39 protein-coding genes, 2 tRNA genes and 1 pseudogene (1 of these 42 running past the window's edge) are annotated in these 57,671 nt (G+C 38.5%); 31 read left to right on the forward strand and 11 right to left on the reverse strand.

Translation table 11 applies throughout. The features are described 5' to 3' along the window. A protein-coding gene (locus CA265_04080) for a hypothetical protein (GenBank protein ID ARS38900.1) crosses the window boundary here: on the forward strand, window positions 1-2,036 show its 3' portion. Its footprint begins 400 nt before the window's first position; the window shows 2,036 of its 2,436 coding nt (coding positions 401-2,436); its start codon lies off the left edge, out of view; it ends in the stop codon at window positions 2,034-2,036. Window positions 2,037-2,173: 137 nt separating this feature from the next. On the opposite strand, the gene CA265_04085 is transcribed toward CA265_04080, so the two are convergent. Then, window positions 2,174-3,394: a phosphohydrolase gene (locus tag CA265_04085; protein ARS38901.1), complete on the reverse strand. Its 1,221-nt coding sequence runs from the start codon at window positions 3,392-3,394 to the stop codon at window positions 2,174-2,176. A gap of 215 nt (window positions 3,395-3,609) precedes the next feature. Here CA265_04085 and CA265_04090 point away from each other — a divergent pair, with 215 nt between their 5' ends. The 13 genes and pseudogenes from CA265_04090 to CA265_04150 all read left to right on the forward strand — a co-directional run bounded on the left by CA265_04090 (window position 3,610) and on the right by CA265_04150 (window position 21,090). Then, window positions 3,610-4,056 (forward strand): transcriptional regulator, encoded by a 447-nt coding sequence (locus tag CA265_04090; GenBank protein ARS38902.1) that lies wholly within the window; start codon window positions 3,610-3,612, stop codon window positions 4,054-4,056. Between the two features lie 675 nt (window positions 4,057-4,731). Further along, complete coding sequence (locus CA265_04095) at window positions 4,732-6,822, forward strand: nitrite reductase (protein ARS38903.1); 2,091 nt, start codon at window positions 4,732-4,734, stop codon at window positions 6,820-6,822. A 104-nt stretch (window positions 6,823-6,926) separates the two neighbouring features. Further along, the gene (locus CA265_04100) at window positions 6,927-7,697 is read left to right on the forward strand and encodes a uroporphyrinogen-III C-methyltransferase (protein ARS38904.1); all 771 of its coding nucleotides are present in this window, start codon (window positions 6,927-6,929) and stop codon (window positions 7,695-7,697) included. After that, window positions 7,681-9,192 (forward strand): siroheme synthase, encoded by a 1,512-nt coding sequence (locus tag CA265_04105; protein ARS38905.1) that lies wholly within the window; start codon window positions 7,681-7,683, stop codon window positions 9,190-9,192. Before CA265_04100 ends, CA265_04105 begins: the two co-directional genes overlap by 17 nt. A 2-nt stretch (window positions 9,193-9,194) precedes the next feature. Then, complete coding sequence (locus CA265_04110; GenBank protein ID ARS38906.1) at window positions 9,195-9,893, forward strand: phosphoadenosine phosphosulfate reductase; 699 nt, start codon at window positions 9,195-9,197, stop codon at window positions 9,891-9,893. Window positions 9,894-10,086: 193 nt separating this feature from the next. Next, window positions 10,087-10,992, forward strand: coding sequence for a sulfate adenylyltransferase small subunit (locus CA265_04115; protein ARS38907.1), 906 nt, complete (start codon window positions 10,087-10,089; stop codon window positions 10,990-10,992). 120 nt (window positions 10,993-11,112) lie between these two features. After that, window positions 11,113-12,363 (forward strand): sulfate adenylyltransferase, encoded by a 1,251-nt coding sequence (locus CA265_04120; GenBank protein ID ARS38908.1) that lies wholly within the window; start codon window positions 11,113-11,115, stop codon window positions 12,361-12,363. Between the two features lie 416 nt (window positions 12,364-12,779). Beyond that, a pseudogene (locus tag CA265_04125) lies at window positions 12,780-13,789 on the forward strand (multidrug transporter). A 76-nt stretch (window positions 13,790-13,865) separates the two neighbouring features. Next, window positions 13,866-14,336, forward strand: coding sequence for a hypothetical protein (locus CA265_04130; protein ID ARS38909.1), 471 nt, complete (start codon window positions 13,866-13,868; stop codon window positions 14,334-14,336). 678 nt (window positions 14,337-15,014) lie between these two features. Continuing rightward, window positions 15,015-15,809, forward strand: a complete 795-nt coding sequence (locus tag CA265_04135; protein ARS38910.1) for a uroporphyrinogen-III C-methyltransferase — start codon at window positions 15,015-15,017, stop codon at window positions 15,807-15,809. A 295-nt stretch (window positions 15,810-16,104) separates the two neighbouring features. Continuing rightward, window positions 16,105-17,517: a glycogen synthase gene (locus CA265_04140; protein ARS38911.1), complete on the forward strand. Its 1,413-nt coding sequence runs from the start codon at window positions 16,105-16,107 to the stop codon at window positions 17,515-17,517. Between the two features lie 9 nt (window positions 17,518-17,526). After that, window positions 17,527-18,795, forward strand: a complete 1,269-nt coding sequence (locus tag CA265_04145; GenBank protein ID ARS38912.1) for a glucose-1-phosphate adenylyltransferase — start codon at window positions 17,527-17,529, stop codon at window positions 18,793-18,795. 510 nt (window positions 18,796-19,305) lie between these two features. Continuing rightward, complete coding sequence (locus tag CA265_04150) at window positions 19,306-21,090, forward strand: glycosyl hydrolase (GenBank protein ID ARS38913.1); 1,785 nt, start codon at window positions 19,306-19,308, stop codon at window positions 21,088-21,090. Window positions 21,091-21,361: 271 nt separating this feature from the next. Here the strand turns inward: CA265_04150 and CA265_04155 are convergent, their stop codons facing one another. The 3 genes from CA265_04155 to CA265_04165 form a co-directional block, all read right to left on the reverse strand. Further along, window positions 21,362-23,551 (reverse strand): bifunctional alpha,alpha-trehalose-phosphate synthase (UDP-forming)/trehalose-phosphatase, encoded by a 2,190-nt coding sequence (locus tag CA265_04155; GenBank protein ID ARS38914.1) that lies wholly within the window; start codon window positions 23,549-23,551, stop codon window positions 21,362-21,364. 84 nt (window positions 23,552-23,635) lie between these two features. Continuing rightward, window positions 23,636-24,988, reverse strand: a complete 1,353-nt coding sequence (locus tag CA265_04160) for a response regulator receiver protein (protein ARS38915.1) — start codon at window positions 24,986-24,988, stop codon at window positions 23,636-23,638. Window positions 24,989-25,075: 87 nt separating this feature from the next. Continuing rightward, the gene (locus CA265_04165; protein ARS38916.1) at window positions 25,076-26,446 is read right to left on the reverse strand and encodes a sigma-54-dependent Fis family transcriptional regulator; all 1,371 of its coding nucleotides are present in this window, start codon (window positions 26,444-26,446) and stop codon (window positions 25,076-25,078) included. A 390-nt stretch (window positions 26,447-26,836) separates the two neighbouring features. Between CA265_04165 and CA265_04170 the strand changes: the two genes are divergently transcribed. The 7 genes from CA265_04170 (at window position 26,837) to CA265_04200 (ending at window position 39,684) form a co-directional block, all read left to right on the forward strand. Then, entirely contained in the window at window positions 26,837-28,081 is a 1,245-nt protein-coding gene (locus CA265_04170) for a transporter (protein ARS42881.1), read from the forward strand. A gap of 122 nt (window positions 28,082-28,203) precedes the next feature. After that, a complete protein-coding gene (locus tag CA265_04175) occupies window positions 28,204-28,902 on the forward strand; it encodes a phosphonate ABC transporter ATP-binding protein (protein ID ARS38917.1) in 699 nt (232 codons plus the stop codon). Window positions 28,903-29,119: 217 nt separating this feature from the next. Then, the gene (locus CA265_04180) at window positions 29,120-31,489 is read left to right on the forward strand and encodes a cell division protein FtsX (GenBank protein ID ARS38918.1); all 2,370 of its coding nucleotides are present in this window, start codon (window positions 29,120-29,122) and stop codon (window positions 31,487-31,489) included. 77 nt (window positions 31,490-31,566) lie between these two features. Then, window positions 31,567-33,942 (forward strand): hypothetical protein, encoded by a 2,376-nt coding sequence (locus CA265_04185; GenBank protein ARS38919.1) that lies wholly within the window; start codon window positions 31,567-31,569, stop codon window positions 33,940-33,942. A gap of 89 nt (window positions 33,943-34,031) precedes the next feature. Next, a complete protein-coding gene (locus CA265_04190) occupies window positions 34,032-36,431 on the forward strand; it encodes an ABC transporter permease (GenBank protein ID ARS38920.1) in 2,400 nt (799 codons plus the stop codon). Window positions 36,432-36,506: 75 nt separating this feature from the next. Next, on the forward strand, window positions 36,507-38,927 hold the full coding sequence (locus tag CA265_04195; protein ID ARS38921.1) for a hypothetical protein: 2,421 nt from the start codon (window positions 36,507-36,509) through the stop codon (window positions 38,925-38,927). 76 nt (window positions 38,928-39,003) lie between these two features. Beyond that, on the forward strand, window positions 39,004-39,684 hold the full coding sequence (locus tag CA265_04200; protein ID ARS38922.1) for a phosphonate ABC transporter ATP-binding protein: 681 nt from the start codon (window positions 39,004-39,006) through the stop codon (window positions 39,682-39,684). 55 nt (window positions 39,685-39,739) lie between these two features. Here the strand turns inward: CA265_04200 and CA265_04205 are convergent, their stop codons facing one another. From CA265_04205 to CA265_04230, 6 genes are all read right to left on the reverse strand, one after another. After that, window positions 39,740-42,169: an alpha-L-fucosidase gene (locus tag CA265_04205; protein ID ARS38923.1), complete on the reverse strand. Its 2,430-nt coding sequence runs from the start codon at window positions 42,167-42,169 to the stop codon at window positions 39,740-39,742. Window positions 42,170-42,198: 29 nt separating this feature from the next. Beyond that, window positions 42,199-42,648, reverse strand: a complete 450-nt coding sequence (locus tag CA265_04210) for a hypothetical protein (protein ARS38924.1) — start codon at window positions 42,646-42,648, stop codon at window positions 42,199-42,201. Between the two features lie 23 nt (window positions 42,649-42,671). Further along, window positions 42,672-44,012, reverse strand: coding sequence for a hypothetical protein (locus CA265_04215; GenBank protein ID ARS38925.1), 1,341 nt, complete (start codon window positions 44,010-44,012; stop codon window positions 42,672-42,674). Window positions 44,013-44,097: 85 nt separating this feature from the next. After that, window positions 44,098-45,750 carry a sodium:solute symporter gene (locus tag CA265_04220; protein ARS38926.1) on the reverse strand — a complete coding sequence of 551 codons (1,653 nt, stop codon included), beginning with the start codon at window positions 45,748-45,750 and terminating at the stop codon, window positions 44,098-44,100. A gap of 17 nt (window positions 45,751-45,767) precedes the next feature. After that, on the reverse strand, window positions 45,768-46,988 hold the full coding sequence (locus tag CA265_04225; protein ID ARS38927.1) for a mandelate racemase: 1,221 nt from the start codon (window positions 46,986-46,988) through the stop codon (window positions 45,768-45,770). 14 nt (window positions 46,989-47,002) lie between these two features. Next, on the reverse strand, window positions 47,003-47,767 hold the full coding sequence (locus tag CA265_04230; GenBank protein ID ARS38928.1) for a short-chain dehydrogenase: 765 nt from the start codon (window positions 47,765-47,767) through the stop codon (window positions 47,003-47,005). 216 nt (window positions 47,768-47,983) lie between these two features. Here CA265_04230 and CA265_04235 point away from each other — a divergent pair, with 216 nt between their 5' ends. From CA265_04235 to CA265_04280, 10 genes are all read left to right on the forward strand, one after another. Next, window positions 47,984-48,862 carry a hypothetical protein gene (locus CA265_04235; protein ID ARS38929.1) on the forward strand — a complete coding sequence of 293 codons (879 nt, stop codon included), beginning with the start codon at window positions 47,984-47,986 and terminating at the stop codon, window positions 48,860-48,862. Between the two features lie 86 nt (window positions 48,863-48,948). Then, window positions 48,949-49,746: a cobalamin-binding protein gene (locus CA265_04240; protein ID ARS38930.1), complete on the forward strand. Its 798-nt coding sequence runs from the start codon at window positions 48,949-48,951 to the stop codon at window positions 49,744-49,746. 119 nt (window positions 49,747-49,865) lie between these two features. Continuing rightward, on the forward strand, window positions 49,866-50,111 hold the full coding sequence (locus tag CA265_04245; protein ARS38931.1) for a hypothetical protein: 246 nt from the start codon (window positions 49,866-49,868) through the stop codon (window positions 50,109-50,111). A gap of 164 nt (window positions 50,112-50,275) precedes the next feature. After that, window positions 50,276-50,360: transfer RNA gene (locus CA265_04250), tRNA-Leu, on the forward strand. A 230-nt stretch (window positions 50,361-50,590) separates the two neighbouring features. Continuing rightward, window positions 50,591-50,675: transfer RNA gene (locus CA265_04255), tRNA-Leu, on the forward strand. A 165-nt stretch (window positions 50,676-50,840) separates the two neighbouring features. Then, entirely contained in the window at window positions 50,841-52,193 is a 1,353-nt protein-coding gene (locus tag CA265_04260; GenBank protein ID ARS38932.1) for a trigger factor, read from the forward strand. A 52-nt stretch (window positions 52,194-52,245) separates the two neighbouring features. Further along, window positions 52,246-52,602, forward strand: a complete 357-nt coding sequence (locus CA265_04265; protein ID ARS38933.1) for a hypothetical protein — start codon at window positions 52,246-52,248, stop codon at window positions 52,600-52,602. Window positions 52,603-52,759: 157 nt separating this feature from the next. Beyond that, window positions 52,760-53,467, forward strand: coding sequence for an ATP-dependent Clp protease proteolytic subunit (locus tag CA265_04270; GenBank protein ARS38934.1), 708 nt, complete (start codon window positions 52,760-52,762; stop codon window positions 53,465-53,467). Continuing rightward, a complete protein-coding gene (locus tag CA265_04275) occupies window positions 53,451-54,689 on the forward strand; it encodes an ATP-dependent protease ATP-binding subunit ClpX (protein ID ARS38935.1) in 1,239 nt (412 codons plus the stop codon). The genes CA265_04270 and CA265_04275 overlap by 17 nt, the downstream gene beginning before the upstream one ends. 95 nt (window positions 54,690-54,784) lie before the next feature. Beyond that, window positions 54,785-55,648, forward strand: coding sequence for an AMP nucleosidase (locus tag CA265_04280; GenBank protein ID ARS38936.1), 864 nt, complete (start codon window positions 54,785-54,787; stop codon window positions 55,646-55,648). Between the two features lie 889 nt (window positions 55,649-56,537). Here the strand turns inward: CA265_04280 and CA265_04285 are convergent. Then, window positions 56,538-57,398 (reverse strand): RNA polymerase subunit sigma, encoded by an 861-nt coding sequence (locus CA265_04285; protein ARS38937.1) that lies wholly within the window; start codon window positions 57,396-57,398, stop codon window positions 56,538-56,540. Window positions 57,399-57,671 lie beyond the last annotated feature (273 nt).

Raw genomic sequence — 57,671 nt, forward strand, 5'->3', positions numbered from 1 at the left:
CCAGAGCAGGGATTCCGCTTAAACAAACATTGGCGCAATTGATCCCGAGTTTGGATGCTGGTCCGGAGGGACGTACGAATTACGGCCAAAACCAACGCGGCAGAGATGCATTGGTGATGATTGACGGGGTATCGTTAAACAGTACACGTGGTGTAAGCCGTCAGTTCGAATCGATAGATCCTTTCAACATCGAAAGAATAGAGGTATTGTCTGGAGCAAGCGCCGTTTATGGCGGTGGTGCAACAGGCGGTATTATCAACATTATTACCAAAAAAGGGCAGGATAGTCAGCCAAGCTTCACTACACAGGTTGGTGTACGCAGCGGTTTGAAAGAAAAAAGTGACCACGATGTACGTGTAGCACAAGCGATTTCAGGCGGGAGCAAAGATTGGAACGGACGTATCGGTATGGCCTTCCAGAAAAATAACGCAGCCTATGGCGCAGATGGAAAACAGATTTTTACTGACATTACACAAACAGATTTACAGTATAACCAGTCCTTCGATTTTTTCGGAAGTACTGAATTTAAATTGACAGACTACCAAAAACTATCGGTGAATGCCCAATATTACAATTCGGGTTACCGTGGTGATAAAGACCTTTTCCTGGGTACAAATTATGGTGGATTATTATCAAATCCGGCACTTTTAGAAATGAGAAATGGTTATTCAGCAGATGTTGACCCAAAAACCAGCCGAGCGAATATCAATGCCAATTACCAGGCCAGCGACATTTTGGGTGGACAAACACTTTATGTACAGGCAGCGGCAAGAAATGAAAAATTCAGCTTTCACCCATTTCCGGGACAGGCAGCAATACCTGGTGTGCTTTACAGCGGATCATCTATCCAAAACACGAATTATAGTGCATTAAAACTCGTATTGAATAAAGATTGGAACCGACTAAACCTTACTTATGGAATTGATGCCGATAATGAGAATTTTAATGCCCAGCAAGCCCTGTTTGATAGAACAAAAGCTGCCACATCGGGCGGTTTAAACAATACTACAGTAGCGACCATTGCCCGTTATCCAAACTTTAGGGTGAATGGTTTATCTGGATTTTTACAAGCTCAGGTTAAAGTAGCCGATTTTTTAACTTTATCAGGAGGAGTGCGCCAGCAACGCATGTTTGTTAAAGTTGGCGATTTTGTGGGTACTGCTGCAGCGGTTCCTTTGGCTTATGGCGTGGGTAGAACGGCTACTGCTATTGCAGGTGGAGAAAACCATTATGATGTGAACTTATTAAATGGTGGTTTGGTATTTAAAATCAATGCCCCTCAACAGGCCTGGGTTAATTTTTCACAAGGTTTTAACCTGGCTGATCCGGCAAAATATTATGGACAGGGTGCTTATACTTTAGCTGGCACCAACTGGAATTTAGGTAACTCGATTAATGTTGCAAGTTCTCCTTTAACCGGTATCAAAACAGAACAGTACGAAGCAGGTTACCGTTATCGCACAGGCGTATTTAATGCACAGGTAGCTGGTTTTTATGCCTTATCAGATAAAAATGTGAAAACCAACAGCACATTCAACATTGAAGTTTTTGATGAAAATGTACGGAATATAGGTGTTGAAGGTTCATTATCGTTAAACCTGCAAAATGGTTTCGAGGCTGGAGTAAACGGTTTGTATATCAAAACCCAGAAACAAAATGCTGATGGTACCTGGTCTTTACAGGATGTAACGGTGGCCAGTCCGTCAAAAATTGCAGGTTACCTGGGTTATAACGGAAAAGTATTCGGTTTAAAAGCACAGGCTTTTCACTCGTTTGATTCGAAAGGTTATGCAACAATTGCAAATGTTGCCGTGCAAAATGAGTTAAAAGGCTTCACCACGGTTGATTTATTAGGTTCGGTAAAATTATTTACCGGAAGTTTATCATTTGGGGTACAAAACCTGTTGAACAAAAACTATCAGACCATCTGGAGTCAACGCTCACAGTTTTTATATCAATCCTTAGCGAAGAAAGAAACCTTTTATTATGCAGGCCGTGGCCGTACGTATAATTTGACGTATACGCTTAATTACTAGGTTAGATTTTTTCGGTCGTCATCTCGACTGTAGCGCAGCGGAATGGAGAGATCTACCTAGGCAGATTTCTCGGCTTCGTTGCACTTCGCTCGAAATGACGACCTTTTTGTTAGAAAGAATAGTTGGTAATAACTGTTTTACTTCCGCTTCAATTCAATTACCGTAATCTCCGGCCAGATACCAATTCGCCCTGAAAAGCCTAGAAAACCGAAGCCTCTGTTTACATTCAAGTACCTTCCGTTTTCGGTTTTAATGCCCGCCCAATGTTTGTAACGGTATTTTACAGGGCTCCATTTAATCCCAAAAGCTTCGATCCCAAACTGCATACCGTGTGTATGTCCGGCCAGCGACAGCTGAATTTTCGAAGGATAATTTTTTACCTGCGCATCCCAATGCGAAGGATCGTGTGATAAGAGAATCTTGAAATCGTTAACAGCGGTATTTTGCAGGGCTTTATTCAAATCGCCGCGCTCTCCAAAACCAATTCCCCAGTTTTCTATTCCGGCCAGTATAATTTTCTCGCCATTTTTATGCAGTTCCACATGTTCATCCAATAAAAGCTTAAAGCCAAGTTCTTTATGATAAGCTTTTAACTGATTTAGATTCTGTGTTTTATCCGCTTCTGTAGGCCACTTGATATAGTCACCATAATCGTGATTGCCCAAAACGGAAAATTGTCCGAAGGGTGCTTTGATTTGCGAAAAATGGCCAATGTAAGGCACAATTTCAGAAGAGGCATTATTGACCAAATCGCCGGTAAAAACAAACAGATCGCTCTTTTGGGCATTGATCATGTCGATACCTTTTTGTACCGCTTTAGGATTGGTAAAACTTCCCGCGTGTACATCCGATATTTGGGTTAGCGTGAAACCATCAAAACTGGCAGGCAGATCATCAAAGTATAAAGTATGTTTAATTACGCGGTAAGCATATTTTCCCTGGGTAATGCCATAAGCAAATAAGGCAATGGTTAAACAGAACATTACAAAGGCAAAATCAACCCAGTAATTGCTGCGGCCTAAAATATGGAAACCTTCTGGCTGAAAATTAGTTGAAAGCCCTAATAGCAAGCGGTAAACATCGCCCAGAAGCAGAAAAAAGGCAAATACAATTTCTGCGGCAAAAATGATCAGAAAGGCATGGCTGATGATCTGGAAGAACCTGTTCATGCCCTGAATCCGCATCTGCTGAATGGCGTAAAGTAAAGCGAAAGTTAGTCCAACAATAAAGACCCAGAAAATAGGACTAAGCCAGGTAGATTGATTGATGGTACCCAGGCCAGATAAAACATAGGCGTTAAGGGCAAAAAATATAATTGCAACGATTAGGAGCGGCAATAGATTGAGTTTTCTTTTCATTGTTAAAAATCTGTAATTCAGAATATAGGTAAAAGTAGAATTTAAACGCTGATAATAAGCTACTGTTACGGTTAGCGATTATTTTTACGCTGGTTTGATTAAAGCAATTATCGTTATTAAGCCTTATATTTATCAATATCATAGTTTGTTGAATTAAAATCAACTTCCTGTTGCATATTTTATAATTTACTTTCTTTTATTAGCTTTGTGCAAATATGCTGTCCAAAAAAACAAAGTATGCCATTAAAGCGCTTGTTGCGCTTGGTAAAAATTTAGATAAACCACCTATGCAAATTTCAAAAATTGCAGAGGAGGAGCATATCCCGAAAAAATTCTTAGAGCAAATCCTGCTCGATTTACGTAACGCTGGTTTTTTATACAGTAAAAAAGGCGCAGGCGGTGGTTATAGCTTAAACAAAAAGCCCGAAGAGATTTTATTGGTACACGTAATGCGTGTAACTGATGGTCCTATTGCCATGGTGCCTTGTGCAAGTTTAAATTTTTATCACAAATGTGATGAATGTGTTGACGAGAAAACCTGCGGAATCAGAAGTGCCTTTATTGATGTTAGAGATGCTACGCTTAAGGTTTTAACCGAAACGAGCATTGCAGATGTAATTGGCCGTGAGGATAACCTGAAAATCGGGGTTATTAATTTATAATATTTATTTTTCGCCATTAAATCCGTCACCCGGAATTCATTTCAGGGTCTAATACGATATGTCTTAAACCTCGCAGGTTTTAAAATATTAATCCCAAATTCATTTATTGAGTTTGGGATTTTTTTTTTTGGAAATGAAAGTTCAGTTTTTCATAGGGGTTTTCAGTCCCGCTTTCCGTTTGTAGTGCCGGCTTGAAGCCGGCAGCTACCACTGCAATCGGGTTTATTTAACAGCGGTAGTAGCAAGATCGGGAGTTAAGACCTCGAAGGTTTTTAAAACATGCGAGGTCTTAATCCGCGTTAGCGCCCTAATCAGTTGACAATTTTCGGTTTTCAGTTATCAATCTGGAATTAAGTTACAGGTTGACAGTTAGCTATTTATTAACCAGCCATTCAAAACAGATCCTGAAACAAGTTCAGGATGGCGTTTAGCGGAGGTCACCTGCCAGGTTTAACAGGTTTTCGTAAAATTTTTCATAATAAATTACGACTATTCCTATATACTTTATATATTTGGCGTATGAATTTCAATTTTATACCTAATCAATTAATCGCTATGCAAATAATGTGTTGTTGTAAAACGCAGTAATAGGAGCCTACAGATAATTTTAAGTATAAAATATGGAATGCTTCTCGGTAACAGGGAAGCATTTTTAGAATAAAGCTAACAACACATATGCAAAGTTTCAGAACAGAACTCGAAAATCCGATTGTCGAGCAGGACATTATCGATTTGGAGAATAAAATTAAAGCTTTTAGAGATGGAACCATCCACGACGAAAAGTTTAGAAGCCTCCGCTTAGCACGCGGTGTTTACGGTCAAAGACAGCCTGGAGTACAAATGGTGCGTATTAAACTGCCTTTTGGTAAGGTAACTTTTAAGCAGTTGTTACGTATTGCCGATATTGCTGATGAGTATGGAAGTGGAAATTTACACTTAACTACCCGTCAGGATATTCAGATTCACTATGTAAGTTTAGATCGCACACCAGAACTTTGGGCTAAATTAGAGCAGGATGATATTACGCTTCGCGAGGCTTGTGGAAATACGGTACGTAATGTAACCGCTTCTCCAAATGCTGGAATTGATGCAGAAGAACCTTTTGATGTTTCGCCATATGCGCAGGCCGTATTTGCTTACTTTTTGCGTAACCCAATCTGTCAGGAAATGGGTAGAAAGATTAAAATTTCATTCTCTTCGAGTGATAGAGATACCGCGTTTAGCTATATTCACGATTTAGGTTTTATTCCTAAAATTAACGAAAATGGCGAACGTGGATTTAAAGTTTTATTTGCAGGTGGTTTAGGTGCGCAGCCGTTTTTAGCCAATGCGGTACATGAGTTTTTACCTGAAGACCAGTTAATTCCATTTACTGAATCGGTTCTTCGTGTATTCGACCGTTATGGCGAACGCACCAACCGTAACAAAGCGCGTTTAAAATATTTAGTTCAAAAATTAGGTTTAGAAGAAGTTTTACGTTTGGTTGCTGAAGAGCGCATTGCCAACAAAGTAAAAACCTTTAAAATCGATATTAATACGGTACCTCAGCCACTCTTGCCTTTAGAACAGGAGTACCCTGCGGTAGAAATATTAAACGAAGCTCATTACAAACACTGGTTAGCGACCAATGTAATTGAGCAGAAACAAGCCGGATTTTATGGCGTTTATGTAAAAGTTCAGGTAGGCGATATTAAAACTGATAAGGCGCGTGCTTTTGTTGATGCCATCAGACTTTATGTGGCTGATGAAATCAGGATTACGCAAAACCAGGGCTTATTATTAAAGTTTGTACGTAAGGAAGCATTGCCTTCATTATATTCAGCTTTAAATAAAATTGGTTTTACTACAGCAGGCTTTGATAGTTTAGCTGATATTACCACTTGCCCTGGTACCGATACCTGTAATTTGGGTATTTCCAATTCAATGACCCTGGCTGAGGTTTTAGAAGAGGTGATTTATACGGATTTCCCTGAGTTTATTTACGAGAAAAACATCAAGATCAAAATCAGCGGATGTATGAACTCTTGCGGTCAGCATGGTTTAGCTGAAATTGGTTTCCACGGAAGTTCGGTAAAAGCTGAAGGAAAAGTTGTTCCGGCAGTTCAGGTGATGTTGGGTGGTGGTACAGTAGGTAATGGTGTGGGTAGAGTAGCAGAACGTGTAATTAAAGTGCCTTCAAAAAGAGCAACCAGTGTTTTACATTTCATTTTAAATGATTTTAAAGCCAATAACCTGGAAGAGGAGAACTTTCACCAATATTATGATAGAAAAGGTAAAGACCATTTTTATCAGTTGTTAAAGCCACTGGCCGATTTAACCAATCTTAAAACAGAAGAATTTGTAGATTGGGGACACGTAGAAGAGTTTGTAACTGCAATTGGTGTAGGCGAGTGTGCCGGTGTGGTAATTGACTTAGTCGCTACCTTATTGTTAGAGGCCGATGAAAAATTCGATTGGGCGAAACAAAACCTTGAGAAAGCTGCTTATGCCGATGCCATTTATCATACTTACAGCACTTTTGTGAGCGCTGCCAAATCGTTATTGTTAGATAAAGGTGTAAATAGCAGCACACAGGTTGGTGTGATTCGCGAATTTGATAACCATTATGTAGAAACCGGAGAATTTAATTTATCGACCAATTTCTCTGACCTGGTTTTACAGATTAACAAAAACGAACCAACAGCCGAGTTTGCTCAGAAATATTTTGAAGAAGCAAAACAATTTTTAAATCAGATTAAGGAGAAAAGGGCCGTATTAGCGAAATGAGATTTGATACAATAGATAGGAGATTGGAGAACTGCAGACGCTAAATGCCATGCGCCAAACAACTCTTCATCTAGTCATTCAAAATTCAACAATTAAAAAGAAACATGGTTAATCAAAATAAAGAATCAAAAATAACCCTTTTAGGCGCTGGTCCTGGAGATCCTGATTTATTGACACTAAAAGGCGTAAAAGCATTGCAAACTGCTGATGTGGTTTTGTATGATGCCTTAACCAACGAAGCTTTATTAGAGCATGCTCCGGCAGAAGCCATTAAAGTTTATGTAGGGAAACGTTCAGGTGAGCATTCTTATCCTCAGGATACCATCAATAAATTAATGATTGATTATGCCTTAAACTACGGTCACGTGGTGCGTTTAAAAGGTGGCGACCCATTTGTTTTTGGCAGAGGTTACGAAGAGTTAGATTATGCGGCATCGTATAGTATTCCGGTAAGTGTAATCCCGGGTATTTCGAGTTCTATCGGTGTACCAGGCTTGCAGCAGATTCCGGTTACACACCGTGGCATGAGCGAAAGTTTTTGGGTAATTACCGGAACAACCACTTCCGGAGAAGTTTCGGCTGATATTTACCAGGCCGCACATTCTAATGCCACTGTTGTGGTACTGATGGGACTTAAAAAGTTGCCAAAAATTGTAGAGATTTTTAAAGCCGCAGGCAAACATCATTTACCAACTGCAGTGGTTCAGAACGGATCGGCAGAAGATGAAAGATTAGTAGTTGGTGTGGTTGAAACTATAGAAGGCTTAGTGCAACAAGAAAATATTAAAGCACCCGCTTTATTAATTTTTGGAGAAGTTGTATCATTACATCCATCATTTAAGAAATTAATTAAACAATATGCAAGTATTGCCTAACCAACCTAATAATGCAGAATCTTTTTCGGAAGAAGAAAAAGGTAACCAGCTCTTTCCGGTTTTTGTAAAGCTGAACAAGCTGCGTACATTATTAATTGGTGCAGGAAATATTGGGCTGGAGAAGTTAACAGCGATTGTAAATAACAGTCAGCAGGCAACCATCACCATTGTTGCAGAATTAATATCGCCAGAAGTTTATGCCCTTATCGCCAATTATCCGCTGATAAAGGTGAAGCAAAAAAGTTTCGACGTAGATGATCTGAACGATATTGATATCGTTTTTGCGGCAACCAATAACAATATTTTAAATGAAGAGATCAGAAAGGTGACGCACGAGCGTGGCCTGTTGATCAATGTGGCAGATAAGCCAGAACTGTGCGATTTCTATTTGGGATCAATCGTTCAAAAAGGCGATTTAAAAATTGCCATTTCCACAAATGGAAAATCACCAACCATAGCCAAACGTTTAAAGCAGATTTTAAATGAAGGTTTGCCAGCTGAGCTTGATGAAACACTGCAGAATATGAGTGCTTTGCGTCAAACTTTAAATGGCGATTTTTCGGCAAAGGTTAAAAAACTCAATAAGGTTACCCAAAGTTTAATTAACCCTAAAAAAAGTTTTGCCGAACGGAACATTAAATGGTTAATCTGGGTGGCATCCGTTCTACTCATTGGTGCTATCGGCTTTTCTTTGTGGAATACGGAACCAGAATTTCAAGCATTTTTAATTAATATCGATCCATTATTCTATTGGTTTTTAGGTGCTGGATTTGTATTTGCCTTAATTGATGGCGCAATTGGAATGTCGTACGGTGTTACCACAGCATCTTTTTCGTTAGCGATGGGTTTACCACCGGCATCGGCAAGTATGGCCATTCACATTTCTGAAGTAATGAGTAATGGTATTGCAGGCTGGATGCACTACCGTATGGGTAACGTAAACTGGAAACTATTCAAAATTTTAATTATCCCTGCCATTATCGGGGCAGTTTTAGGGGCTTATATTCTGTCGTCATTAGAACATTACAGTGCTTACGTTAAACCGGTTGTTGCTGTTTATACCTTAGTTTTAGGGGCAATTATTTTAATGAAAGCCTTTAATATTAAAAGAAAAAAAGCACAGGATAAAATTAAGAAAATTGGCTTGTTAGGCTTTGTAGGCGGTTTTATCGATGCGGCCTTTGGTGGTGGCTGGGGTTCAATCGTATTGTCGAGTTTAATTGCAGGCGGCAGGCACCCATTATTTTCATTGGGTACGGTAAAAATAAGCCGCTTTTTTATTGCCACGCTGAGTTCGCTTACCTTTTTTACCATGTTAGGTGGCAAACACTGGGAAGCTGTTTTGGGCTTGATTATTGGTAGCGCAATTGCATCGCCAATCGCCGCAAAAGTATCGAACAAAATTTCGGCAAAAACGATTATGGTTGCTGTAGGGATTATTGTGATGATTGTAAGCTTGCGCAGTGTGATTATGTTTATTTTAAAATTAATTTAGTGATGGAGAACCTAGAGGAGATCAAAGCAGAACTGGCAGGTTTAAGTACAATTGATAAACTGAAATTTTTGGCAGCTAAATATGCCGACCGTATTATATTTTCGACCAGTTTTGGTTGGGAAGATCAGGCGATTACACATTTAATTTTTGCCAATAATATTCCGATTAAGGTTTTTACTTTAGAAACCGGACGTTTGTTCCCGGAAACGTATTACGTTTGGAACCGAACCTTAGAAATTTATAATAAACCCATTTATGCCTATTATCCGCAAAACGAGCTGTTGCAGGATATGGTAAATACAAAAGGCCCGAGTAGTTTTTACGAATCGGTAGAAAACAGAAAAGAATGCTGTTATATCCGTAAAATCGAACCTTTAAAAAGAGCATTAAAAGGTAATGAAATCTGGGTAACCGGAATCAGGGCCGATCAAAGTGCCAATCGTGAAGATATGCACGATTTAGAATGGGACGAAGGAAACCAACTGGTTAAATTTCATCCTATCTTCGATTGGACTTTAGATGATGTGAAAGCCTACATTAAAGAAAACAACATTGTTTACAATACCCTGCATGATAAAGGTTTCCCTAGTATCGGTTGTGCCCCATGTACCAGAGCAGTACAGCCAGGCGAAGATTTTAGGGCCGGAAGATGGTGGTGGGAAGACCAGAGTAAAAAAGAATGCGGTTTGCACGCTACTTAAGGTATAAGGCGGAGGGCTAAAAGGTGGAAGGTTTATACTCCTTACTCGACGAAACGTTGGAATATTTCAACGTTCAAACCTTTCAACTTTACAACAATTTTAACAACAACAACAACACAACAAATATAACAAGTTGAATAATGAAGCCATTTAGCATTTAATCATTCAACATTTAAACATTCCAACATTTGCAATGAGTACATATAATTTCGATTATTTAGATGAACTAGAGGCCGAAGCCATTCACATTTTACGTGAAGTAGCGGGTCAGTTTGAAAAGCCAGCCTTATTATTTTCGGGTGGAAAAGATTCAATTACTTTGGTTCGTTTGGCAGAAAAAGCTTTCCGTCCGGGGAAATTTCCTTTTCCTTTAGTCCATATTGATACAGGCCATAATTTTGAAGAAACCATTACTTACCGCGATCAGATGGTAGAGCGGATTGGTGAAAAATTAATCATCGGATCTGTGCAGGAATCAATAGATCAGGGTAAAGTGGTAGAGCAAACTGGTAAAAATGCCAGTAGAAATGCTTTGCAGACGGTAACCTTACTCGATACCATCGCGAAATACCAGTTCGATGCCTGCATCGGTGGTGCACGCAGAGATGAGGAAAAAGCAAGGGCAAAAGAACGTATTTTCTCTGTTCGTGATGAATTTGGCCAATGGGATCCAAAACGTCAGCGTCCTGAACTTTGGAACATTTACAACGGTAAAATCCACAAAGGAGAAAACATCCGAGTATTCCCGATCAGTAACTGGACAGAATTAGATGTTTGGAATTATATCCGCAGAGAGAAAATAGATTTGCCAAGTATTTATTTCTCACACGAACGCGATTGTATCACCAGAAACGGACAGTTGATGGCCGCTTCGCCATTTTTAAATATGGATGATGAAGATGTGGTAGAACGCAAACAGGTTCGTTTCCGTACCGTGGGCGATATGTCTTGTACCGCTGCAGTAGAATCGGATGCCACTTTGATTGATGATATTATTTCTGAAATCAGCGCTTCTAAAATTTCAGAGCGTGGTGCCCGTATGGATGATAAAGTTTCTGAAGCCGCAATGGAAGACAGAAAAAAAGGGGGATATTTTTAGTCCAGAGTCCTAAGTCAATAGTCTTTAGTCTGTGGCTCATCATTTAGGCCATCAACTAAAAAACTATTAACCATCAACCAAAACATTAAAATATTTCAACATTAAAACATTTCAACAATCGTGAACATATTAAAATTTTTCACAGCAGGCAGTGTAGATGATGGTAAAAGTACCTTAATCGGCCGTTTGTTATACGATACAGATTCTATTTTGGCCGATCAGTTAGAAGCTTTACAGAGCTCTAACCGCAAAAATGATGACGGCACAATAGATTTAGCCATTTTAACCGATGGTTTAAGGGCAGAGCGCGAGCAGGGCATTACCATTGATGTAGCCTATAAGTACTTTCAGACCGAAAAACGCAAATTTATTATTGCCGATACTCCTGGTCATATTCAATATACAAGAAACATGGTTACAGGCGCTTCTACAGCCAACCTCGCCATTATCTTAATCGATGCCCGTAACGGCGTGGTAGAACAAACCATCCGTCACTCCTATATTGTTTCCCTATTGGGTATTAAACATGTAGTGGTTTGTATCAACAAAATGGATATGGTTGATTATAGCGAGACCGTTTATAGCGCAATTATAGAAAAGTACAAGGTTTTGGCACAGCAGTTAAAGCTGGCTGATGTAACCTACATTCCGGTTAGTGCCTTAAAAGGCGATAACATCGTGCAAAATTCAGGTAATATGGATTGGTATGAAGGAGAGAGTTTGTTACACTTCTTAGAAAAAGTTGATACCGATAACTTAGATAAATCGCAATTGGCCCGTATGCCTGTACAGTGGGTGGTGCGTCCGCAAACTGAAGAATTACACGATTACCGCGGTTATGCAGGTAGGGTATTAAGCGGAACCTTTAACTTAAATGACAAGGTTACGGTATTGCCTAGTGGTGCGAGCTCTACAGTGGAGAAGATTGAATTTTTTGATCAAACCCCAGATGCCGCTCATGCTGGCCAATCGGTAATTATCCACCTAAAAGATGATGTAGACATTAGCCGTGGCGATACCATTGTAAATGCTTCGGCTTTACCACAGGAATCGAAGCTGATTGAAGCAGATCTTTGCTGGATGGATGGCCGTGCATTAGATACCTCTATCATGTACAATATTCAGCATAACAGTAAAATTACCCGCTGTAAAATCAGTGAAATTTTGCATAAGGTTGATATCAATACCCTTGAAAAACATGCTGCTGATGAATTTAAATTGAATGATATTGGTCGTGTGATTATTAAAACTGCTGATGCTTTGGCCTTCGATTTATATGATGATAACCGGGCAAATGGTTCAGCCATTTTGGTAGATACGCGTACGAACTTAACCGTTGGTGCTTTAATGTTCAGGGCAGCAGTAGAGTAGAAAAGTAGGGAATGTAAAATGGAAGATGTGGGATGGAAAATGATCAATAACCAATTTTCAATCCTCAATGGCTGTAGCTTTATCGCATATCGCTAAAATCTTGATATTTTTAATTCCTTAATGCTAGAAGAACGGATGATATAAGCGGTGAGATGGAAATGATGAATATTTTATTTCAACTCATTGATCCTAAATCCTATGTGTGATGGAAGATATAATCCAGTAGAACCACAACCAAATATAATAATGAAGACTTTAGGTTTTTAATCTAAAGGGAAAGCAATTTCAGCGGGGCACCATCAGGCAGCCCCGTTTTTCGTTTACACGCTTTTTAAATATTTTAAATTTAAGCCCTTTAATTTTTTTTATATCTTAGTTTAAATCCCTCAGATAATTTTCCGAATAAACCTAAAACTATGCACGCTGGAAAGAAATACACCTTTTTCGAATTTATTGTATGGACCCGACGAGATATTTATCGTTTAACCATTCTCGCCATTATTCCAACTGTTCTTTATCATTTCTGTAAGTTCACATTTCTTTCCATTTCCTGGGTCCCGGTGGCACTTTTAGGTACTGCTGTTTCCTTTATCATAAGTTTTAAAATAATGCCAGTTACGCACGTCTTTGGGAAGCCAGGCAGATTTATGGTGGAATTATCAATGCGAGTCGTGCTTTTGGGGTCATGGTACGCGATTACCTGGCCAATCAGGATAAAAAGGCAGACATTCAGGTTATTTTTTACCGCCATTTCGCCTGGTTAACCGCCCTTCGGTTTCAGTTAAGAGAGCCGAGGGCCTGGGAAAACTCGAACGATCCCCGTAATATAGAATATGCCAGACTATATCATGTTTCCGAAAAAACGGAGAAGTTAGAAGATATCTTATCGAAATATCTTTCAACAGATGAGTTGAAATACATTTTAACCAAGAAAAATAAATCTACTCAGTTAATGGCTTTACAATCTCGCCATATCAATAAATTGGCTGCTGCAGGGAACTTATCCGACTTGCAACTACAATCTTTGCAAAGTTCGGTTACCAGTTTTTACGATAACCAGGGCAAAGCCGAAAGAATTAAAAATTTCCCTTACCCACGCCACTTTTCATCAATAGCAACCATTATGTTAAACTTATTTGTGTTTTTAGTGCCATATGGCTTATTAAACGAGTTTAACAAACTGGGGAATGGTACTTTGATTGAGGGTTATTCTATTTGGTTAAATATTCCATTCGCCATTTTACTCACCTGGGTGTTTAACTCGCTGGATATTGTTGGCGAAAGTTCTACCAACCCTTTTGAAGGAAGTGCCAATGATGTGCCAATTAGCAATATCTCGCGGACAATAGAAATCGATATGAGGGATATGCTTGATGAAACAGATCTGCCGCCGGTACTAACACCCGAAAATAGTATTCTGATGTAAATTTGCATTATGGAAATGATGGGAAATAGTCATCGTATTTGTATATTGAAGTAGAAAACAATAAACGACAAATACCATGAAAAGAAATATCCTTTACCTTGCCCTGGCAGCAATCCCTTTTGCGTATGCCTGTACCCAAAATAATAAAACAGCCACTGGCGCTAAAACCAAAACCGATTCTTTGGTTACTGAGAACTGTTATGCTGCGGCCTTTGAAAAAGACAGTGCTGCCATGAATGTTAAAATATTGGCCTCTGGTAAAGTTACAGGCTCATTATTGATTAACTACGGAGAGAAACCCCATAACAATGGCACCATTGATGGAAAATTTAATGGCGATACTTTATTGGTCGATTACCGCTTTAAAACCGGTGAAGATACGGTAAGCGTTTATACCAATCCATTGGCATTTTTAAAGAAAGATGGAAAACTCATTATGGGCATAGGGCAAATTGAAACCACGCTCGGAAGGTCGTATTTTGTTAAAGATAAACCTATTAATTTCGAAGCCGGTAAATTTATTTTTCAAGGTGTAGATTGTAAGTAAATTTAATTCTGAGCTAAAATGAAAGCTAATGGTCTTAGCGTCTCGCTAAGACCATGTTCATTTTACTATGTTTGTTTTTGCCACGGAGGCACAGAAAACACGGAATCTCCAATCAGTTGGTCGTCCTGAGCGGAGCCGAAGGATCTTTGAAGTAGCTCTCATGTGTCAGCATAAAGATTATCCATGCTACTGGTCTTAGCGTCTCGCTAAGACCATGTTCATTTTACTATGTTTGTTTTTGCCACGGAGGCACAGAAAATACGGAATCTCCAATCAGTTGGTCGTCCTGAGCGGAGTCGAAGGATCTTTTGAAATAGATCTTCTGTGTCAGAATAAAGATTCTTCATCGCCGCTACTGGTCTTAGCGTCTCGCTAAGACCATGTCCGTTCGTTTTTATTGTGTTTGTTTTTGCCACGGAGGCACAGAAAACACGGAATCTCCAATTAGTTGGTCATCCTGAGCGAAGTCAAAGGATCTTTGAAGTAGATCTTATGTGTCAGAATAAGGATTCTTCATCGCGTTCAGAAATATAAGTTCCTCATTAACAGTTAAAATCATCAAAATCGACACCTGCTAAAAAATTAAATGAAAATATTTTAAAATAAATTACTACTATTCCCATAGACTTTATATATTTGTATAATTAACAAACGTATAACGAGCTTAAATTATCTGTTATGATTTTGAATAAAGTAGAAAAAGCGAACATTGAACCAAGAATTACTTTAATAGGTGCAGGTCCTGGCGATCCGGATTTATTTAGTTTAAAAGGTGTTAAAGCATTAAAAACAGCTGATGTTGTTTTGTATGATGCAAATGTGAACGAAGCTTTATTATGTCATGCACCAGATGGTATTCCAAAAGTTTACGTGGGTAAACGTTCAGATGATGAATCGTTTTCGCAGGATGCAGTTAACAAACTGATTGTTGATTATGCTTTAAACTACGGTCACGTGGTACGTTTAAAAAGCGGCGATCCGTTTTTCTTCGCCAAAGGATACGAAGAAATAGATGCTGCAGAATCGTACAGTATCCCTACTGAAATTATTCCGGGTATTTCGAGTGCAACGGGTGCGCCAAGTTTGCAAAAGATCCCAATGATTTATAAAGATTTGAGCGAAAGTTTTTGGGCAGTAACCGGAACAAACTCAAAAGGAGAAATTTCTGAAGATTTATATATCGCAGCAAAAACCAAAGCGACTATTGTGGTATTAAACGGAATTGAAAAAGTAAAAGAAATTGCAGCCATATTCCAGGCAGAAAATAAAAATCTTTTGCCAGTAGCAGTCATTCAAAATGGTTCTACCTCAGAAGAAAAAATTGCAGTTGGCATTGTTGATACCATTGCTGAGATTGTTGAAGATAAAAGAATAACCGCACCAGCTTTATTGGTTTTTGGAGATGTAGTTTCCTTACACCCGCAATTTCAGCCGATCCGCGATTTCTACGAAATTATCGCCGAAGAATATTAAGATATTTTTTAAACCAAAAATATATTTGTTTTGTTGTTAAAACCGCTTAAGGATTTAAGCGGTTTTTTTGCGTTTGGTAGAGTCGCTGTTGATGTCAAAAAATCCAGGTATAGATAACTCTTATTAACCGCATAATCTGTTCTACTTTAAGATGGATGGCCTTGCCGAAAGGGTTAAATGAGCCATATATAGGGTATTTAACAGTTTAAAACGATTAACTAAAAATTTAATTATCATTATTTGCAAAATTCAAAACAATTAGTAACTTACTTAGGTTATCTAGACCAAATATTTGATGGAAATTATACATATAAGTGCTGAGTGTTACCCTGCAGCAAAAGTTGGAGGTTTAGCCGATGTAGTAGGAGCCTTACCAAAGTACCAAAATAAATTAGGCCACATTGCCAAGGTGGTAATACCAGCTTACGATACAAAATTTATCCGTGAAAGTGAATTTGAAGTGACTTATGATGCCTGGGCAAATTACGGAAACAATCATTTTCAATACCGCATATTAAAAGAAAAAACCAATAAACTTGGTTTCGATTTATACATTGTTCATATCCAGGGTTTAACGGATCGCCCGGGCGTATATGGATATCACGATGATACAGAAAGATTTGTCGCTTTCCAGATTGCCACACTCGATTGGATTGTACAATGGGAACATCGTCCGGATGTCATTCATTGTCACGATCACCATACAGGTTTAATTCCTTTTATGGTTTCAAATTGCGTAAAATATAAGCCAATAAGTGGCATTCCGACAGTTTTAACCATTCACAATGCACAATATCAGGGTCAGTTTGGCTGGGATAAATTATACTATATACCAGCATTCGATTTATGGAAAGGTGGTTTACTGGGCTGGGAAGATGCCATTAACCCTTTAGCATCGGCCATTAAATGTGCCTGGAGGGTAACCACCGTATCGCCAAGTTACCTGGATGAGATGATGAACAATGCACGTGGATTGGAAAGTTTGTTAAGGCAGGAGCGATGGAAATCATTAGGAATATTAAATGGAATCGATAGCGAGGTTTGGAATCCGGAAACCGATCCGATGCTGAGTAAAGGTTATAATTTAAAAACAGTTGAAGCAGGCAAACTGGCAAACAAAACAGCACTCTGTGATGTTTTTCAATTGGATGCGTCTAAACCCCTGTTTACTTTTATCGGCAGGTTAGTTGATGAAAAAGGAGCCGATTTATTGCCCGATATTTTTTATACCGCTTTACAACAACATGGTGATAACATCAATGTTCTGGTGTTGGGATCAGGAGACAATTGGGTGGAAGGCCGGTTAAATCAATTGAAAGATATTTTTACAGGTAAATACAATGCTTATATTGGCTACAACGAACAGGTTTCGCACGAGATGTATGCTGGAGCAGATTTTCTGATTATGCCATCACGGGTTGAACCTTGTGGTTTAAATCAGCTTTATGCATTAAGGTATGGAACGGTTCCTATTGTGCGCCGTATTGGAGGATTGAAAGATACAGTCATTGATATAGGCGATAAGGGCTTTGGGATTTGCCACGATCAAACCAGTATTTGGGATGTTACCCACGCCATTAACCGTGCTGTTGAATTATATAATGATAAAAAAGCTTTTAAAGCAGTTAGAAAAACAATGATGAAAATAGACCATTCGTGGGATAAGGCAGCATTGAATTATATTGAATTATATCAAATATTAAAATAAGCTTAAACTATGACCGACAAAGTTTTAGGCGTTATCCTTGGCGGTGGCCAGGGCTCTAGATTATCGCCACTAACACAAACACGTTCTAAACCGGCAGTTCCGATTGCTGGTAAATACAGATTGGTAGACATCCCGATTTCAAACTGCCTGAATTCTGGTATTCATCGAATGTTTGTGTTAACCCAGTTTAATTCAGCATCCCTAAACAAACACATTAAAAACACGTATCACTTTAGCCATTTTAGTACGGCCTTTGTTGATATTTTGGCGGCTGAACAAACTGTACAAAACTCAGGTTGGTTTCAGGGTACAGCAGATGCAGTCCGTCAGTGTATGCATCACATTGTTTCGCACGAGTTCGATTACATCTTAATCTTATCGGGCGATCAGTTGTATCAGATGGACTTTAAAGATATGATCGAAAAACATATCGAAGCCAATGCAGAAATTACTATTGCAACTATTCCGGTGACGGCAAAAGATGCAACTGATTTTGGTATTTTAAAGGCTGATGATGAAAACATGATCACTTCTTTTATCGAAAAACCTAAAACGGGTTTAGAAGATTGGATTTCGGATACCGGTGAAGAAATGCAGGGCGAGGGACGTAATTTCTTAGCTTCGATGGGTATTTACGTATTCAACCGCGAGTACCTGATCAATATCTTAAATGAGAACGAAGAGGAGAAAGATTTTGGTAAAGAAATTTTGCCTAGAGCAATTTCTCAGAGCAGGGTTTTAAGCTATCAGTACGAAGGTTACTGGACTGATATTGGAAATATTTCATCTTTCTTTGAGGCCAATTTAGGCTTAACGGATGAAATTCCTAAATTTAATATGTTCGATAGTAACCATGCTATTTTTACAAGAGCGAGGATGTTACCGCCATCGAAAATTTCGGGTACCACTTTGGATAAAACCATTATTGCCGAGGGCTGTATTATTCAGGCCAGTAAAGTAGAACATGCGGTTTTAGGGATCAGATCAAGAATTGGAAAAGATACCGTAATTACCAATGCCTACATAATGGGTAGCGATCGGTACCAAACACTGGAAGAAATTCAGGATGAAACCAGTAAAGGGCATTCATTAATCGGTATCGGAGACCGCTGTCATATTAACAACGCGATTATCGATAAAAACTGTCGCATCGGGAACGATGTAAAAATTAATGGCGGCGACCATTTAGAAGATGGCGACTTCGAACTTTATGCCGTTAAAGATGGCATAGTGGTCATTAAAAAAGGAGCAGTAGTGCCTAGCGGTACTGTGATTTAAAATAATCATTATTCATTAACCAGAAGCCAGTCGCGATTTCGTGGCTGGCTTTTTATTTGGACGAACCCTTGTTTATAAACCTGATAAAGCGGAAAGCCCGGAGCGAGGAACGAGTGAGGACTCTGATAAATTTTTAGTTTTATTTGGAAGGCATTTGCAGTAAGTCTTTTTAATGTTGGCCCCGCTTTTCATTACTTCCGATGAAAAATCGAAATCATTTCAATCGGCCTTATTGAAATAGGCCTGTGCTAATTAAAAATGTATCAGAACCCTTGTTTATAAACCTGATAAAGCGGAAAGCCCGGAGCGAGGAACGAGTGAGGACTTGAAGCGATTGCAGGGCTGGAGTAAGCGATTGAAACAGAACCCTCCATTTCCAAAAACGAATAAATACCTCATTATTTTAGCACAGATTTTATAAGTTTTTAAAGCCTGTAAAAGCTTTTTTAAAATTTTCTCTCTAACATTTTCCTAATCGGCTTGTTACTAAAATAAACAAAATTATAGTCTATGGCCGAAAAGCATCTTTATCAAACCGGAATTATAGGAAATTGCGCTTTCATTGCACACGTAAATAAAAACACCGATATATCCTGGCTTTGCTGGCCCCGCTTCGATAGCCCTTTTGTATTTGGCAGTTTATTGGATGAGAAAAAGGGAGGTGAATTTTCAATCTTGCCACAAGGCGAATTCACTTCTCATCAATATTATATCGAGAACACCAATGTGTTAAGAACAGAGATTACTGCCGAAGATGGAAAATACCGGATTACAGATTTTGCACCCCGTTTTCATCTATACGATCGTTATTTTAAACCGCTCATGTTCATCAGAAAAATCGAACCTTTGGAAGGGAGCCCGCGCATTACCATCAAGTGCAAGCCTGTGTGCGATTATGGAAAAGGTAAAATGAAATCGAGCAGGGGCAGTAATCACATTGATTATCTGGGTTGTGACGAAAATATCCGTTTAAGTACGAATGTATCGCTTACCTATATTTTTGACGAGAAAGCATTTGTACTGAATGAGGCTAAATATCTCATCATGACGTATGGCCAAAATCTGGAAGCTCCTGTAGTAAGTACTGCTGAAAATTTTTTGCGTGAAACGATAGCTTATTGGCGGTTATGGATTAAACATTCGTCCATTGCAGGTTTTTACCAGCCTTTTGTTATCCGTTCGGCCCTGGTGCTTAAAATCCACCAATATGAAGACACTGGCGCAATTATAGCTGCAAGTACAACCAGTTTACCAGAATCACCGGGTAGTACCCGAAACTGGGATTACCGGTATTGCTGGCTGCGCGATTCTCACTATGTATTAACTTCGTTAAACCATATTGGCCATTTTGAAGAAATGGAGCGGTATTTTAATTACCTGTCTGATATTTCGCACGCGGAGGATATACGTTACCAACCCCTGTATGGCATTGCGGGTGAAAGGGAAATTACCGAACGTACATTAGACCATTTGACAGGATACAAGGGCGAACAGCCCATTAGGGTAGGGAACCAGGCCTATGAACATATTCAGAATGATATTTATGGTCAGGTTTTAATTTCGATGTTACCACTCTATACCGACCACCGTTTTGTTTTTTCAGAACGTAGCGATTCGGTAAGGTGGATTGAAAGTGTGCTTTCTAAAATTGAACGGACAATTGATGAAAAGGATGCCGGAATCTGGGAATTCAGAAATATTGCCAATGTACATTGTTACAGTAATTTATTTCAATGGGCAGGCGCACAGGCTGCTTTAAAAATGGCCAAAACAATTGGTAATGATGATTTTGAGAAACGCGCGCAGGTTTTAATTGATAAAGCTGCTGCACACATAGAAGCCTGTTACGATCCGGAACGAAAAGTGTATACCAACGCTGTAGGAAGCCCGCATTTAGATGCCAGCACCTTACAATTGATCATGATGAATTATTTGGATCCTGCATCAGACCGGGCAAAGGATCATTTAATAGCTTTAGAAAAAGAACTGAAAACGGAAGATGGACTATTTTACCGTTATTTACATGCTGATGATTTTGGTAAACCAAAAACCACATTTTTAATTTGTGCCTTTTGGTATGTGGAAGCTTTGGCATGCGTTGGCCGAACCGATGAAGCGATAAAAGAATTCGAAAACATTATTAAATATTGTAACCACCTTCTTTTATTCAGTGAGGATGTTGATGCTAAAACGGGTAGCCAGTGGGGTAATTTCCCGCAAGCTTATAGCCATGTGGGATTAATGAATGCGGCTTATCGCATTGCAATTAAACTGGATAGGCCGATATTTTTGTAAGGCAGTAAGTGGATTGCAAATCCACATTTCAAGAGTCGGGATTGCAAATCCCGACTAACTTAAAAATATCGTCATCTCGACTGGAACACAGTGAAATGGAGAGATCTATATAGTTAGATTTCCCGATTACGCTGCATTCCGCTCGAAATGACGATTCCTATTGAGAAAATGTTTTTACTTAATTGATGTCATTCCCGTGTATCCGGGAATCTTAGAGCAATAAGCATAACGTCATCCCCAATCGAGTTGGGGATGACGTTTACGCTAAAATTTAACTCCTTCCCACAAACTCTTCTTTTACTAAACTCCAGAGCAGTTTTCGCACTTCTTTAAAATCATTTAGGTAATACTTGGCTTCTGAAATGTTATTGCCAACTTTAATGGTAAAAGCATCATCTGGCAATGCCCTAAAAATATCTTCATCGGTATGGTCATCGCCAAGCGCCAAAATAAAATCAGGTTTTTTATTGTACAACCAATTTAAGGCTGCTTTGCCTTTGTTAACCTCCATGTTTTTAAACTCGATTACCTTATTGCCTGGCATGAGTTGCAGGCCTTTATCTGCAGCCAAAATTTTCATATGGCTGATAATTTCATTGGCCCTTAAATCGCCAAGTCCTTCTTCTGCTTTCCGGTAATGCCAAACCAATGAGTAACTTTTTTCTTCGATAAACGATCCCGGCGTACGGTCGGTATAAGTTTCCAATAGCGTTTTGATTTCCTGTTTCCACTGATCGGTTAACAGTGGCAGGCTGTTCCATTTATCTTCGAACGATTTTTGCCAGGCTCCATGCTCCGCAATCAAATCTACCTTTAGGTGCCCAAACCACTTTTCAAGCGTTTCATTTCTTCTGCCACTAATAATTACAACTTTATTGGCCTTATCAAGCGTTAGGTTCTCAATTAAATCGTATAATTCTGCATCTGGCGAAGCATCGTCAATATTTCCCGTAAAATCTACCAGTGTGCCATCATAATCTAAAAATAGTACACGATCTTGGGTTTTTGCATATTGGCTTGCAATTACTTCGTTAATGGCATTTACGGCATGTTTTGTTAATAAGGATTTTTGAGAATCTTTCACTTCGTTTAATCTTAAAATAAAATTGTTCACCCAATGTTTAACATTGAATTTTTCTACAATTGCACGCATGGCTTTCATACGTTGTTTTTGTTCTGCTAAAGGCATTTTAAGCGCAGTTACAATGGCTTCCATAATGTCGCCGAGGTTATTCGGATTAACAATAACTGCATCTGTTAACTCCTTGGATGCACCGGCCATTTCGCTTAAAATCAACACCCCGTCATTATTGTTCCGGCTGGCCACATATTCTTTACTAACCAGATTCATTCCATCGCGCATAGGCGTAACCAAACAGATATCTGCTGTGGAGTAAAGGGCCGATAACACTTCAATAGGGAAGGAGCGGTAAAAATAATTTACCGGAATCCAGTTCATTGAACGGTACCTGGCATTTAAATTTCCAACAAACTGATCAATCTGATCTCTTAATTCACTGTATTTTGGTACGGTATCCCTCGAAGGAACCACAATCATAAAAAGTTCGATTTTGCCAATATATTCGGGATGGTGCTGGAGCAGTAATTCTAAAGCTTTTAACCTTTCCAGTATGCCTTTGCTATAATCGAGCCGATCGATAGACAAGATTACTTTCGTATGTTCCTTACCTGATCTGAAATAGGCAATCTCTTTTTGTACTTCCTCCGTTGCGGTTAAACCTGAAAACTTATTATAATCGATTCCCATTGGGAAAGCTTCCACTACAATTTGTCGTTCGTTGCTGCTGAGTATGTTTGATGAGGAATTTACCGGAAGTAAACGTGTTGCGGTACTGATAAAGTGGCGAACATCATCAAAAGTATGGAAACCGATTAAATCGGCACCGATAAGCCCGTTTAAGAGCTCTTCACGCCAGGGAATCAACCTGAATATTTCGTATGACGGAAAGGGTATATGCTGGAAAAAACCAATGGTGGCATTAGGAAGTTTTTCTCTTAATATGCCTGGGAGAAGGAGTAACTGGTAGTCCTGGATCCAGACTTTATCTTTTCTGTTCAGCACCTGCATCGCGCTTTTTGCAAATTTCTCATTAACCGATCGATAGCAGTCCCAGTAGTTTTGTTCGTAATGTGCGTAAGTAACGAGGTAATGAAATACGGGCCATAATATTTCGTTCGAAAAGCCTTCGTAATATAAATTGATTTCGTTTTGAGTAAGGAAAACCGGGTAGAGGTTTAGTTCGGCAAGTTTTTGTGTAACTTCTTCCTGACGTTCTTCTGGTACTTCAATTCCTGGCCAGCCGATCCAGATGGAATTTCCTGATTTATAAACGTCTCCTAGTCCGGTAGCAAGGCCGCCTTCACTCGGAATAAACGTGTATTCGTCGTTTTCTTCAATGATTTTAACGGGTAGTCTGTTCGATATTATAACTGTCTTCATGCTTGTATTTGATGTATCCACATCATTAAAAGCATATCAAACTGGTTTTGTTTGATATTTTAACTCAAAAAAACATTCAAATGATTAAACATAATTAAATACCAACGAAAAAGTAGTGCCATTATCGGGTATTGAAATAACTTCTATACTGCCCCTGTGCATTTTCATAATATTACGGCTAATGGTTAAGCCTATTCCTGAACCATTTTTTCTGGTGGTGTAAAATGGGACAAATATCTTTTCGAGATCACCGGCATCGATACCCTTTCCGTTATCGCTCACATCAATATACAATTTGGTGTTTTCTAAGCGATAATTTACATTGATGTGTGGGTGTTCGCTGTTTTCTACAGCATAAATACTGTTGGTAATCAGGTTAATCAGCACTTGTTCAATTAATTTTAAATCGAGCTGAATGGTGATTTTTGAAGAAGTTTGCTCCACATCCAATACCACATTTTTAACTTTTGCAAAAGGCTGCATTAATACTTTAATGTGTTTCAGTATTTCGCCAATGGTATGCGATTCGAGGTTTGGGGTAGGCAACTCAGCAATCAATCGATAGTCTTTCACAAAATCCAATAAGCCCGATGATCTACGCTGGATGGTTTGCAAAGCTGTTTTTAAATCATCCATTTCATCTTCGGTGAGCATTTTTTTATCACTTACCATTTTGTTTATGGTGTCAGACAGTGAACTGATCGGCGTGATCGAATTTAAGATCTCATGAGAAATTACGCCAATTAATCTATTCCACGCTTCTGTTTCTTTTTGCTCAATTTCATCTTTAATGTTTTGAAAACTGATGATGGTATAATTGTTTCCGTAAAGGTTTAAAGGGATCACTTCGGTTGATAATTGAATCAGTTTATCCTGGATTTTTAACTCCAAAAATCTTTTTCCTCCTGAAGAAATCTGTTCAACCTCGTTAGAAAAACTGGGCAGGTGCTCCTTTAACCGGTGCCAATATTTATAAGCAGGAACACCTAAAAGACTGGATGCTGCCTGGTTAAAAAACGCAATCTCTTCTTTCTCCTGCTCTGTATTATTGACCACAATTACACCCACAGGAACTTGTTCCAGAATGGTTTTGATCAGTTGAAAAATAGCTTCCTGTTCCAGCCGGATTTGTTTGTGGACCTGTAAAATATCGCTGAATGATTCGTATAATTCAGGGAAACTTCCTTTAGTTGCTTTGTTTTTGAAGTTTAGGGTATGATCTCTTGTTTTAACGGCTAAGATAAAACGGTTAATATCTGAGCGGATTTGATTGATGTAATAGTAAAGTGAAATGATGGTTCCCAACAAAATCAATGCAACACCTGTTATCGTAAACCAGAGCTGCGTGTTTTTAATCAGGTAAAATAAGAGGTAGCCGAGCAGATTGATGATCAGCAGGCGAACTATTAAACGAAAAGTAAAACGTTGGTAAAACATCATTAAGGTTTAGGGTTTAAGGTCTAGGGTTTAGGGTTTTGTTCGGCGATTAACCTTACGCCTTAAACCTTACACCATACACCTCTTTTAAATTCCAAATTTCTCAATTCTCCTGTACAGTGCAGCACGGGTTAAGCCAAGTTCTGCTGCGGCTTTTGATATATTTCCTTTGTGTTTATCAATTGCTTTTTGCACCATCATTTTTTCCATATCCTCCAGTGCCATCTCGTCTGGTATGGTGTTGTTTTGTGCGTAGCGCTGCGGACTCAACTGCAAATCTTCTTCTGCAATATCTGCACCATCGCTCATAATAACGGCTCTTTCTAAAACGTGTTGTAACTCGCGGACATTGCCCGGCCATTTATATTGTAAAAGTGCTTGCTGGGCTTTATTGCTCAGCTTACGGATGTCTTTGTGATACTTAGCGCTAAAAACCTGCATAAAATGATTGGCTAAAAGTAAAATATCTGTTCCACGTTTACGCAAAGCTGGTAATAAAAGTTCAACTGTGTTAATGCGGAAAAGTAAATCCTGCCTGAAGGTATTTTTAGCTACCATTTCATTCAAAGGCATATTGGTGGCCGTTATTAAGCGAACATTTACCTTACGTTCTTTGCTTTCTCCTAAACGGGTTACCGTCCGGTTTTGCAAAACGCTTAACAGTTTAGCCTGAAGCGGTAATGTTAAATTTCCAATCTCGTCTAAAAATATCGTTCCGCCATCGGCCAGCTCAAAGCGGCCGGGTTTATCTTCTTTGGCATCGGTAAAAGCACCTTTCGCATAGCCGAATAACTCACTTTCAAATAAATTTTCATTTAAAGAACCCAAATCCACATGCATAAAAACCTGGTTTTTCCTTTGCGAGTTACCATGGATTTCATAAGCGAAAACTTGTTTCCCCGTTCCGTTTTCACCCAGAATAAGCACATTAGCGTCCGTAGGGGCCACTTTTAAAAGCGTATTTTGCAATTGTTTTATTTCATCTGCCTGCCCCACAATGTTCTCGAAACCCCGGGTAAGGTCTTTTTGGAGCGATGAATGTATTTTTTCTAGTTTCTTTACCTTTTTGGTCGACTCGCGAAGTTTAGATGCCGATGAAATAGTGGCAAACAGCTTTTCATTTTCCCAGGGTTTTAGAATAAAATCGGTAGCTCCTTTTTTAATCGCCTTTACGGCCAGTTCAACATTCCCAAAAGCAGTCATTAGTATGACTACATAATCTTTATCAATCGATAAAATATGTTCCAGCCAATAAAGGCCTTCTCTACCATCACTGGCACCTTTTTGGTAGTTCATATCCAGCAGGATGATATCAATTTCATTTTTGCTCAATAAAACATTGATCTCTTTAGGCGATTTACATGTAATTACTTGCTTTACCTGCTGCTTTAAAAACAAACGGGCACTAAGCAGGATATCGTCGTCATCATCGATAATTAAAACTGTGGCGTCAAGCATAACCTCTACCTATTAAAAGTTCGTATATATTTATTCTTTTTTGCTGTCCCTCTACAGCTTCGAATTGGCACCATGAAATAACTTATTCTTATAATCATCCATATCTGATAGATTAACTTAACCTATTAAAGATAATGTTTTATGCTTTTTATGTTACAACATAGAGGGGCAAACCTGTTTTCTCCTCCCTGCCCCCTCTCCTCCAGGAGAGGGGATAAAGGGCTGAGGCAAAAGTAATAAAACTGTCCGCTCCCGCACATCAACTGTCCGATAATGAACATGTAAAAAATAAATCTACTATTAATCTATTGATTATTAATGTTTTAAATGTGTTTGGTTCTTTTGGCACAAGCTTGGTTATTAGTGAAACCAAACAGTACAACCGAACACATGGATAAGAAAATAGAGAAAAAAAGATTTAGCACTAAAAGCCTTTTAATTATAGGTGGAGCAATTGCTTTTGTAGCGGTTGTAATTTATGGCTATACTTTGTCCCTCAAAAAAGTTTACAGTGCAGATGCCGATAAATTAACCATCAGTAAAGTTGAATATGGCGATTTTGAAGATGTCGTGTTATTAAATGCCAGTGTAGTTCCTTTAACTTCGGTAATTGTAAGTTCATCGGAAGGTGGAACAGTTGCCGAAATTTTTACCGAGAACGGTGCTTCTGTAGTAAAAGGTACACCTTTATTACGTATAGCGAATTCAAATGCCATGTTGGGTTATACCTCGCAGCAAACAGCCGCCACCGAGCAAATCAATCAACTGCGTAAATCGAGGTTAGACTTAGAGCAAAATCAAAGGATCCTGAATCAGGATGTATTAGATGTAGAGAATAATTTACGTACAGCAACCCGTCAATTTAGATTAGATAGCTCGCTTTTCGCCAAAAAGGTAATTACGCTGCAAGAATTTAACAAGTCGAACCAGGATTATGAATATTACCAGGGTAAATTGAAAATTGTACGTCAGGCCATTAAACAGGAAAATCAAAGCCGTAAGATGCAACTTGCTCAAATCGATCAGTCGATGGGACAAATGAATGAAAGTTTGGAGATGATCCGTAAGAACATCGAAAATATGACGATCAAAGCCCCTGTATCTGGTAAATTATCGTCTTACGATCCGGTAATTGGTAAATCATACAATTCTAACGAAATGATTGGAAAGATTGACGTGTTGCAAGGTTATAAACTTCAGGCAGGTGTGGATGAATATTATATCAATCGGGTAAAAGAAGGACAAACTGCTAACTGCGAGTTTAATGGTAAAACTTATAACTTAACTGTGAGTAAAGTAATACCTGAGGTTACAGCAGGTCAGTTTCAGGTAGAAATGGTTTTTAAAGGAGCAGCACCCGAAGGTTTGCGTCGCGGATTATCGTTGCAAACAAAATTAACCTTGTCTGACAACAGCAAATCGCTGCTTCTGGCTCAGGGACAGTTTTTCCAGAGTACAGGTGGCTCCTGGGTATTTGTGGTAGCCAATGGAAAAGCAACGAAGAAAAATGTAAAAATTGGAAGAAAAAATTACCTGTACTACGAAATACTGGATGGTTTGCAAAAAGGTGATGAAGTAATTACCTCGTCTTACGATCAGTTTAACCAGTACGACCAGGTGGAGATTAATAAGTAGAGCGGTAAGCGTTTGGCGTTAGGTGTTTCGCGCCAATTTAACTGATTAAGCAAATAGACAATTAATATAATCAGGCTTTGATACCTGATAAAATACATGATACTAGAATAATACTTGATACGATGATTAAAATAGAAAATCTGGAAAAAGTTTACAAGACAGAAGAAGTAGAAACGACGGCACTTAATGGCATTAACCTCCATGTTGCGGCAGGAGAATTTGTTTCAATCATGGGACCTTCGGGTTGCGGAAAATCTACTTTGTTAAATGTAATGGGTTTATTAGATAAGCCTGAAAATGGAAGCTACAAATTTATCGATACGGAGCTTTTAACGCTTAACGATAGGGAACGTTCAAATTTCCGAAAAAGAAATATGGGATTCGTTTTCCAGAATTTCAATCTGATTGATGAATTAACGGTTTTCGAAAACATCGAACTACCATTAATTTATAACAAGATCCCTGCCGGAGAACGCAAAAAACTGGTCAATGAAATCATCGAAAGGATGAATATTGTAAACCGTAGCGGTCATTTTCCTCAACAATTATCAGGCGGACAGCAGCAACGTGTAGCAGTAGCCAGGGCTTTGGTTACCAAACCTAAACTGGTTCTGGCTGATGAGCCTACCGGAAACCTGGATAGTTCGCATGGTAACGAAGTAATGGAGCTCCTTTGCGAATTAAATGAAACCGGAACAACTATCGTAATGGTTACGCACTCCAGTCACGATGCCAGTTTTTCAAACCGGATCATCAACCTGAAAGATGGTCATGTGATATCGGAGAAGATTAACAAAAGCCGGAATGAAGAACTTATTTAAGGTTAAAGGCTGAAGGTTTTAAGGTAGAGGGTTGAGTGATATTAACCTTTAGTCCTCCGCCCTTCTCGCTTCAACCTCTAAAAAGATTTTAGTTTAGTTAATAATAGCCGCCCAATAATCTTCCCGGATGGGAAGATTGGGGAGGCAAAGAGTAAAGATCACCAGGTAGGCATTTTGAACGCCATACGCCAAACACCTATCGCCAAACAATAAAAATATGTTCAGATTAAACTTAAAAATAGCTTTGCGAAACCTCTGGAAAAACAAAGGTTTCTCCCTGATTAATATCGGTGGATTAGCCATTGGTTTGGCCAGCTGTATGATTTTGTTATTATATGTTGCTTACGAGTGGAGCTACGATAAACAATTTTCCAATCATGATAAAACTTATGTAGTTTATCAAAATATGAAGGCTAGTGGTAAAACTTTTAGCTGGGCATGGACACCAAATGTGATGGCTAAAGAAGTTCAGGAAAAAATCCCTGGAGTTAAATATGCCGCTCACACCACTTATCCAAGGAAACAACTCATTACCGTTGCAGATCATAAGATAAATAGCAATGCCGTATTTGCCGATCAGAATTTTATTAAAATATTGGATTATAAATTTCTTGAAGGTAATTCGGCCACCGTTTTAAAAGATGTAAATACCATTATTCTAACCAGGTCTTTTGCGAAAAAATTATTCGGAAATGAAGATCCTATTAATAAAACAGTAAAGCTCGAAAACGAAGAAGTATTAAAAGTAGAAGCCGTAATAGAAGATGCTCCTGCAAATAGCAGCTTAATTTTTGAATGTATTATGCCCTGGGCGTTGTTCGAAAAACGGGAAACCTGGGCTAAGGAAGACAATTGGGGGAATAACATGTGTTTAACACTCGTTCAGTTAAAGGACAATAACTTTTTCACAACTGCAAATGATCTGATGTATGGTATTTACAAACGCAATCAAAAAGATAATTCGGCAGTAGCTTTATTGCATCCTTTGTCTAAATGGCATCTTTATGATGATTTTGTAAATGGTAAATCGGTAGGTGGAAAAATAGATCAGCTCAAAATATTTTTATTGCTGGCCTTTTGCATCTTATTAATTGCCTGCGTAAATTTTATGAATTTATCTACTGCACGATCAGAACGTAGGGCAAAAGAAGTTGGCGTTCGTAAAGCAATTGGATCAACACGCAAATCGTTAATTAGTCAGTTTTTTTTAGAATCCCTGCTCATCACATTTATCGCCACCGTTTTAGCTTTTATCTTAATTGAGGTTAGTTTACCATATTTTAATAATTTGTTGGATATTAAATTAACAATCGATTATCATAATGGCCCATTTTGGTTAACGCTTATGGGGCTAATGGTTTTAACCGGATTTGTGGCAGGTAGTTATCCGGCACTTTATTTATCTTCTTTCGAGCCGATTAAAGTGTTAAAAGGTTTCACCCTTAAAACAGATTCATCCGCTTCGGTGAGGAAAGTATTGGTGGTTGGCCAATTCGTTTTTGCTGCTGGTTTAATTATTTGTACCGCAGTAATTTATCAGCAACTTAACTATGTTAAAAACAAACCTATTGGTTATGATCAATCCAATTTAATTCAAATAGCAGTAGTAGGCAAAATGAACGATGCTGCCAAGCTAGAATTGCTTAAAACACAACTTATAGCCGCTGGTGCAACCACTCATGTTACTTCTTTTAGCACAGATTTTACTGAAGGTGGGGATAATACAACCGGTGTAGAATGGGAAGGTAAAAATCCGAATGAGAAAATTTCTTTTAATCATAGAGCAATAGGATATGATTTTGTTGAAACCATTGGAACCAAGCTAGTAAGTGGTAGAGAGTTTTCTGCGAAATTTCCAAATGATACAACCAGCATATTGTTAAATGAAGCGGCAGTGAGAATGATGGGATTAAAAAATCCGGTCGGTAAGCAGATTACTTTCTGGGGTAAAAAACTAAATATAGTTGGTATTGTACAAGACTTTGTTGTAGAAAGTGTTTACCAAAGAGTATCCCCAATGATTTTTAGGTCAAATGGAAGGGATGATGCGAGGGTTATCATTGCGCGGTTAAACCCAAATCAAAACATCAGTTCATCATTGGCTAAAATTGACGATTTAGTAAAACAAATGGAACCTAATTATCCGGTTAACCGCAAATTTGTGAACGAATCATTTGAAGTAAAATTTAAAAATGAAAAACTTTTAGGTACGCTTTCAAACTGGTTTGGTGGTTTCGCCATTTTCATTTCTTGTTTAGGATTATTAGGCCTGGCGCTTTTTATGGCAGAACAACGCAAAAAGGAAATCAGTATCCGTAAGGTTTTGGGTGCCAGCACGGGCAATATCCTCGTGTTGCTGAATAAAGATTTTATAAAACTGGTGGCCATTGCCAATCTTATAGCGTTTCCCTTAGCCTATATCATTATAAATAAATGGCTTTCGGCTTTCGAGTACCGCGTCTCTATATCTGCATTACCTTTTATTGTAGCAATTGCTTTGTCGGTAATCATTGCCATACTAACCGTTAGTGCCCAGTCGGTTAAAGTGGCAAAAGCCAATCCTATTGATGCGTTAAAATATGAATAAGGTATAAGGTTAAAAGGTTGAGGGCGTAAGGTTAAAACGCCCAGACCTTATACCCTATACCTCAAACCTTACACCTTATGTTCAGATTAAACTTAAAAATCGCTTTACGTAACCTTTGGAGAAATAAAACCATAACCGCTATTAACGTAGGTGGTTTGGCTATCGCTTTAGCTGCTTTTATTTTGGTTACGATGTATTTTACCTATGAAACAGGTTTTGACAGGGAAAACCCTCATTATAACGAAATTTACGTCGTAGGCAGGCAGTTGCCTGATTTTAAGACCAATAATACTCCGCCACCGTTGGGGAAAGCCATTAAGGCAGAAATGCCAGAAGTACTTGCAGTTGGTACCATGAAATTAAGTTACTTTGAGTTTCCTGTTACCAGCAATAATGGCGTGGTTTTTTTAAGTAAATGCCTCTATCTCGATTATGCTGCTGCAAAAATGTTTAATTTGAAACCCAGTAACGGTTTAACCCAGCCAGAAAGTACCACCGAAAATCTGTTTTACCTCAGTAACGAAAATTATAAAACGCTTTTCCCTCGTAATAAAAACGGTCAGCCTGAAATGGTTTGGATTGGGAGTAAATCTGCTAATATAACAGGTAAACTGAGCGGAAGTATTTTTGCCAATCCGCAATCTAATATTTCTTTCGATGCCATTTCATTGATGAAAGAAGTTGGGACAGGCGAAAACTATGGGTATAACAACTATACTACCTATATCCAGGTAAAACCAGGAACAGATGTTCAGGCGCTGGAAGCCAAAATAAATGCACTTTACAAAAAGGAAATGCTCAAAGACGGAGCTGATCCAAACAATGAATCTTTTAAAAAGACCAAAACCTTTCTTGATCCTTTAAAAAACCAGCACCTTAGACCAAAAGCAGGTAGCGATGCCAACTATAAAGTGCTAATGGCTTTATCGGTTTTAGGTATTTTAATATTAGTAATTGCCTGTATCAATTTTACCAATCTGAGTATAGCACAGGCGACCAAACGGGCAAAAGAAGTAGGTGTTAAAAAAGTAATGGGCGCTTACCGCTTTCAGCTTGCCTTTCAGTTTTTATCAGAAATACTGATCCAGTGTTTCGTAGCCACCATTTTAGGTTTGATCATAGCAGAAATCATCCTGCCAAAATTTAATAACCTGTTTACCATAAATTTAACTATTTGGACATCCCATAATGCCTTGTTTTGGCAGCTGCCACTTATCTTAATTTTTATTACACTAATCGCGGGTATTTATCCTGCCATGGTCTTATCAGGATTTAAGCCTGCCCTGGTTTTAAAAGGTAATTTTCAAACCAGCAAACAGAGCTATTGGTTGCGTAACAGCCTGTTGGTGGTTCAGTTTAGTGTAGCCGTAATTTTTGTTATTGGTTTGCTCATCATTAATTCTCAACTGAAATACATGCGTACACAGGATGTTGGTTTCAAGCCTGAGCAAGTCGTTTACATTAAAAACCTGGCTTATTTCGTTGCGCCAAGTAAATTTGAGCCGATACGAAATCGAATTTCTAAAATTCCGGGCGTAAAGTCTGTTACCGTTGCCAATGCCTTGCCTGATGGCTCCGACAGTGGGAAAAATAAATATACGGTTGATGGGAAAGAACAAAGTTTAAGTTTTACTGATGTAGATTTTGATTATTTCGAAACCTTAGATATCAAGATTAAAGAAGGCAGAACATTCTCCCGGGAATTTAAAACCGATACTGCAAACGCTGCTATACTGAATGAGGCCGCAGTAGCCAAGTATGGACTAACCAACCCGCTGGGTAAAACCATAAAAGGTTGCCAGAATAAAGAATATAAAATTGTAGGCGTGATAAAAGATTTTAAAGCGCTGGGATTTGAGAAAGCAGTAGAGCCAACCATTTATGCAATAAATGATCCTTGTGGAAATCCGAAGACTGAAATTATGATTAAGATCGCCGAGCACAATATGGCTGATGTGCTGAGCACCCTAAAATCGCAATGGCCGGCGATTAACAAACTGGATGGAGATAATTTCCGCTATCAGTTTCTGGATGAAATGTATGGCAAACTCTTTAAAAAACAAGAACAATTACAATCTGTATTTTTTGCTGCGGCTATACTCACCATTTTTATTGCAATACTAGGCTTGTTTGCTTTTGCAAAGTACATTACGACAGGTAGGATTAAAGAAATTGCAGTAAGGAAAATTCTTGGCGCAAGTCATTTACAGATTTTTAAACTCATCAATAGTTCATTTTTTGTAATGGTTCTAATCGCTAATATTATTTCCTGGCCACTGGCATACATATTAACTAAAAAGTGGCTCGAAACCTTTGCATATCGAATAGATCTGCCACTTTTTCCTTTTTTAATCAGTGCTGCATTAACCATTTTATTAACCATTATCACCGTAAGTATCCAGGCGAATAGCGCAGTTAAAGCAAACCCTGTTGATGCCCTTAAATATGAATAACGGCGTAAGGTTTAAGGTATAAGGCGTAAGGCGTAAGGTTAACGCCCAGCCCCTAAACCCTAAATCCTACACCCTAAACCCTACACCTTATGTTTAAACTCAATTTAAAAATCGCCTGGCGAAATCTCTGGAAAAACAAGGGTTATACCTTGATTAACATTCTTGGCCTATCAATAGGTATGGCGAGTTGTATCCTCATTTTTATTTTTATCCGTTACCAGTTAAGTTTTGACGAAAACTTTAAAAATGAGGGGCGCATATATCGCGTCATAAGTGGCTGGACTACCCCTGATAATTTTTTCGAATCTCCAGGTACGCCCAGACCTCTTCCGGCAGCTATGCGCAATGATTTTAAACAACAATTTGATAAAGTTGCTGCAATTCAGGCAGGTGGAGGGATCATTAAAGTGAAAGATGAATCGGGAAAAGAAAGAATTAAAACTTCTGAAAGTGTGCATTATGCTGAGCCCGATTTTTTTGAGATTTTAAGCTTTAAATGGCTCGAAGGGAATCCACGCCAGTCGCTGAGCCAGCCTAATACTGTTGTTTTATCAGATGATATGGCCGATAAACTTTTTGGAGATTGGCATAAGGCAGTAGGGCAAAGTATTAATTTTCGAAATAAAGAAAACCTTAAAGTTACTGGCATTATAGCCAAAACCCCCGATAATAGCTCTTTTCCGCTGAAGGTAGTCATCTCTTATAAAACATATCTGAATCAGGCAAGACCAGAGTCTACCAATTGGGGTACAGTTTCTTCTAATTCCGAATGTTACGTTTTATTAAAGGAAGGTGTTTCTATTGATGATGCAAGTAAAAACCTCCCTCAGTTTATCACTAAATATTATCAAAAAGATGCTGTTTCGAAAGAAGGGCATCGTTTTCAGCCACTGAGAGATATTCATTACAATGCAGACCTGGGCAATTTTGCAAATAAAGTAATGCCAAAGAAAGAACTTTATGGCCTGGCCATAATTGGTGCTTTTTTGTTGTTAACTGCATGTATCAATTTCATAAACCTTGCTACTGCACAGGCGGTAAGCAGAGGGAAAGAAGTTGGTGTACGTAAAGTGATGGGCAGTTTGCGCAGGCAGTTAATTGTACAGTTTCTAACCGAAACATTAACAATAACAGTCATATCGTTATTGGTAGGATGTGTTTTAACAGAAGCGGCCTTGCCCGGGATGCAAAGCCTCTTTAAGGACCATATTTCATTTAGTATAATCGAACACCCGATCATATTGATATTTATGGTGGCTTTGGTGTTAGTCGTAAGCTTTTTAGCCGGTTTTTATCCTGCAATGGTGATGTCTGGTTATAGTCCCGCATTAGCCATTAAAAATAAAATCACAGCAAACGCTGCAGGTTTAAGTTTGCGGAAAGTTCTCGTGGTGGTACAATTTGCCATCACCATTATACTCATTATAGGCACTTTGGTTGTATTAAGGCAAATGAGTTATATGCGGGAGAAACCTCTTGGTTTTATCCCTACAGCAGTAGCCCTAATTGATGTCCCTTTTGATAGCATCGCCATTACCCGGTACCATACTTTGCAAGATCGGATCAGTAAAATTCCAGGTGTAATATCAAGCAGTTATTGCAGTGCAGCACCATCTTCCGATTTTAATAATGAAAGTAATTTCAGGTATAATGGAACAGTACAATCAACTTTTCAGGCCAATACCAAAACCGGTGACGAAAATTATTTTAAAACATTTGGTTTAGAAATTATTGCCGGGAAAGGTTTATCTAAAAGTGATACACTCAAAGAATTCGTAGTCAACGAAACCATATTAAAAAAACTCAATGTGGTTAACTACAATGATGCGATTGGTAAACCCATTCGGGTTCATGGTAAAATAGGCAATATTATCGGTGTGGTTAAAGATTTTAACAACATGAGCCTGCATGAGCCCATTTCTCCGATTTTGATCAGTAGCGATAAGGAATCGTATAACACGATAGCGGTAAAGCTCGATAGTAAACTTATTTTACCTGCCATGAAGGCCATAGAAAATACCTGGAACAATGTACTGCCTGAGTATGTATACGGCGCTACTTTTATGGATGATAAAATAAGTGAATATTATCAAACGGAAAAAATAATGGGCGCCCTGTTTAAAGTGTTTGTGGGGGTAATTATCTTTATTTCCTTTATTGGTTTATTTGGTTTAATATCATTTGTTGCGGCACAACGCACTAAAGAAGTGGCCATTAGAAAAGTTCTAGGCGCTTCGACCATCGAATTGGTTAGGATGCTTAATGGATCGTTCCTTTTAATGGTTTTTATTGCCAACCTGGTGGCATGGCCGCTTGCGTACCTGTTTATTTCGAAATGGTTATCCGGTTTTGCCTATCGGATCGACATCAGCATCTGGCCTTTTGCGCTCGCCATGCTGATTTCGATGGCAATTACTTTGGTTACCGTCAGTATCCGCTCTTATAAAGCAGCAGCTGCAAATACGATTGATGCACTTAAATATGAATAAACTGGCGTTTAGCCATTGGCGCTTAGCGTAGATTTATCGCTAATGCCAACCGCTCTCCGCTAAACCTTACACCTTATGTTCCAGCTCAACTTAAAAATCGCATTGCGAAACTTACTTAGAAACAAAGTTTATGCAGCCATAAATATTGGTGGTTTGGCTATTGGCTTAACCGCTTTTGTATTGATGCTCTTATATATCAATCACGAAGAAAGTTATGATACCTGGTCGCCTGATCTGCAGAACGTTTATCAGATCAGAGAGAAACATGATTTTTTTACGCCCGATAATCAGGATCATTGGCAGGAAATCAGCAATTCGCGTGTTGCAGCCTTAATTAAAGAAAAGGCACCACAATTTAGTGCCATCACAAAGGTCGATTCTGAGTGGGGAAACGGGTTTTCAGTCAAGTTAGCCCATGCTGATCCAATTATTGTAAAATCAATTAAAGATGCCGACTCTGCATTTTTTGATGTTTTTCCTTATAAATTTATTCAGGGAAATAGAGAAAACGCCCTGAAAGAACCGAATACGGTAGTTTTAAAGCAAAGTTTGGCCATTAAACTTTATGGTACGGACCGTGTTTTAGGGAAAGAGTTTAAATTGGTGAGGTGGCGGGATGACAAGGGCACAGCCTTGAAAATTACCGGAGTGGTTGCTGATGTTAATACCCCTGAAAGTGTAACTTTTAATGGAATAAGTCATACAGGAGATCAGGATCATGATCCCGATCAGCCGGGTAGTTCGCATTATAACCAGGTGTATGCAAAATCGGCTAACAGAATAGATACGCTTACTGCAAATAGTACTTTGCAAAAGGTATATTTAGACTTTAAGAAAAAATCATTTGCCGAGCAAAAAATCAATTTTGAAGATGTTTACAAAAACGGGAAAAAACCGGGACTTAAAGCTATTGCATTAAAAGATGTTCATGCGAATCCTCCATTTGCTATTGATTGGTTAAGCAAGTTGAAGCCTGTAATCGGGATTTCTATTTTTTTGCTGTTGGTATCTATTATCAATTTTGTGAATCTGGCCACAGCACAATCGGTTCAAAGAGCTAAAGAGGTTGGTGTAAGAAAAGTATTAGGTTCATATAAAAAACAGTTGATATCTCAATTCTTAATCGAATCTGCACTACAAAGCATGATCTCATTATTTTTAAGCATTATTTTAATAGAGGTTTTGTTACCGACATTTAATCATCAGTTTAATGTTGAATTAAGTTTTTGGCACAATGATCATTTGCTTGGTTTAAGCATGCAGCTTTTAGGGCTTTTTGCTTTGGTAACACTTTTGGCAGGCTTTTATCCCGCATGGATATTATCTAATTATGATCCCGTTGCAGTTCTTAAAGGCAATTACGGGAGTAGTTTTAAGGGGCTCGCCCTGCGTAATGTGCTTGTTGTCTTTCAGTTTGTCATTTCTGTAACTTTTATTATCGCGATAGGGGTAATGCAGATGCAAACCAGATACATTAGCCAGAAAGATTTAGGTTTTGACCGCGATAAATTGATTAACCTTCAAACAGGTTACGACCAAAATTTTGCGGAGAAGATTAAACGTATTCCAGGTGTCCAATACGTATCTACCACAACCCAGGTAATGGGAAATGCCTTTAATAATAAAAGCGAAATCATTTATAAAGGCAACAACATTAATCTTAATGGAGTAACGGTTACAATGGATGCCTTACAAACCCTGGGGGTTAAGTTAATTTCGGGGCGATTATTTTCTAAAGAATATAAGCAAGATACCATTAACTCAGTTATACTTAACGAAGCTGCAGCAAATTTACTAGGTAAAAACATGGTTGGCCAAACTTATGCAAAAGTAGATTATGAAGGTAAGATGATTACTTTTCAGGTGGTCGGCGTGATCAAAAATTACCACAATGAGGGTTTTGACAAAACGGTATTGCCAACGGTTTACAAAGTAACCAGCTTAGGCGGAACATCCAATACAAACAATATGTTGGTACGTTTCGATACGAAAAACTATAAAGGAATTATCGATAATATCGCGGCGGAGTGGAAAAAAAGCTATCCAGATTTTTCTTTTCGCTACCAATCGATGGATGAAGCTTTTTCGAACATCCTGGAAGAAAATAACCGCTTTATGCAAATGATTATCCTGTTTAGTGCAGTTTCTGTTTCACTGTCCTTACTAGGTTTGTTCGCCCTATCCACATTCATTGCCAAACGCCGTACTAAGGAAATTGCGGTAAGAAAAATTTTGGGCGCATCTAATATTCAGATTGTAAATCTTTTAAATAAATCGTTTTTAATTTTGGTTACTGTAGCCAATTTAATCAGCTGGCCGATAGCCTATATTTTAATTAAAAAATGGCTCGATGGTTTTGCCTATAGAATTGATATGCCGGTTTATCCATTTTTGATGGCCACCATGGTTTCAGTAGTGATCTCGGCATTAACCGTTAGTATTCAGGCGAGAAAAGCAGCCAATGGCAACCCGGTACATGCACTTAAATATGAATAAACTGGCGTGTAGCGTTTGGCGCTTAGTGTAGATTTATCGCTAACCCCCAACCGCTATACGCCAAACCCTAAAAAATATGATACAACTTAATAACATCGAAAAATATTACGCAAACAAAGGCATTAAAAATTATGTGTTGCGTTTAGTTACCACCAGTATTAAACAAGGTGAATTTGTTTCCATTATGGGCCCATCGGGTGCGGGGAAATCTACTTTGCTTAATATTATTGGCATGCTTGAAGAGCCAACTTATGGTTCGTATGAATTTCTGGGAGAGAATGTAACCTCGTTAAATGAGCGCAAACGCATTGAACTTTACCGAAATCACATTGGTTTTGTTTTTCAGGCTTACCACTTGATTGATGAAATGACCGTTTACGAAAATATTGAAGCCCCGCTACTATATAAAAAAGTGGGTAGCGCCGAGCGGGCCAGTAGAATTGCCGACCTGTTAGACCGTTTTAATATTGTGGCCAAAAAAGATTTATTCCCGAATCAACTTTCGGGCGGGCAACAGCAATTGGTTGGTATTGCAAGGGCATTGGCCGCGCAACCATCCATTATTTTAGCAGACGAGCCAACCGGTAACCTCCAATCGGCGCAGGCAGATGAGATCATGACCCTGTTTAAAAAGTTAAATCAGGAAGATGGCATTACCATTATTCAGGTTACGCACTCCGAAAAAAATGCGCAATATGGAAACAGGATTTTGCACATTGCCGATGGTGTAGTAAAAGAAGACGTAGCGGTAGCCTAAACTAAATGAAAAAATCGGGATGTGCATTTAAACGCATCCCGATTTTTTATTAAAATTATTTAAAATCTGAAAGCGCAAGTTTATAAACCCCACCGGCCTTGGTTTGCAGTTTTGCTGTTTTATTTTGATAACGGATTAAACATTCACCACCGTTTTTCGCAACGATAGTAATTGTAGAAATACTGTTGTTGTGCCATTGCATATCGATCACAAAACCACCTCTGGCAACCAGGCCTTTTATATGGCCATCTTTCCACTGGCTTGGTAATGCGGGTAATAGCGCTATAAAATCTTCATGGCTTTGCATCAACATTTCAGTTATACCAGCAATTACACCAAAATTTCCATCTATCTGAAAAGGAGGGCAGGCATCAAAAAGGTTATGATAACTTCCACCACCTGCACTGTATTTGGTATCGGTATCATCCGTTGGCCGCAATTGAGCGTTTAGTATTTTAAATGCACGGTTACCGTCATTTAATCTTGCCCACAGTGCAATTTTCCAGGCGTATGTCCATCCTACACCAGCATCACCTCTAACTTCCAACGATTTTTTTACCGCCTCTGCCAATTCAGGTGTTTTATCTTTCGTAATCTGGTTGCCAGGGTAGAGTGCATACAAGTGCGATAAATGGCGATGCTGTACTTCCAGCTCTTTAAATTCATCTGCCCATTCCATTAATCTTCCATCCGAAGCTATTTTCGGGCCGGCGAGATTTAGTCTGGCATCATCCAGCTTTTTTATAAATTCAGCATCATCATTTTTTAAGATATTGGCTGCTTTTAATGTATTGCTAAATAATTCGTAAATCACCTCCTGATCGTGGGTAGGCCCCATACTGATCTGAACTTTGGCACCATCAGGTGCTAAAAATGAATTTTCTGGCGATGGAGATGGACCTGATACCAATTTACCTGTTTTTGGATCTTTTACCAGCCAGTCTAAGTAAAATTTGCTTGCTTCTTTGAGGATAGGAAATACCTTAGTTAAATAATTTTTATCCTTCGTAAAGGCATAATGTTCCCACAAATGCTGACAGATCCATCCACCACCGCCTACATGCATGCCCCAGCTGGGATGTTCTCCCGGAGAAGTATAACCCCAAACATTTGTAATGGGATGTAATACCCAGCCATTCATTTGGTATTGGATTTTCGCAGTACGCTTGCCTGGTTCTAAAAGTGACGAAACCAGATCAACCAGCTGCTCCTGGCATTCGGAAAGGTTAGTTACTTCTGCTGGCCAGTAATTCATCTGAACATTAATATCGGTATGGTAATCGCCATTCCATGGCGTTTGTATCTGATTGGCCCAAATACCCTGCAAATTGGCAGGCAGGCTTCCTTTGCGCGATGATGATAATAAAAGATAGCGTCCATATTGATAGTAAAGACCATAAAGAGCCGATTCATTTTGGCTTTGTACATTTTTGGTCATCAACTCATTTGTAGGAAGATTATTCGTACTGTTATTTAACGTTAAAGAGGATCTTTTTGTAAAAGATGAAAAATCTGCTACATGCCTTTTGCGTAATAATTCATAATTTTTGGCAGCTGCTTTTTGGGTTATAACATTTAATTCACTTTCAAAATTCGCATTGGTATAATCCGGATAATGCAAATGGTAATTTGTAGCGGCCGTTAATATGATGGTAACCGAAGTGGCTTTGGTTACCTGTAAGGAATTTCCGTTGATTTTTATTGTTCCGCCTGTAAGTTGTGGTATAGCATAAGCTTTGTAGCGCATTCCATCACCATCTTTACCGTTATTTAAAATCCCGCTCATTATTAAACGACCGTTTTTGGCCACGGTATTAAATCTTTCGGGCCTGTTTAGCGATAATGAAAAGGATAAAGCATTAGGTTTGTCGGCCGTTAGCCTAATCACCAAAGCCCGATCGGGATAACTCGAGAAAACTTCTCTCTTGTATTTAACGCCATCTTGCTCGTATCTGGTTAATGCTACCCCCGTAATCAGGTCTAGTTCGCGGTAATAATTCTTAAAAGTAGATTTTTTTCCAAAATCCAGCCATAAATCACCCAGTGTTTGGTAGCAGCCAAAAGGTACATTTGCACCATTTCCCTGTCCAGAGCCTTTACCCTTGCATACCTGGGTTTTGTTGGTCAATGCTGCGGCTTCCTTATATTTTCCTGCGAAAAGGAGATTTCTTATTTCGGGGATGTATTTTGCTGCTTCCGGGTTATCACTATCCTGCGGACTCCCGCTCCATAAAGATTTTTCGTTAAGTTGTATTCGTTCCTGGTTTACATCTCCGAATACCATTGCCCCTAAAAACCCATTGCCAATTGGCAGTGCCTTTAACCATTCAGGATCACTTTTCCAGCCATTTGGATTGTCTTTTGTACTCGCGTTAGCAGGACTGGTATACCAGATTTTGTCATGCTGGTTCGACTGGGATAACACTTTTTTTGAGCTAAATATGATCAGCAGCAAAAGCAGGAAGGGTAGTATTTTCTTTATCATAAGTAGTTATTGAGCTATTTATTGTAAGATTAATCATGGTGAAAAACCTCTTCCATAGCACTCCAGGTTTCACCTTTTGCGGCGGCATCGGGCAAAGGGATTTGACTTGGTGCAGTTTCTTTCCACCAGCGTTGCGTAGTGGTGTCAGCTGCCATCTTTTTCATGTCGGCAGCAAAATCAGTTCCGGTATATTCGAAGTAGCTAAAAAGATATGGTTTGCCTTCAATTTCTTTTAAATAAATGGAATAATTATGAATGTTGCATTCGGTTATTTTTTTTAATACCCCTGGCCAGGCTGCTGTATGTAACTTTTTGTAATAAGCCATTTTTTCGGGTTTCAGTCCTGTAATACTGCCATAACGTAATACTTTGTTTGCTGTATTTGATGATTTGCTATCATTTTTTGCAGGTGGGTTACAGGCGGAGGCCATTAGCACGAAGGCTAATGCCAGGAAATACATTGCTTTTAAAATTTTCATATTTGCCTTTTTTAAATATCGGTTTATTTAACAATTGGAATATTTTCGGTGTTTCCGTTTAATTCCAGCACCACAATATAATCTGACTGGCTGGCCTGGTTAGCAGGAAGCTGCACTGAAATATCATCCTTATGCACTACATTAACAGGTTGTTTATCTAACAGGTACGCTTTTTTAACTTTTAAACCTGGGATAGTTTTTAAACTAAGCTTAGTCAGGCTGGAATTTAATACATGCAGGTAGATTTTATTTCCTTTTCTGGTGGTAGCATATTCACCATTAGGCTGGTAGGGGCCACCTAAAGTACCATAAATGGCTTCGCCATTGGTTTTTAACCAATCGCCAATTTCTTTTAAACGTTCTATCTGGCGGGCTTCAATTCTACCATCTGGCATCGGACCAACATTTAATAAAAGATTGCCATTGCCACCTGCCGTTTTCGAAATAATCTCGAGGCACTGTTTTAAGGGTTTCATTTTATCATTTGCTTTCCAGGCCCATTGGTTACAAATCGTAAAACAGCTTTCCCAGGGCATTTGCATATTTAATTTTCCTACTACTTGTTCAGGCGTGTCGTAATCACCTATCATTTTAGAAACATCAATGTTTTTATTCTCCAATGCGGCAAACTCTTTTCCCAATCGGTTATTGATAATGATGGTTGGTTTTAAATTTTTGAGATAGGCATACAGGTCTTTACCCATTTCGTCTGTCCAGGGTTTTTCCCATTGCCCATCAAACCAGAGCATATAAGGATCATATTTGGTAATGAGTTCTTTTAACTGGTTTTTCATATACACCACATAACGGCTCATGTCTGATTTGGGATCAATCGTTTGGTTTTTTGGCGAGTGGATTGGGTAATCAGGATGGTGCCAGTCTAATACCGAGTAATAAATACAGAATTTAATCCCCTGTTTTTTACAGGCTTCATTTAATGCGCCAACAATATCTTTCTTGTATGGTGTGTTGGTGATGTTAAAGTCGGTATAGGCTGTTGGCCATAAACAGAACCCATCGTGATGACGAGCGGTAATGGTGAGGTATTTCATTCCGGCATCTTTTGCTGTTTTTACAATTGCATCGGCGTCAAACAGAACCGGATTGAATTCTTTATAAAGATTGTCATAATCTTCCGTTGGAACCTGCTCACCACGGCTCCAGCCAATTTCGGTGCCGCGTAAACTTACCGGCCCCCAGTGAATAAACATGCCGAAGCGTTTATCCATAAAATCGTTTATTGGCGACGGTTTATTATTTTTGGATTGCGCAGCAACCTGTAAAGCCATTGTAAAGGCTAAAACGCATACTAAAGTGATACGGTTAATGATTTTGTAGGGTAAGGGATATTTGAATTGTATCATATATTTAATTTTTTTAAATGTTATTTATTAACTGCCTAGTTTGATTTACTTATGGTGCTATAGTTTTTCCTAATTAATGTACACATTATTTAAAATAAACATACAAGACACCCATTATGGCCAATAAAAGCACCGATAGAAATTTGTAGTTTCCAATACCGCTCCAGCCTTTGCTTTTCAGCGGTTCCCAAATAGAGGTCCAATACAAGGTTTCACTTTGAGCGGTGTGTTTCACCGGATAGATGTGAGAAAATACCACCTGGATCAACACACAGATGCAGAACAGGTAAAAAGCCATCATCATGAAGGGGATTTGACCAATTATCGTTTCTGTTCCATAAACTTTGTTTACCACAAAAACACCAGCGCCAATAATGGAGCCCAGCAGTAAAGTATATTGCGCCCCTTTTGCAGATGCTTTTTTCCAGAATACGCCCAATAAGAACACGCAGGTGATGGGAGGGGCAATATGTGCGATTACATCGTTGATGCCATTGAAAAGACTTTCGTAGCTATTTAGTAACGGCAACAGGCCTATTGAAACGGTTAAGGCAATACCCGCCGACCAACGACCTACGCTCACTAATTTTTTATCGCTGGTTTCGGGTTTAAATCTTTTATATAAATCATAACTGCTTAGCGTAGCGATAGAATTTAAGGCACCTGCAATTTGACTCATTAAACCTGATAATAATGCGGCCACCAAAATACCTACCAATCCTTTTGGCAAAAGCTGGGTAATCATTAAAGTATAAATGCCTTTGGTGTTTAATACGGTTTCACCGTTACTACCAACAGTTTGTAAACTCGATAAATCCATCGTGCCCGATTTATATAAGATATAGGCAAATAAACCAGGAAGCACGAAAATAAATACCGGTAAAATTTTGATAAAGCCACAAAATAACGAGCCTACACGGGCATGGTTTTCGTCTTTTGCACCTAAAACACGCTGCACAATAGTTTGATCGGCGCACCAATACCAGATACCCAAAACGGGATAGCCTAAAAATACGGCTATCCAGCTCATTCCGCTTTTATCGCCAATCGGGCGTATCATACTGAGTTTATCCATGGCATTTTCTTTCTGTAGTATCGCCGTCATATGATCCCAGCCGCCAACTTTATTCCAGGCAAAATAGGTAATGATAATGGCGCCGGTAATGAGCACCAAGCTTTGTATGGTTTCGGTAACGACTACAGCCCTTAAGCCACCTATAATCGTATATAGTCCGGTTAGTAAGGCGATTACCACTATGCTTACATACATGTCGATGCCAAATAGGGTTTCGAGTACGATACCACCTGCTAAAAAAGAAAAGGCAATGTGAATAATGATGGCCGATAGAATGGAGATGAATGCCAGCCAATCTCTGCAGGCGCGGTTATATCTTCGTTCTAAAAAATCAGGTAAAGTAGAAATGCCCGAACGGATATAAAAAGGAATAAATAACAAGGCTAAAAGAATGAGGGTAAAGGCCGCCATCCATTCAAAATTGCCATTTAAAAGCCCGCTGTCAAATCCACTCTGTGCCAAACTTACCAAATGGAGGCACGAAATGTTTGTTGCAAATAATGCCAGACCAATCATAGGCCATTTCAAGGTTTTGCCTGCCAAAAAATATTCACCACTGGTGGTTTCTTCGTTTTTCTTTTTTCGCGTTCCGGTCCATAAACCTATGGTTACAATAAAAAGTATATAGGCAATGGTAATTACAATATCGGTTGTACTGATCATATTTGGTTAGATTTTGGTTATTTTAAATCACAGCTACTTCCTGCCTCTTGCGGGGTAATGTAAACGCCCTTTTCAATTTTAATCGGATGTTTAAAATGTTGTTTTAAATGGGGGATATGTTCCAGAAATAAAGCTTCGTGCCCCATAGCAATGTGGTTAAAAAGTACCAGATGCTGATGTAATTGTCCCATGTCGCCAACGTGGGGTACTACGGGTACGCCAAATTTTTTACATAACAGACTAATCGTGATGAACTCACTAACACCGCCTACACGCACGGCATCTACCTGGGCAAAACCCGTACAGCCAGTTTGCAGGTAGTTTTTAAAAATAATGCGGTTGGGTACATGTTCCCCTAAAGCCAGTTTAACGGGCGCAATTTCTCTGGCCAAAGTCTGGTGCGCCAATACATCATCCGGGTGTGTAGGTTCTTCAACCCAAAAAGGATTCATATTTTTAAGCTCATTACATATTGAAATGGCTTGTGGCAGGGTCCATTGCTGGTTGGCATCTAACATTACTTTTGAGCTTTCGCCGGCAACTTCGCGTACAATGTTTGCCCTTCTGATATCACGTTTGGGGTCAGCTGATCCTACTTTAAGTTTCATTGCGGTAAAACCATTGGCAATAGCTTTTTTGCAGTTTTCGCGTACTTTTTCATCATCGTAATTAAACCAGCCCACAGAAGTGTCGTAGCCTGGATAACCGGTATCGAGAATACCTTCCCTCGATTTTTTTGAATCCGTTTGGCTTTGCAGCATGGCTATCGCCTCTTCCTTAGTGAGTACATCTTCCAGGTAGGAGAGATCGAGGGTATTTACAATTTCTTCGGGACTTAAATCAATCAGGAGTTTCCATAGTGGTACACCTCTTTTTTTTGCCCACAAATCGTAACAGGCATTGGTTACGGAAGCTAAGCCTAAATGTACAACACCTTTGTGCGGCCCCAACCATCTAAATTGCTGTTCGTTTGATAGGGTGCGAAAAGTCTGCCCAAAATCGCTCATCAATTCTTCAATATCCTGTCCTTTTAGCTTATTGGCATAAAACTGAGCAGCATTGCAAACCAAATCGTTCCCCGCGCCCAGCGTAAAGGCTAATCCTGTTCCTGTAATGCCATTCTCGTTGGTTAAGTTGGTAACTGCATAGGAGTATTGAGGGTCTTTGTGGATGGCATCACTGCCCGCACCGGTTGATAGTTCAAATCGTTTGTCGCTAATTTCTATTTTATTTATCATGTTCGTAATCTGGATTATATGATGGTTCTATACCCCAATTCGGCGCCACCGCTTACCGGTAAAATGGTTCCTGTTATAAATCTGGCTGCATCGCTCAGTAAGAATAGGCAGGCATCTGCAATTACGTCGCCAGCCGGCATACCACCTAAAGGTTGAAGTTTATCTAAGTAATGCTGTATTTCTTCTTTGTTCGGTTGTTCTTTGCTCCATAACTGTAAGGTTGGGGTATTAATCGCCGCAGGCGAAACCGCATTTACACGTATTTGGTACGGTGCATAATCTAAGGCCATGGCCTTCGTGAGGGCATTAATTGCGCCCTTTGTGGCTACGTAGGCTGCATGATTGTCCTGCCCGATAGTACCTACCATCGAGCTGGTATTTAAAATACAACCCTTTGTTTTTTTTAGCTGCTCGATGCCATAACGGGTGGTATATAAAATGCTCTTTAAGTTAACATTCATCAACAAGTCCCACTCCGCATCTGTGGTTTGATCAAGTGTTTTTGAAGGATGTGCAATCCCCGCATTATTATGGATGGCATCTATATTGCCAAACTTTTGAATGATGGTTTCAAAAGCAGCAGCCACTTCATTTTCATTAACCAGGTTGCAGGTTATGGCTATTTTTTGCGCGGTTTCAAGCTCGTTTAGTTTGCTTTCGGCTATTGGGTTTTTATCCAGGATACAAACAGTAGCACCAGCCTTTGAATAGGCTTTTGCACATTCCCAGCCAATACCATCGGCACCTCCTGTGAGTATAATAATTTTATGATGAAGCATGTTGATTAATTCGGTTAGTATTTGTAATAGCTAATTTATTAAGGAAAAAAGAGATAAACTGAGGTATAATTTGCTAATAGTGATGTTATATTAGCTTAATTATTAAATTTGTCTATCGTTATTGGTAATTTAGGATGCTAAATCAGAAATGAGTTCCTCCTAACCAAATAACTGACATATTGCCAAACTGATGGTCAAGAAAATAACCTGTATCAAATGAAACCGATTTTCGCCAAAATACTAGATGGGAAAGTAAATGATGTGTACGGCATAAAGGTTGTAGACGCACCTTACTTTTCTACCGAATTCCATTTTCATGAAGAATGCCAGCTCACTTATAATGTGGAGAGTGAGGGGCGACGCATGATTGGTGATAGCATTGAAGATTTTAATAACGAAGACCTGATTTTTGTAGGTTCTAATTTACCTCATGTATGGCACAATAGCCAACAGTATTTTAGCGATTCTACACCAGATACCCATGCACATTCAATTTCGCTTTTTGTCCACCCCGAAAAAATAATGGATATTTTCCATGAGCCAGAGAATATACAAAAGCTTAAAAACTTTTTTCAACTGGCTAAACGTGGAATGAAATTTAACCTTTCGGCCAGAAAGGAAATTAAACCTTTGTTGTTAAAAATTGCCAGGGCCACAGAAGAAATTACCCGTTTAATAGGGGTGCTGGAAATTTTAAACCTGCTTTGTCAAAACAAAGATTATGTTTTACTGGCCAGCCCGGGTTATACCAATAACTATCAGTTAAAAGATAATGATAGAATGGACAAGATTTTGAAATATGTTTTTGATAATTTTAATAAAGAGATATTGCTGGTTGATGCTGCTGAGATGACCAATATGAATAAGCAGGCTTTTTGCAGGTACTTTAAGAACCGTACCCAGAAAACTTTTGTAACCTTTGTTAACGAAGTAAGAATTGGCCATGCCTGTAAATTAATAGCCGAAAGTGATCATCAAATAAGCGAAATGGCTTACATATGTGGCTTTAACAGTCTTTCTAATTTTAACAAATTTTTTAAGCTGGCAAAAGGCGTTACCCCAAAAGAATATAAAAAAATGTTAATTGTAGATTGATCAGTTAAAAACTTGCTGAATGAAGATTAACTCTGGAAAAGGCTTGCTTTAAACAGACTAATCTTTCTATAACCTATATTTGCAACATGCAAAAATCCTTTATCGATCAAATGGGCAGGGAAATTTCTATTAATTTTCCACCTAAACGGATTATTTCTGTGGTGCCCTCACAAACAGAATTGTTGTTTGATTTGGGCCTGGATCAGGAAATTATCGGATTGACCAAGTTTTGCATCCATCCGATAGAAAAATTTGCAGCAAGAACCAAGGTTGGTGGCACCAAAAAACTCAACATTGATTTAATCAGGGATTTAAAACCCGATTTGATTATTGGGAATAAAGAAGAAAATACACAAAGTGATATAGAAGAGCTTGCAACAGACTTTCCGGTTTGGATGAGCGATATTTTTACTTTAGATGATGCAATGAAGACGATTGGCCAGATAGGGGCGCTGGTAGATCGCGAACCGGAAGCCGGTTATCTTAACCATTTAATTGCTGCAGGATTTAATGATCTGCAAACGCTCGCCCTTCAAAATCGTATCGATAAAAAGATAGCCTATCTCATCTGGCGTAAGCCCTTTATGGCAGCTGGAAAAAATACATTTATTAACGACATGCTGCTTACTAATGGTATGACTAATGTGATTACGCAAGAACGTTATCCATCGGTTACATTAGCAGAACTGAAAACTTTAAATTGTGATCTGATCCTGCTTTCTTCCGAACCCTATCCTTTTGCTGAAAAACATATTGAAGAAATCCAAACCGCCATTCCAGATACAAAAATTATACTGGTTGATGGAGAAATGTTTAGCTGGTATGGAAGCAGGCTGGTTAAAGCAGTTCAGTATTTTTTTGAGTTTCAAAAAGAACTTTATTAGTTATTGGCGATTAAATTTTTGTAATTTGTAGCATAAAATTAAATCATCTCGTTACCATAACTATGAAAAAAATATTAATACTATCCCTATTTGTAGCCGCAATTTCTGGTTGCAGTTCAATGAAAAACGGAGGAGACGTCACTACAGTTACAGCAAGTGGAACAATAGAGAAACTTGGAATGACGACTTTTCAATATGGTACACATTTATTAAAAGCCGACAATAAAACTTATGCCTTAAAAAGCGCAAACATCAACCTGGATACTTATCTGGATAAAAAGGTCACCATCAAAGGAAGAAAAGTAGCAGGTTATCCATTAGATGGCGGCCCTGAGTTGGTCGAAGTAACGCTGGTGAAATTTTAGCTGTAAAACGGGGGAGGTGAGATGGATAATGTGATGTTGTATTTTAATGGTCTATGTTTCAGATCGCAGCGCTGAATAATCAATTTTATGCTCCTATAATGCGCTGCAAAAATTTGATTATTCAATTTAGTTTCTATCTTTGCAATCCTTAAAACATCCTAACTGCGGAAGTGGCGTAATTGGTAGCCGCACCAGACTTAGGATCTGGCGCTTCACGGCGTGGGGGTTCGAGTCCCTTCTTCCGCACAAAAGATTAACCGTTCTGATTAAACATCAGAGCGGTTTTTTTATGGCCGTTACCCAATATAATCGCTCATTTTTTCACTCGATATTGCCGAAAAGTTATTCCTGTTTAAATTTTTCTCCTTAAAAATTAAAGAGTTAGCGGTTTTTGATTGAAATAATCAATAAAATATTGCTGATGCCTTTTGATTATCCAATCTTGTTTCTATCTTTGCAGTCCTTACAACATCCTAACTGCGGAAGTGGCGTAATTGGTAGCCGCACCAGACTTAGGATCTGGCGCTTCACGGCGTGGGGGTTCGAGTCCCTTCTTCCGCACAACAAGATAAAGGCCGTTCCGATTTAAACATCGGAACGGTTTTGTTTTTAAAAACATTGATTAATAAAAATTGATGTGCGGTGTCGGTTGTGGCGATATATGGTTTTTTCTCAAATCTCATATCGCAATTCTCCCGTCTAAAGTACATCTTACTATATCTCATAAAAATGAATATTACACAGGAAAAAACCGGCAACTTAAATGCTGTTGTAAAAATCAAAATCGCACCTGCTGATTACTCTGGAAAAGTAGAGAAAGCCATTAAAGATCAAGCTAAAAAAGCACAATTACCTGGTTTCCGTAAAGGAATGGTTCCTGCTGCCCACATTAAAAAAATGTATGGCAAAAGTATCCTGGTAGAAGAGGTTAACAACTTGTTGAACGATACCTTATCTAACTACATCGCAGAGCAAAAATTAGAAATTTTAGGTCAACCACTTCCTAAAATGGACGATGAACGCGAATTTAAATGGGATAATACAGATGATTTCGAATTTGATTATGAGTTAGGTTTAGCGCCTGCTTTTGATGTAAATCTTTCATCTAAAGATAAATTTACCGAATACGTAATTAAAGCTGATAAAGAAACTTTAGAAAGCCGTATCAAAAATATCCGTCGCAGCTATGGTAAAATGACTAATCCTGAAGTTTCGGCTGATGATGATGTGCTTTATACCGAACTTACTCAGGTAGCTGCAGATGGTACTGCTGTTGAAGGCGGTATTACCAGCACAGCAACTATTCGTTTAGATCAGATTAAAGATAAAAAAATCCTTAAATCGTTGATCGGTTTAAAGAAAGATGATGAAGTTACCATCGATATCCAGAAAGCATTAGAAGATGCTGCGGTAATTGCTAAAGCTTTAAACATTTCGGAGGAAGAAGCAGCTGAATTAAAAGCAAACTTTAAACTTCACGTTAAAAACGTGAACCGTTTAGAAGAGTCTGACTTAAACCAGGAGTTTTTTGATAAATTATTTGGTGAAGGTACGGTAACTGACGAAGCGGGTTTCAGAGCGAAAATTACGGAGGAAGTAGAAAGTATGTTTAAACAAGATGCAGAACGTAAATTATCGAACGATATTTATGAAGCACTTTTAGCTAAACACACTTTCGAATTGCCTGATGAGTTTTTACGTCGCTGGTTAAAAGCCACAAACGAAAAACTGACTGATGAGGAATTGACAGAAGGTTACGATGATTTCGCTAAAAACCTGAAATGGACTTTAATCGAAAACAAAATCATTAAAGATAACAGCATCGAAATTAAATATGAGGATGTAGTTCAGGCAGCTAAAGCGAAATTAGATGCTCAATTCAGAATGTACAGCCCAAGCCCACTTCCTGAAGATCAGCTGGCTCAATATGCAGTTCAGTTTTTACAGGAAAAAGAAAATGCAAACCGTGTTTTCGAAGAGGTAAAAGCATTAAAAACTTTCGAACAAATCAAATCTGTTGTTACTTTAGAGCAAAAAGATATTGATTACGATAAGTTTATTGCGCTGGATAAAAAAGCATAGGGCAGAGTGCCTTGTGATTTTAATGTCATGATATAAAATCTTATTTTGTCTTATGGCAAAATTTAGATTTCAAGACTTGCTAATTTGGCAGAGAGCTATAATTGTAGGTAATAAGTTAATTGACATTTCTGAGAAATTAGAAGAAATAAAAAAGTATAGATTTGCAGAGCAGCTTCGAGGAGCTGCTCTTAGCGTATCTAATAATATTGCAGAAGGTTCGGGATCTAATTCTACACCTGATTTTAGGAGGTTTTTGAACTTTGCGCATCGATCTGTTTTTGAGAATGCTAATATCCTTTTGGTTTTGAATTTAAGGCTACTGATTTCTGACAAGGATTTGGCAGATTTATTAGAAGATTTAGATATTTTAGCAAGGATGATTTCTAGCTTCTTTAAAAGTTTGAAATAACAAGCGTGCTATATTGTCATGGATTTTGATGTGGTATACTCTTTGTCTAAACCAATACATAATTGAAATATTATTTATATTTTGGTTTTTTATTATTCACGAAACTATGGGGAACAGGAAATTAAAACTCTATGCCCTCTGCTAAAAAACTCATACAATGAACATAGATTCACAAGAATTCAGAAAATTTGCCGTTAAACATCAGGGGATTGGCGGTTTACACGTAGATAAATTTATTGCTCAGGCTAATCTGAACCCGAAGAGCATGACACCATATATCATTGAAGAGCGCCAGTTGAATGTAGCGCAAATGGATGTTTTCTCCAGGTTGATGATGGATCGTATTATCTTTTTAGGTGATGCCATTTACGATCAGAATGCAAACATTATCCAGGCGCAGTTGTTGTTTTTGCAATCAACAGACGCTGACAGAGACATTCAGATCTACATTAACTCTCCAGGTGGATCGGTTTATGCAGGTTTAGGTATTTACGATACGATGCAATATATACAGCCAGATGTAGCTACAATTTGTACAGGTATGGCCGCATCAATGGGAGCCGTTTTATTGGTAGCAGGTGCAAAAGGAAAACGTGCTGCATTACCTCACTCAAGAGTAATGATTCACCAGCCATCAGGCGGTGCACAAGGTGTGGCATCTGATATGGAGATCAACTTGAGAGAGATGTTGAAATTGAAAAAAGAATTATACGATATTATTTCAGAGCACTCTGGCCAAACATACGACTGGGTAGAGAAAGCTTCAGATCGCGATTACTGGATGACAGCTGACGAGGCAAAAGGATTTGGTATGGTTGATGAAGTGTTATCGAGAAACGCAAAAAAAGATGGCGAAACAAAATAAAGAATCCCGTTGTTCATTCTGCCATTCTGGCAAGCATGAAACGTTAATGTTGATTGAAGGCATGGATGCATTTATCTGCGATAAATGTGTAACCCAGGCCAATCAATTGCTTGCGCAGGAATTAGGGACCAAAGGGACAAAAAATATTCAGGAGGCTATAAATTTATTAAAGCCTCTTGAAATTAAACAACATCTTGATCAGTATGTGATTGGTCAGGATGATGCTAAAAAGGTATTATCTGTTGCCGTTTACAATCACTACAAACGTTTAAATCAAAAAGTTGATAAAGACGAGATTGAGATTGAAAAATCGAACATCATGCTGGTGGGCGAAACCGGAACAGGAAAAACACTTTTGGCAAAAACCATCGCAAAAATTTTGCATGTGCCGTTTTGTATCTGTGATGCCACGGTTTTAACAGAAGCAGGTTATGTAGGTGAAGATGTGGAAAGTATTTTAACCCGCTTGCTTCAGGCCGCCGATTATGATGTAACGGCTGCCGAACGTGGCATTGTATATATTGATGAGGTAGATAAGGTAGCCCGTAAAAGTGATAACCCATCTATTACCCGTGATGTATCAGGAGAAGGTGTGCAGCAGGCTTTATTGAAGATTTTAGAAGGTACGGTTGTAAATGTTCCACCTCAGGGCGGGCGTAAGCACCCGGATCAGAAAATGATCCCGGTAAACACCAACAATATTCTATTTATCTGTGGTGGTGCATTTGATGGTATTGAACGCAAAATTGCCAATCGCTTACGTACCCAGGCTGTAGGTTACAAAGTAAAGAAAGATGAGACCGTTTTAGATCTTAAAAATCTTTATAAGTATATTACACCTCAGGATTTAAAATCTTTTGGATTAATTCCGGAATTAATTGGTCGTATACCAGTTCTTTCTCACTTAAATCCATTGGATAAAGAATCATTAAGAAACATTCTAACGGCACCTAAAAACTCATTGATTAAACAATACGTGAAGCTTTTTGCTTACGAAGATGTTAAATTGATTTTTGAGGATGATGTTTTAGATTTTATTGTGGATAAAGCAATGGAATATAAACTGGGTGCCCGTGGCTTAAGATCAATCTGCGAAGCGATTATGTTGGATGCGATGTTCGATACGCCAACGCAGACGGATGTCAAGGAATTGCACATCAATCTCGATTATGCGATAGAAAAATTTGAAAAGGCCGACTTTAAAAAGTTGCAGGCCGCATAAAAATTCAAATCCTCTCGCGAAAGCGGGGGGATTTTTTTTTAATATAATATTTGTTAACGCTAAGCGCCAAGCGCTATGCTCAAAACTAAAAGAATATGAACGAAGAAAAAGACGTAAAAAAAGACGAGGAAATTGTAGCGAAATCGAAAAGAGTGAAGGAGGTAGAATCTCCCGTTAAATCAGGATTAAAATCGAAAGACGAAATTGTTAAAAACTGGTTGCCACGTTATACTGGCAGGCCATTAGATCAATTTGGCGATTATATTCTGTTAACTAATTTCAGTAAGTATGTAAGCATGTTTTCGGAGTGGAACGATAATGCGCCGATTATGGGTTTAGATAAGCCTATGCAAAGTGTTACGGCAAATGGCATTACCATTATCAACTTTGGCATGGGAAGTCCTTTAGCGGCAACCATGATGGACTTACTAACAGCCATTAAACCTAAAGCGGTTCTGTTTTTAGGTAAATGCGGTGGTTTGAAGAAGAAAAACCAGTTAGGCGATTTAATTTTACCCATTGCAGCGATTAGGGGAGAAGGTACTTCAAATGATTACCTGCCGGCAGAAGTACCTGCGTTGCCAGCATTCGCGTTGCAGAAAGCGATTTCTACCACCATTCGGGATCACGGTAGGGATTATTGGACCGGCACCTGTTATACCACCAATCGCAGGGTGTGGGAGCACGATAAAGAATTTAAAAAATACTTGAAAACTTTAAGGGCGATGGCTGTAGATATGGAAACCGCTACGGTTTTTACCACAGCATTTGCCAATAAAATCCCGGCTGGTGCATTGCTTTTAGTTTCCGATCAACCCATGATCCCTGAAGGTGTTAAAACCGCAGAAAGTGATAGCAGTGTAACCGAGAAATATGTAGAAACGCATTTAAGAATCGGTATTGATTCTTTGAAACAGTTAATCAATAATGGATTAACGGTAAAACACTTGTTGTTTTAACCTGCGACAACGTCATCCTGAACTCGTTTTATTAGTCGTTATTATTGTTTTAAAGGTCAGGATCTTTTCGACTTGAATTATTAGCAAGATAGATGCTGAAATAAATTCAGCATGACGCCTTAGAAGAATTATTTTTAAGGTGTTCGTCATCCTGAACTTGTTTCAGGATCTTTCCTGAGTTAATTAATATTAGAAGATAAATGTTCGCAAGATAGATGCTGAAATAAATTCAGCATGACGCAGTAGGAGATTATTTGTACTGCGTTTCGTCATCCTGAACTTGTTTCAGGATCTTTCCAGTTTGAATTATTAGCAAGATAGATGCTGAAATAAATTCAGCATGACGCAGTAAAAGAATTATTTTAACGATGTTTCGTCATCCTGAACTCGTTTCAGGATCTTTCCAGTTTGAATTATTAGCAAGATAGATGCTGAAATAAATTCAGCATGACGCCTTAGAAGAATTATTTTTAAGGTGTTCGTCATCCTGAACTTGTTTCAGGATCTTTCCAGTTTGAATTATTAACAAATAGATGCTGAAATAAATTCAGCATGACGCCTTAGAAGAATTATTTTTAAGATGTTCGTCATCCTGAACTTGTTTCAGGATCTTCCAGTTTGAATTATTAGCATTTAGATGCTGAAATAAATTCAGCATGACGCAATAAATTAGGATAATCGTCATCCTGGACTCGTTTCAGGATCTTTTCGATTTGAATCATTAGCATTTAGATGCTGAAATAAATTCAGCATGACGTGTCAAGTTAGGATAATCGTCATCCTGAACTTGTTTCAGGATCCTTAATAAGCCCAATTACCATCATAAATAGTATAAACAAAAAAAAGACCGGCATTTGCCGATCTTTTCCTGTTTGTATGCATTTAAATCTTATCCTAAATAAGATTTTAAAATTTTACTTCTTGAAGTATGACGTAAACGTTGTAAGGCTTTATCCTTAATCTGACGAACACGTTCACGTGTTAAATTAAACTTCTCGCCAATTTCCTCTAAAGAAAGCGGGTGGTTAGAACCTAAGCCGAAAAATAAAACGATAATTTCTCTTTCTCTTTCCGTTAAAGTAGATAAAGAACGTTTAATCTCTTCTGATAAAGATTCATTAATCAATGAGCTATCAGTATTGGGTTCGTGGTTTTCCAATACATCTAATAATGTATTTTCTTCACCTTGAACAAATGGCGCATCCATTGATACGTGGCGGCCAGAGTTACTTAATGTGTCCGAAATTTTATCCACTGTCGTTTCTAAAATATCGGCCAGTTCTTCCGGAGAAGGCTCACGTTCGTATTCTTGCTCTAATTTAGAGAAAGCTTTACTGATTTTGCTTAACGAACCTACCTGGTTTAAAGGTAAACGTACAATACGGCTTTGCTCGGCAATTGCCTGCAAAATAGATTGACGAATCCACCAAACGGCATAAGAAATGAATTTGAAACCTTTAGTTTCATCAAAACGTTTGGCCGCTTTAATTAAACCTAAGTTACCTTCATTGATTAAATCGCCTAAAGTTAAACCCTGATTTTGATATTGTTTTGCAACAGATACAACGAAACGCAAGTTGGTTTTAGTCAATCGCTCTAATGCAGCCTGATCGCCCTCACGAATCTTCCTTGCTAAAATTACTTCCTCTTCTGCTGTTATTAAATCTACTTTGCCAATTTCGTGTAGGTATTTATCTAATGACTGACTTTCACGGTTGGTAATGGATTGCGTTATCTTGAGTTGTCTCATTTATACGAATTGTGTGCTCTTTAATTATTGAGTGTGCAAAGTTACGAAATAGTATAGCAATCCGAAAGGATAAAATGCTGAAAATGTTGCTGTTTGCACAAGTTTTTTACAGTTTTACTTATAGCAAAAATCATTCCAAATAAAATTCTGACCTTATTTGTGATTAAATGACGGTTATGGTTGTTTTTCGGTTATTATTTATTGTAAATCAATAAATATATTTTGAATTTTAATAATTTATTATTTATGTTTGTGCTGTAAATAATTAAATAA

The organism is Sphingobacteriaceae bacterium GW460-11-11-14-LB5, assembly GCA_002151545.1.
Lineage (GTDB): Bacteria > Bacteroidota > Bacteroidia > Sphingobacteriales > Sphingobacteriaceae > Pedobacter.

What these genes read in the sequence shown, in the direction of transcription:
- CA265_04085 (ARS38901.1), bottom strand. Translation starts at nt 3,394, where the DNA reads ATGAAAAGAAAACTCAATCTATTGCCGCTCCTAATCGTTGCAATTATA.
- CA265_04090 (ARS38902.1), top strand. Translation starts at nt 3,610, where the DNA reads ATGCTGTCCAAAAAAACAAAGTATGCCATTAAAGCGCTTGTTGCGCTT.
- CA265_04095 (ARS38903.1), top strand. Translation starts at nt 4,732, where the DNA reads ATGCAAAGTTTCAGAACAGAACTCGAAAATCCGATTGTCGAGCAGGAC.
- CA265_04100 (ARS38904.1), top strand. Translation starts at nt 6,927, where the DNA reads ATGGTTAATCAAAATAAAGAATCAAAAATAACCCTTTTAGGCGCTGGT.
- CA265_04105 (ARS38905.1), top strand. Translation starts at nt 7,681, where the DNA reads ATGCAAGTATTGCCTAACCAACCTAATAATGCAGAATCTTTTTCGGAA.
- CA265_04110 (ARS38906.1), top strand. Translation starts at nt 9,195, where the DNA reads ATGGAGAACCTAGAGGAGATCAAAGCAGAACTGGCAGGTTTAAGTACA.
- CA265_04115 (ARS38907.1), top strand. Translation starts at nt 10,087, where the DNA reads ATGAGTACATATAATTTCGATTATTTAGATGAACTAGAGGCCGAAGCC.
- CA265_04130 (ARS38909.1), top strand. Translation starts at nt 13,866, where the DNA reads ATGAAAAGAAATATCCTTTACCTTGCCCTGGCAGCAATCCCTTTTGCG.
- CA265_04135 (ARS38910.1), top strand. Translation starts at nt 15,015, where the DNA reads ATGATTTTGAATAAAGTAGAAAAAGCGAACATTGAACCAAGAATTACT.
- CA265_04140 (ARS38911.1), top strand. Translation starts at nt 16,105, where the DNA reads ATGGAAATTATACATATAAGTGCTGAGTGTTACCCTGCAGCAAAAGTT.
- CA265_04145 (ARS38912.1), top strand. Translation starts at nt 17,527, where the DNA reads ATGACCGACAAAGTTTTAGGCGTTATCCTTGGCGGTGGCCAGGGCTCT.
- CA265_04150 (ARS38913.1), top strand. Translation starts at nt 19,306, where the DNA reads ATGGCCGAAAAGCATCTTTATCAAACCGGAATTATAGGAAATTGCGCT.
- CA265_04155 (ARS38914.1), bottom strand. Translation starts at nt 23,551, where the DNA reads ATGAAGACAGTTATAATATCGAACAGACTACCCGTTAAAATCATTGAA.
- CA265_04160 (ARS38915.1), bottom strand. Translation starts at nt 24,988, where the DNA reads ATGTTTTACCAACGTTTTACTTTTCGTTTAATAGTTCGCCTGCTGATC.
- CA265_04165 (ARS38916.1), bottom strand. Translation starts at nt 26,446, where the DNA reads ATGCTTGACGCCACAGTTTTAATTATCGATGATGACGACGATATCCTG.
- CA265_04170 (ARS42881.1), top strand. Translation starts at nt 26,837, where the DNA reads ATGGATAAGAAAATAGAGAAAAAAAGATTTAGCACTAAAAGCCTTTTA.
- CA265_04175 (ARS38917.1), top strand. Translation starts at nt 28,204, where the DNA reads ATGATTAAAATAGAAAATCTGGAAAAAGTTTACAAGACAGAAGAAGTA.
- CA265_04180 (ARS38918.1), top strand. Translation starts at nt 29,120, where the DNA reads ATGTTCAGATTAAACTTAAAAATAGCTTTGCGAAACCTCTGGAAAAAC.
- CA265_04185 (ARS38919.1), top strand. Translation starts at nt 31,567, where the DNA reads ATGTTCAGATTAAACTTAAAAATCGCTTTACGTAACCTTTGGAGAAAT.
- CA265_04190 (ARS38920.1), top strand. Translation starts at nt 34,032, where the DNA reads ATGTTTAAACTCAATTTAAAAATCGCCTGGCGAAATCTCTGGAAAAAC.
- CA265_04195 (ARS38921.1), top strand. Translation starts at nt 36,507, where the DNA reads ATGTTCCAGCTCAACTTAAAAATCGCATTGCGAAACTTACTTAGAAAC.
- CA265_04200 (ARS38922.1), top strand. Translation starts at nt 39,004, where the DNA reads ATGATACAACTTAATAACATCGAAAAATATTACGCAAACAAAGGCATT.
- CA265_04205 (ARS38923.1), bottom strand. Translation starts at nt 42,169, where the DNA reads ATGATAAAGAAAATACTACCCTTCCTGCTTTTGCTGCTGATCATATTT.
- CA265_04210 (ARS38924.1), bottom strand. Translation starts at nt 42,648, where the DNA reads ATGAAAATTTTAAAAGCAATGTATTTCCTGGCATTAGCCTTCGTGCTA.
- CA265_04215 (ARS38925.1), bottom strand. Translation starts at nt 44,012, where the DNA reads ATGATACAATTCAAATATCCCTTACCCTACAAAATCATTAACCGTATC.
- CA265_04220 (ARS38926.1), bottom strand. Translation starts at nt 45,750, where the DNA reads ATGATCAGTACAACCGATATTGTAATTACCATTGCCTATATACTTTTT.
- CA265_04225 (ARS38927.1), bottom strand. Translation starts at nt 46,988, where the DNA reads ATGATAAATAAAATAGAAATTAGCGACAAACGATTTGAACTATCAACC.
- CA265_04230 (ARS38928.1), bottom strand. Translation starts at nt 47,767, where the DNA reads ATGCTTCATCATAAAATTATTATACTCACAGGAGGTGCCGATGGTATT.
- CA265_04235 (ARS38929.1), top strand. Translation starts at nt 47,984, where the DNA reads ATGAAACCGATTTTCGCCAAAATACTAGATGGGAAAGTAAATGATGTG.
- CA265_04240 (ARS38930.1), top strand. Translation starts at nt 48,949, where the DNA reads ATGCAAAAATCCTTTATCGATCAAATGGGCAGGGAAATTTCTATTAAT.
- CA265_04245 (ARS38931.1), top strand. Translation starts at nt 49,866, where the DNA reads ATGAAAAACGGAGGAGACGTCACTACAGTTACAGCAAGTGGAACAATA.
- CA265_04260 (ARS38932.1), top strand. Translation starts at nt 50,841, where the DNA reads ATGAATATTACACAGGAAAAAACCGGCAACTTAAATGCTGTTGTAAAA.
- CA265_04265 (ARS38933.1), top strand. Translation starts at nt 52,246, where the DNA reads ATGGCAAAATTTAGATTTCAAGACTTGCTAATTTGGCAGAGAGCTATA.
- CA265_04270 (ARS38934.1), top strand. Translation starts at nt 52,760, where the DNA reads ATGAACATAGATTCACAAGAATTCAGAAAATTTGCCGTTAAACATCAG.
- CA265_04275 (ARS38935.1), top strand. Translation starts at nt 53,451, where the DNA reads ATGGCGAAACAAAATAAAGAATCCCGTTGTTCATTCTGCCATTCTGGC.
- CA265_04280 (ARS38936.1), top strand. Translation starts at nt 54,785, where the DNA reads ATGAACGAAGAAAAAGACGTAAAAAAAGACGAGGAAATTGTAGCGAAA.
- CA265_04285 (ARS38937.1), bottom strand. Translation starts at nt 57,398, where the DNA reads ATGAGACAACTCAAGATAACGCAATCCATTACCAACCGTGAAAGTCAG.